Source organism: Mesorhizobium sp. M0772, from assembly GCF_040320135.1.
Taxonomy (GTDB): Bacteria; Pseudomonadota; Alphaproteobacteria; order Rhizobiales; family Rhizobiaceae; genus Mesorhizobium.
Genome location: NZ_JAMYPB010000049.1, coordinates 1 through 46,318, shown reverse-complemented (window position 1 = coordinate 46,318; position 46,318 = coordinate 1). Strand labels below are relative to the sequence as shown.

Genomic DNA, 46,318 nt, shown 5'->3' with positions numbered 1-46,318 from the left:
TGATGGCTGCGGTCGATGCCTATATCCCGACGCCGGTTCGTCCGCTGGACAAGCCGTTCCTGATGCCGATCGAAGACGTGTTCTCGATCTCGGGCCGTGGCACGGTCGTCACCGGCCGCGTCGAGCGCGGCATCGTCAAGGTCGGCGAGGAACTGGAAATCATCGGCATCCGTCCGACGACCAAGACGACCTGCACGGGCGTCGAGATGTTCCGCAAGCTGCTCGATCAGGGCCAGGCCGGCGACAACATCGGCGCGCTGCTGCGCGGCGTTGATCGTGAAGGCGTCGAGCGCGGCCAGGTTCTGGCCAAGCCCGGTACGGTGAAGCCGCACAAGAAGTTCGTGGCCGAAGCCTACATCCTGACCAAGGACGAAGGTGGCCGTCACACGCCGTTCTTCACCAACTACCGTCCGCAGTTCTACTTCCGCACGACCGACGTGACCGGCATCGTGTCGCTGCCGGAAGGCACGGAAATGGTTATGCCCGGCGACAACATCACGGTCGATGTCGAGCTGATCGTGCCGATCGCCATGGAAGAGAAGCTGCGCTTCGCCATCCGTGAAGGCGGCCGCACCGTCGGTGCCGGCATCGTCGTCACCATCAAAGAGTAATTTGGACTTAAACCGATCTGTCGCGGGCGCAGGATTTGCCCGCGCCGCGCCAGAACAAGGAAGTGACGCATGAACGGACAGAATATCCGCATCCGCCTGAAGGCGTTTGATCACCGCGTGCTCGACGCCTCGACGAAAGAAATCGTGTCGACGGCCAAGCGCACCGGAGCAAACGTCCGCGGCCCCATTCCGCTGCCGACGCGGATCGAAAAGTTCACGGTCAACCGGTCGCCTCACGTCGACAAGAAGAGCCGCGAGCAGTTCGAGATGCGCACGCACAAGCGTCTGCTCGACATCGTCGATCCGACCCCGCAGACGGTCGATGCTTTGATGAAGCTCGATCTGGCCGCCGGTGTCGACGTCGAGATCAAGCTCTAAGGGAATGAGAGCGCGGTAAGGGGCGGTGCCCCTGGCCCGGAACTCTAAAGGAATTGAACCGATGCGTTCAGGTGTGATTGCAAAGAAGGTGGGAATGACCCGCATCTATAATGATGCCGGGGAACATGTTCCCGTCACCGTTCTTCAGATGGAGAACTGCCAGGTCGTGGCTCAGCGCACGCAGGAGAAGAACGGCTATACCGCCGTCCAGCTCGGCGTTGGCCTTGCCAAGGTGAAGAACACGTCGAAGGCGATGCGCGGCCATTTCGCGACCGCTTCCGTCGAGCCGAAGGCGAAGGTCGCCGAGTTCCGCGTCTCCGCTGACAACATGATCGATGTCGGCGCCGAGATCACCGTCGAGCACTTCGTCGCCGGCCAGAAGGTCGATGTGACGGGGACGACAATCGGCAAGGGTTTCCAGGGCGTCATCAAGCGCCACCACATGGGTGGTGGCCGCGCGACGCACGGCAACTCGGTTTCGCACCGTACGCACGGTTCGACCGGCCAGCGTCAGGACCCGGGCAAAGTGTTCAAGGGCAAGCATATGGCTGGCCACATGGGCGACACCCGCGTTACCACACAGAATGTCGAGATCGTTTCGACCGACGCCGATCGCGGCCTGATCCTGATCCGCGGTGCGGTTCCCGGATCGAAGGGCGCCTGGATCCTGGTCCGCGATGCGGCCAAGGTGGCACTGCCGGCCAATGCGCCGAAGCCTGCCGCGATCCGCGCCGTTGCCGCCGAGAATGGCGCCAAGAACGAGGCTCCGGCCGCAGAGGGAGCAGAATAATGGATCTCAAGATCACAACGCTTGGCGGCAAGGACGCCGGCAAGGTGAAACTCTCCGAGGAGATTTTCGGCCTTGATCCGCGCGAGGACATCCTGCAGCGCGTCGTGCGCTGGCAGCTGGCCAAGCGCCAGCAGGGCACGCACAAGGCCAAGGGCCGCGCCGAAATCGCGCGCACCGGCGCCAAGATGTACAAGCAGAAGGGTACGGGCCGCGCCCGTCACCATTCGGCACGCGCTCCGCAGTTCCGCGGCGGCGGCAAGGCCCACGGCCCGGTCGTTCGCAGCCACGAGCACGATCTGCCGAAGAAGGTGCGCGCTCTGGGCTTGCGGCATGCTCTCTCGGCCAAGGCCAAGAGCGCGTCGATCATCATCATCGACGAGCTGAAGCTGACCGAGGCCAAGACGAAGGCGCTGATCGCGAATTTCGCGACGCTGGGCCTGACCAACGCCTTGGTGATCGGCGGTGCCGAGCTTGACCAGAACTTCAAGCTGGCGGCGACCAACATCCCGAACATCGACGTGCTGCCCATCCAGGGCATCAACGTCTACGACATTCTGCGCCGCGGCACGCTGGTCCTTTCGAAGGCCGCCGTCGAGGCTCTCGAGGAGCGCTTTAAATGACCGACCTCCGTCATTACGACGTGATCGTCTCGCCGGCGATCACCGAAAAGTCGACCATGGCTTCCGAGAACAACCAGGTTGTTTTCAACGTCGCCAAGAAGGCGTCGAAGCCGGAAATCAAGGCCGCTGTCGAAGCGCTGTTTGGCGTCAAGGTTACGGCCGTGAACACGCTTGTCCGCAAGGGCAAGATCAAGCGCTTCCGCGGCACGATCGGCCGCCAGAGCGACGTCAAGAAGGCGATTGTGACACTGGCCGACGGCCAGTCGATCGACGTCGCGACGGGTCTCTGAGCTAGGCCGCGAGGACAACAAACATGGCACTTAAAAAATTCAACCCGGTAACGCCGAGCACCCGCCAGCTGGTCATCGTCGACCGCTCGGGCCTCTACAAGGGCAAGCCCGTCAAGGGCCTGACCGAAGGCCTGACCAAGTCGGGCGGCCGCAACAATCACGGCCGCATCACGGCCCGCTTCATCGGCGGCGGTCACAAGCGTTCGTACCGCATCATCGACTTCAAGCGCCGCAAGTTCGACGTCGTCGGCACGGTCGAGCGCATTGAATACGATCCGAACCGCACCGCCTTCATCGCGCTGATCAAGTATGACGATGGCGAGCTGTCCTACATCATCGCTCCGCAGCGCCTTGCCGCCGGCGACAAGATCGTGGCCGGTGAATCGGTCGACGTGAAGCCAGGCAATGCGATGCCGCTGGCCTCGATGCCGGTCGGCACGATCGTCCATAACATCGAGCTGAAGCCGGGCAAGGGCGCCCAGGTTGCCCGCTCGGCAGGTGGCTACGGACAGCTGGTCGGTCGCGACCAGGGCATGGCGATCCTGCGCCTCAACTCGGGCGAGCAGCGGGTCGTTCACGGCTCCTGCATGGCCACCGTCGGCGCCGTGTCGAACCCCGACCACGGCAACATCAACGACGGCAAGGCCGGCCGCACGGTCTGGCGCGGCAAGCGCCCGCACAATCGCGGCGTGACCATGAACCCGGTCGACCATCCGCATGGCGGTGGTGAAGGCCGCACCTCCGGTGGCCGTCATCCGGTCAGCCCGTGGGGCAAGCCGACCAAGGGCAAGAAGACGCGGTCCAACAAGGCGACCGACAAGTTCATCCTGCGCTCGCGCCATCAGCGCAAGAGCTAAGAAGAGGTAACGCCAAGTGACTCGTTCTATTTGGAAAGGCCCCTTCATCGACGGCTACCTTCTCAAGAAGGTGGACAAGGTTCGTGAAGGTGGTCGCAATGAGGTGATCAAGATGTGGAGCCGTCGCTCCACCATCCTGCCGCAGTTCGTCGGCTTCACCTTCGGTGTCTACAACGGCCAGAAGCATGTTCCCGTCTCGGTGAACGAGGACATGGTCGGTCACAAGTTCGGTGAATTCGCTCCGACCCGGACCTATTACGGTCACGGCGCGGATAAGAAGGCGAAGAGGAAATAATCATGGGCAAGGCCAAAGCTCCGCGCAGGCTTGCTGACAACGAAGCGCGCGCCGTTCTGCGCACGATCCGTATCAGCCCGCAGAAGCTGAACCTGGTTGCCGCGCTGATCCGCGGCAAGAAGGTCGCGACAGCGCTTTCCGATCTCGAATTCTCGGCCAAGCGGATTTCCGGCACGGTCAAGAAGACGCTGGAATCGGCGATCGCCAACGCGGAAAACAACCACGACCTCGACGTCGATGCGCTGATCGTGGCGGAAGCCTATGTCGGCAAGTCGATCGTCATGAAGCGGTTCCATGCTCGTGGCCGCGGTCGCGCCAGCCGTATCGAAAAGCCGTTCTCGCACCTCACGATCGTCGTTCGTGAAGTCGAAGAAAAAGGGGAGGCCGCATAATGGGCCAGAAAGTCAATCCGATCGGTCTGCGCCTCGGCATCAACCGCACCTGGGATTCGCGCTGGTTCGCGAACACCGGCGAGTACGGCAAGCTGCTGCATGAGGACATCAAGATCCGCAAATATCTTGAAAAGGAACTCAAGCAGGCTGCGATTTCGAAGGTCGTGATCGAGCGCCCGCACAAGAAGTGCCGCGTCACCATCCATGCGGCGCGCCCGGGCCTGATCATCGGCAAGAAGGGCGCCGACATCGAGAAGCTTCGCAAGAAGCTGATGGAGATGACGAAGTCCGAGACGCACTTGAACATCGTTGAAGTGCGCAAGCCGGAAATCGACGCGACCCTGGTCGCCCAGTCGATCGCCCAGCAGCTCGAGCGTCGTATCGCGTTCCGCCGCGCCATGAAGCGCGCCGTTCAGTCGGCCATGCGCCTGGGCGCCGAAGGCATCCGCATCAACTGCGCCGGCCGTCTCGGCGGCGCCGAGATTGCGCGCATGGAATGGTACCGCGAGGGCCGCGTGCCGCTGCATACGCTGCGCGCCGATGTCGACTATGGCACGGCCGAGGCGCACACGGCTTACGGCATCTGCGGCGTCAAGGTCTGGGTGTTCAAGGGCGAAATCCTCGAGCACGATCCGATGGCTTCGGAGCGTCGCGCGACCGAGGGTGATGCTGCGCATGGCGGTGGTGGTGATCGCGAACGCGGTCGTCGTCGCGAAAACGCCTGATTATTTAGGAATTTGGAGTTAGAACGATGCTGCAGCCAAAGCGCACAAAGTTCCGCAAGCAGTTCAAGGGCCGTATCCATGGTACCGCAAAGGGCGGCACCAACCTGGATTTCGGTGGTTTCGGGCTGAAGGCGCTTGAGCCGAACCGCGTCACCGCGCGTGAGATCGAAGCGGCCCGCCGCGCGATCACTCGTGAGATGAAGCGTGCCGGCCGCGTGTGGATCCGTATTTTCCCTGATGTGCCGGTGACGTCGAAGCCGACTGAAGTGCGCATGGGCAAGGGCAAGGGCGCTGTCGATTACTGGGCGGCGCGCGTAAAGCCGGGCCGCATCATGTTCGAGATCGACGGCGTCAACGAAGAAACCGCCCGTGAGGCGCTGCGTCTCGGCGCGGCCAAGCTCTCGGTCAGGACGCGCTTCGTACAGCGCATCGCAGAATAAGGACGGGCTGATCATGAAAGCCGAAGACATCCGGACCAAGACCCAGGACCAGCTGACCGACGATCTGGCCAGCCTGAAGAAGGAGCAGTTCAACCTGCGCTTCCAGAAGGCCACCGGCCAGCTCGAGAAGACCGCGCGCGTGCGGCAGGTTCGCAAGGACATTGCGCGTATCAAGACCATCGCTGCGGAAAAGTCCGCGGCCAAGAAGGCTTAAGGACGAAAATCATGCCAAAGCGCATTCTGCAGGGCACTGTCGTCAGCGACAAGAACGAGAAGACGGTAGTCGTCAAGGTCGAACGGCGCTTCACGCATCCCGTGATGAAGAAGACCGTGCGCATGACCAAGAAGTACAAGGCGCACGACGAGAACAACGCCCACAAGGTCGGCGATCAGGTGTTCATCCAGGAATCGAAGCCGATTTCCAAGGACAAGCGCTGGATCGTCGTGTCTTCGGACCAGGCGTAACAAACCGAATTTTGGACAGACCGGGGAGGGGCTTTGAGCCCGTCCCGTTAGAAGAGAAGAAGGCGGCCAGTCATGATTCAGATGCAAACAAACCTCGACGTCGCGGATAATTCCGGCGCCCGTCGTGTCATGTGCATCAAGGTGCTGGGCGGCTCGAAGCGGAAATACGCTTCCGTAGGCGACATCATCGTGGTGTCGATCAAGGAAGCCATTCCGCGCGGCCGCGTTAAGAAGGGCGATGTGATGAAGGCGGTCGTGGTTCGCACGGCCAAGGACATCCGCCGCCCGGACGGCAGCGTGATCCGTTTCGACAAGAACGCGGCCGTTCTCGTCGACAACAAGAAAGAGCCGATCGGCACGCGTATCTTCGGACCGGTTCCGCGCGAACTCCGCGCCAAGAACCACATGAAGATCATCTCGCTCGCGCCTGAAGTGCTGTAAGGAGCCGGACCAATGCAAAAGATTAGAAAAGGCGACAAGGTCGTCGTGCTGGCCGGCAAGGACAAGGGCCGTTCGGGCGAAGTCCTTTCGGTTCAGCCGAAGGAAGACACCGCGCTGGTGCGCGGCGTCAACATGATCCGTCGTCACCAGAAGCAGTCCCAGTCCCAAGAGGGCGGGATCATCACCAAGGAAGCGCCGATCCAGCTGTCGAACATCGCGCTGGCCGACCCCAAGGATGGCAAGCCGACCCGCGTCGGCTTCATCTTCCAGAAGGACGGCAAGAAGGTGCGCGTCGCCAAGCGCTCGGGAGAAGTCATCAATGGCTAAGGCTCAAACCACGAAGCCCAAGGCTGAAAGCAAACAGTCCAAGGCCCAGAACACGCCGCGCCTCAAGCAGGTCTACAACGAGACCATCCGCAAGGCGCTGCAGGAGCAGTTCGGTTACGAGAACGAGATGCAGGTTCCGCGCATCGACAAGATCGTGCTGAACATGGGCGTCGGCGAAGCGACCGCGGATTCGAAGAAGCCTTCGATCGCGGCCGAAGACCTGGCGATGATCGCCGGCCAGAAGGCCGTCGTCACCCGCGCCCGTAATTCGATCGCCGGCTTCAAGGTCCGCGAGAAGATGCCGATCGGCGCCAAGGTCACGCTGCGCAAGGAACGCATGTACGAGTTCCTCGACCGTCTCGTGAACATCGCACTGCCGCGCGTCCGCGACTTTCGCGGACTGAATCCGAAGAGCTTCGATGGCCGTGGCAACTACGCCATGGGCATCAAGGAACACATCGTGTTCCCGGAGATCAACTACGACAAGGTTGATCAGATCTGGGGCATGGACGTCATCGTTTGTACGACTGCGAAGACGGACGACGAAGCCAGGGCGTTGCTCAAGGCCTTCAACTTCCCCTTCCGCCAGTAACGGCAGCGAGAAAAGGAAAAATCTGAAATGGCAAAGACCAGCTCAGTCGAGAAGAACAACAGGCGCCGCAAGCTTGCCGACCAGTACGGTCCCAAGCGCGCAGCGCTCAAGGCGATCATCATGGACCAGTCCAAGCCGATGGAAGAGCGTTTCCGCGCTCAGCTGAAGCTTGCTGCCCTGCCGCGCAACTCGGCCAAGATCCGCATCCGCAACCGCTGCGAAGTTACCGGCCGTCCGCGCGCCTATTATCGCAAGCTCAAAGTATCGCGCATCGCGCTTCGTGATCTCGGCAATAACGGCCAGATCCCGGGCCTGGTCAAGTCGAGCTGGTAAGGAGGACATAACATGTCATTGAGCGATCCTCTCGGCGATATGCTGACCCGCATCCGCAACGCGTATGGCCGCAAGAAGTCGAGCGTTTCGACGCCGGCCTCGCGCCTGCGTACCCGCGTCCTCGACGTGCTGAAGGCTGAAGGCTATATCCGCGACTACAGCCAGACCGACTTCGACAACGGCAAGTCCGAAATCGAAATCGAGCTGAAGTATTTCGACGGTGCTCCGGTCGTGCGCGAAATCGCCCGCGTCTCGAAGCCTGGCCGCCGCGTTTACGTTTCGGCCAAGTCGATCCCGCACGTCGCCAACGGCCTCGGCATCGCCATCCTTTCGACGCCGAAGGGCGTGATGGCCGATCACGAAGCACGCGAACAGAATGTCGGCGGCGAAATCCTCTGCCAGATTTTCTAATTCGGCAGACCTGAAACAAGAGAAGTGACGAGGACAACCAAATGTCTCGTATTGGAAAGAAACCCGTTTCGCTGCCGCAGGGCGTGACCGCGACCGTCAACGGCCAGACCGTGACGGCGAAGGGCCCCAAGGGCGAGCTGAAGTTCGTGGTGAACGACGAAGTGCTGGTCAAGATGGAAGGCAGCGAAATCGCTGTCCAGCCGCGCGACCAGACCAAGACTGCCCGCTCCAAGTGGGGCATGTCGCGCACGCAGATCGTCAACATCCTGCAGGGCGTCAAGGACGGTTTCGAGAAGAAGCTCGAGATCACCGGCGTCGGCTATCGCGCGGCACTTCAGGGCAAGAACCTGCAGCTCGCGCTTGGCTTCAGCCACGACGTCGTTTACGAGACGCCGGCCGGCATCACGATCACTGTGCCGAAGCCGACGGAAATCACCGTGACCGGCATCGACAAGCAGCAGGTCGGCCAGGTTGCAGCCGAGATCCGCGAGTATCGCGGTCCCGAGCCCTACAAGGGCAAGGGTGTCCGCTATGCCGGCGAGAAGATCGTCCGCAAGGAAGGCAAGAAGAAGTAGTAGGCTTGGCCCCGAAAAGTTGCAGACTTTTCGGAAAAGGCCAAGCCAAAGAAGTTTAACGCCGCGGGGAGCGGTCGCGGGTGGCGCTTTCGCCTACCGCACATGGCGGCCCCCGTTTTTTGAAGGCAAGGAAGACTATCATGGCTACCAAGGAATCCATCCAGCGCCGCGCGCAGCGCGTCCGCCGCCAGATCAAGAAGGTCGCCGGCGAACGTCCGCGTCTCTCGGTTCACCGCACGTCGAAGAACATCTACGTGCAGGTCATCGACGACGCCAAGGGCCATACCATCGCGGCTGCATCGACACTCGAGAAGGACCTCAAGGGTTCGCTCAAGACCGGCGCCGACACCGAGGCAGCAGCCGCTGTTGGCAAGCTGATCGCCGAGCGCGCTTCGAAGGCCGGCGTCAAGGAAGTCGTCTTCGACCGCGGCGCCTACATCTATCACGGCCGCGTCAAGGCGCTGGCCGAGGCTGCCCGTGAAGGCGGTCTGAGCTTCTAATTGCCTGATCCCGAACCGAAGGTCAGCGCAGCAAAAAGTTGCAGACTTTTCGGACAAGATCATGCAAGGAAAAATAGTTCGCCCCCGGTGACCCAAAGAGGCGCACCGGATCTTATCAGCAACCGTGCTTCCGGAAAAAAACAAGGAACAGGATATGGCACAGGAACGTAGGGATGGCGGCCGCGGCCGCGATCGTGAAGAACGCGATGACGGCATGGTGGACAAGCTCGTCCACATCAATCGTGTCGCCAAGGTCGTCAAGGGCGGCCGTCGCTTCGGTTTTGCAGCACTCGTCGTCGTCGGCGACCAGAAGGGCCGCGTCGGCTTCGGTCACGGCAAGGCGCGCGAAGTGCCGGAAGCGATCCGCAAGGCAACCGAGTCGGCCAAGCGCGACATGATTTTCGTGCCGCTGCGCTCTGGCCGCACGCTGCACCACGACGTCGAAGGACGCTGGGGTGCCGGACGCGTGCTGCTGCGCGCTGCCAAGCAGGGTACCGGCATCATCGCCGGCGGCCCGATGCGCGCTGTCTTCGAGACGCTCGGCATGCATGACGTGGTCGCCAAGTCGATGGGTTCGTCGAACCCCTACAACATGGTTCGCGCCACGTTCGACGCGCTGAAGAGCCAGATGCATCCCAAGGATGTGGCTGCTGCGCGCGGCATCAAGTATTCGACCCTTCAGGCCCGCCGCGGCACCGCCGTTGCGGCTGAAGAATAGTCGATCTGACCAGGGATTTTGACCATGGCCAAGAAAGCAACCAAGACCATCACCGTTGAGCAGATCGGTTCGCCGATCCGCCGCCCGAAGGAACAGCGCGCAACGCTGGTCGGCCTCGGCCTCAACAAGATGCACAAGCAGCGCACGCTGGAGGACACTCCCTCGGTGCGCGGCATGATCGCTGCCGTCCAGCATCTCGTCCGCGTCGTGGACGAGGGCTGAGCAAAAGCGCAGGAGAACCCAGATGAAACTCAACGATCTGCGTGACAAGGACGGCGCGACGCACTCCAAGAAGCGTCTCGGCCGTGGCATCGGCTCCGGCTCGGGCAAGACCGGCGGTCGCGGCGTCAAGGGCCAGAAGGCGCGCTCCGGCGTTGCCATCAACGGCTTCGAGGGCGGCCAGATGCCGCTCTATCGGCGCCTGCCGAAGCGTGGCTTCAATAACATCTTCGCCAAGAGCTTTGTCGTCGTGTCGCTGGCTCGTATCCAGACGGCGCTCGATGCCAAGAAGCTCGACGCCAAGGCGACCGTGACGGCCGAGGCACTCGTTGCCGCCGGCGTCATCCGCCGCGTCAAGGACGGCGTGCGCATCCTCTCGGACGGCGAGCTCAAGGCAAAGCTTGCCTTCGACGTCGCCGGCGCCTCCAAGGCCGCGATCGAGAAGATCGAAAAGGCCGGCGGTTCGGTCAAGCTGCCGGAAGCGGCAGCGGAGTAACGGCAATTTGAAGCGCGGCCGGCAGGAACGGTATCCGTTTTTGTTCACGATTGCGCTTTGATCCAATCAATTAGGCGGCCGCGTCAACGCGGCCGCTTGCATGTTTAGAGCCCGGAGCTTATCTCGTGAGCTTCGGTGCCACGCGCCGCCTGAGCTGCGGGCATCGAGCGTGACATACAAATCAAAGAAGTAGCGCATGACGTTGTCCGAAAACCGCTTCACACTTTTCGGCATCATGCTCTAGCGGAGAATCAGGCATGGCTTCGGCTGCTGAACAACTAGCCTCGAATCTGAACTTTGCGGCTTTCGCCAAGGCGGAGGACCTGAAGAAGCGAATCTGGTTCACCGTCGGCGCGCTGCTCGTCTATCGCCTCGGCACCTATATCCCGCTGCCCGGCATCAATCCGGATGCATTCGCGCAGGCCTTCTCTTCGCAGGCCAAGGGCGTGCTCGGCATGTTCAATATGTTCGCCGGCGGCGCCGTGCAGCGCATGGCGATCTTCGCGCTCGGCATCATGCCTTACATCTCAGCCTCCATCATCATGCAGCTGATGACCTCGGTCATTCCGTCGCTGGAAGCGCTGAAAAAGGAAGGCGAGCAGGGCCGCAAGGTCATCAACCAGTACACGCGCTACGGCACGGTGCTCTTGGCGCTGGTGCAGGCCTACGGCATTTCAGTGGGCCTGGAAGGCGGCAACGGCATCGTCAACGATCCCGGCATGTTCTTCCGCATCTCGACCGTCGTCACGCTGGTTGGCGGCACCATGTTCCTGATGTGGCTGGGCGAGCAGATCACCGCCCGCGGCATCGGCAACGGCATTTCGCTGATCATCTTTTCCGGCATCGTCGCCGGCCTGCCGCGCGCCATCTCCGGCACGCTGGAGCTCGGCCGCACCGGCGCCCTATCGACCGGGCTGATACTCGCGATCATCGTGCTGGCCATCATCGTCATCGCGCTGATCGTGTTCTTCGAGCGCGCGCAGCGCCGCCTGCTGATCCAGTATCCGAAGCGCCAGGTCGGCAACCGCATGTTCCAGGGCGATACCTCGCATCTGCCGCTGAAGCTCAACACGTCGGGCGTCATTCCGCCGATCTTCGCGTCGTCGCTGCTTTTGCTGCCGGCAACGGTCGCTGGCTTCTCGCAGACGACAAACCTGCCGGCATGGGCAAGCACCGTGCTCGCCTCGCTCGGCCACGGCCAGCCGCTCTACATGCTGTTCTATGCGGCAATGATCGTGTTCTTCGCCTTCTTCTACACGGCCATCGTGTTCAATCCGAAGGACACCGCCGACCAGCTCAAGAAGCATTCCGGCTTCATTCCGGGCTACCGTCCGGGTGAGCGCACCGCCGATTACATCGACTATGTCCTGACGCGCATCACCGTCGTCGGCGCCATCTATCTGGTGCTGGTGTGCCTGCTGCCCGAGTTCCTGATTTCGGCGACTGGCGTACCATTCTACCTCGGTGGCACATCGCTTCTGATCGTGGTCAGTGTAACCCTCGATACGGTGGCGCAGATCCAGGGTCACCTGATCGCGCACCAGTATGAGGGCCTGATCAAGAAGTCGAAGCTGCGCGGGGGGAAGAAGGCCAGATGAGATTGATATTGCTTGGGCCGCCAGGAGCGGGCAAGGGGACGCAAGCACAAAGACTGGTAGAAAAATACGGCATACCGCAGCTGTCGACGGGCGACATGCTGCGGGCCGCCGTACAGGCCGGCACTGAAGTCGGCAAGCGCGCCAAGGCGGTGATGGATGCCGGCGAGCTGGTTTCCGACGCCATTGTCAACGCGATCGTGGCCGAGCGCATCGACCAGCCCGATTGCACCAACGGTTTCATCCTCGACGGATATCCGCGCACGCTGGTGCAGGCTGATGCGGTTGAATCGATGCTCGCCGAGCGCGGCATTGGCCTCGATGCCGTGATCGAGTTCGTCGTCGACGACAAAGCGTTGGTCGGCCGCATCGTCAAGCGCGCCGACGACGCCAAGGCCGCCGGACAGCCGGTGCGCAAGGACGACAATCCGGTGGTGTTCGAAGAGCGCCTGCGGGAATATTACAAGAAGACGGCGCCGCTGATCGGCTATTATTACGCCAAACGCTCGCTTAGGAGTGTCGACGGCATGGCTCCTGTCGACACCGTGACGGCGGAGATTGAAGCGCTGCTCGCGGCGGTGACGCGGGAGACCGTTACGGTAAAGTAAAGATTGCGCTTGACTGGAACGGTTCGCTGGGTTATGGCGGCCCGTCTTCCTATCAGGCATGAGGCTTGCTTGTCCGCAAGGGCAAGGCAGCCGCATTGAAACTAGGGAACTCCCGCAAGGGCCGGCCTCCACCGGACGCGGGGTAATTTGAACAGCGCCGCGCATGCCTTGTTTTGAAGGCCGGCCGGTCCCACATGGAGAAAGAAGAATATGGCTCGTATAGCCGGCGTCAACATTCCGACCAACAAGCGCGTCGTCATTGCGCTTCAGTACATTCACGGCATTGGCAAGAAGTTCGCCCAGGAGATCGTCGACAAGGTCGGCATCCCGGCCGAGCGCCGCGTCAACCAGTTGACCGACGCGGAAGTGCTGCAGATCCGCGAGACCATCGACCGCGACTACCAGGTCGAAGGCGACCTGCGCCGCGAAGTGTCGATGAACATCAAGCGTCTCATGGACCTCGGCTGCTACCGCGGTCTGCGTCACCGCCGTTCGCTGCCGGTTCGCGGCCAGCGCACGCACACCAATGCACGCACCCGCAAGGGCCCGGCCAAGTCGATCGCCGGCAAGAAGAAGTAAGTGAGCGATAGCGAGTGGCTATTAGCGAGTAGGGGTTCCCTATTCGCTGGTCCCTGCTCACTACTCGCTTTCAAAGGTGGAGCCGCTGGCATTACGGCGGTGTAGAGATCAACTGAAAGGACTATCATGGCCAAGGAAGCCGCTCGTGTTCGCCGTCGCGAACGCAAGAACATCTCGTCGGGCGTTGCCCACGTCAATTCGACCTTCAACAACACGATGATCACCATCACCGACGCGCAGGGCAATTCCATTGCCTGGTCGTCGGCCGGTGCCCAGGGCTTCAAGGGTTCGCGCAAGTCGACCCCGTTTGCCGCCCAGATGGCTGCCGAAGACGTCGCCAAGAAGGCCCAGGAACACGGCATGCGCATGCTCGAAGTCGAGGTCTGCGGACCCGGCTCCGGTCGTGAATCGGCGCTTCGCGCCCTGCAGGCTGCCGGCTTCACCATCACCTCGATCCGTGATGTGACGCCGATCCCGCACAATGGCTGCCGCCCGCGCAAGAAGCGCCGCGTCTAAGACATTACCGAACGCCGCGTGAGCGCCTCAAGGCGCTCCTCCACGGCACTCCAGGTCGCCCGCCACGATTGGATGGTGGCGGGTCAACGGAAGGAAAGCATCATGATCCAGAAAAATTGGCAGGAACTGATCAAGCCGAACAAGATCGAGTTCTCGTCGAAGAAGAAGACGCTGACCACGCTGGTCGCCGAGCCGCTCGAGCGCGGCTTCGGCCTGACGCTCGGCAACGCGCTGCGCCGCGTGCTTTTGTCTTCGCTGCGCGGTGCGGCTGTCACCGCCGTGCAGATCGACGGCGTTCTGCATGAATTCTCGTCGATTGCCGGCGTGCGTGAGGACGTGACCGACATCGTCCTCAACATCAAGGAAATCGCCATCCGCATGGAAGGCGATGGTCCCAAGCGCATGGTCGTTCGCAAGCAGGGCCCGGGTGCGGTTCTGGCTGGCGACATCCAGACGGTTGGCGACGTCGAGATCCTCAACCCGGACCACGTCATCTGCACGCTGGACGAGGGCGCTGAAATCCGCATGGAATTCACCGTCGACACCGGCAAGGGTTACGTGCCGGCCGACCGCAACCGCGCCGAAGACGCGCCGATCGGCCTGATCCCGGTCGACAGCCTGTATTCGCCGGTCAAGAAGGTCTCCTACAAGGTCGAAAATACCCGCGAGGGCCAGGTTCTCGACTATGACAAGCTGACCATGACCATCGAGACCGACGGTTCGATCTCGGGCGAGGACGCGGTGGCATTCGCTGCCCGCATCCTGCAGGACCAGCTTGGCCTGTTCGTCAATTTCGACGAGCCGCAGAAGGAAGTCGCCACCGAAGCCGTCACAGAGCTCGCCTTCAACCCGGCGCTGCTCAAGAAGGTCGACGAACTCGAGCTTTCGGTGCGTTCGGCCAACTGCCTGAAGAACGACAACATCGTCTACATCGGCGATCTCATCCAGAAGACCGAAGCCGAGATGCTGCGCACCCCGAACTTCGGCCGCAAGTCGCTGAACGAGATCAAGGAAGTGCTCGCGGCGATGGGCCTGCACCTCGGCATGGAAGTGCCGGACTGGCCGCCGGAAAACATCGAAGACCTCGCCAAGCGTTACGAAGACCAATATTGAGCATGAATTTCCAAGGATCGGCGGCGTGAGCCGCTCGATCCGACGGTCATGCGGAAAACCATCAGAGGCCACGGCCTCTTGAACAACTGAAGAAGGAAAAGAGCCATGCGCCACGGTTTTAAAGGCCGCCGCTTCGCCCGAAGCATTAGCCATCGCAAGTCGATGTTCGCCAACCTCGCCGTGTCGCTGCTCGAGCACGAACAGATCGTCACCACCCTGCCGAAGGCGAAGGATCTGCGTCCGATCGTCGAGAAGCTGGTGACGCTCGGCAAGCGCGGCGACCTCCATGCGCGCCGCCAGGTGATTGCCCAGATCGGCAATGAAGGCGTCGTCAAGCGTCTGTTCGACACGATCGCGCCGCGCTACGCCACCCGCAATGGCGGCTATCTGCGCATCATGAAGGCGGGCTTCCGCCACGGCGACAATGCCGCCATGGCGGTCATCGAGTTCGTCGACCGTGACACCGACGCCAAGGGCGCCGGCGACCGCGCTCGCCTCGAAGCTGAAGGCACCAATGAGGAAACCGCGGCCGCATAAGGCTGGGGGTTTCTGGATGAATTCAAAGGGGCCTTCGGGCCCCTTTTTGTTACCAGCGTCCTACGTTTAGCGAGCCTTACGTTTAGCGAGCAAGCGTCAGGTAGTCGCGACCGCTAAGCAGATTCCAATTGAAGGCGCCGGGGATCTCTTCGAACGCCGGTTGGGGATAGGAATAGATACTGTCGAGGGTGGCGCGGGAATCGATATCGCTGACCACTTGCGACACGGTGGAATTGGCCAGGTATTTTTGGGCGTCCCCATCTTCGATGAAGTCTGTATCAACTCGGAAATGAATCTGAATGGGACCCGCGCAGATGTTCAGCAAGATATCGTCGCTCAAGGCGGCGTAGAAAACCGCTGCCTCTTCTGGAGCCCAAAGGCCGGCAGCCAGGAATTCCGAAGGCTTCGTCTCTCCACTGAACCCATCCAATGAGAGCACAAGGCGATCGGTGAGAACCTCAAAATCACCTTCGAGATAGCCGCTTCTTCGATCTGAAACCAGTTCATCCAATGAGGTGCTTCTTCATCAAAGGAAATTTCGAGCTTTCCGAAAGTCCAATAGACCGGAATCGTCTCTGCATGTTCCGTGATCCAGCCGTCAGGCGGACCTAGCATACTGGCGATGTCGATCATTTTCAGAGAAGGGAAAACAGGCCCAAAAGTGCCGGTCTTCAAAAAGTCACGGAATGACAGGAGTTGTTTTTTCATGAAGGTCGACGCAGGTTTTCAGTTTCAAGCCGACCTATAGCTGCTTTGCGGGCCAGAATAATCAGATTTCAGGGGCTTAGCCTTTCATTTTGCACAATCGTCGGGACAATGGCGCCCGACCTGGAGGATTCGGAATGCACTTCAAACGGCTGTTTCTTGTTGCCCTTTGCGCGCTGGCCGCCTTTGCCGCGGCACCGGCCGTGAAAGACGCCCTGGCCGAGGACGCCGCCAAGCCAGCCGATCCGGGGCTCTCCGATGTGCTGACCGACCTCTTGCATGGCGTCGAGGGCGAGAACGGCACCTCCGGTCCCGACAAGCGCGTGCCGTTCGGCCGCGAAGAGGTGCAGCTGTCGTTTGCGCCCCTGGTCAAGCAGACGGCGCCGGCCGTGGTCAATGTCTATGCGTCGCAGACGGCCAAGGTCACGTCGCCCTTTGACGGCGATCCGTTCTTCGAGGAATTTTTCGGCCGCGCGCAGCCGCGCGCGCAATCCTCGCTCGGCTCGGGCGTGCTGGTCGACCCGAGCGGCGTCGTCGTCACCAATTTCCACGTGATCAAGGATGCCGACGAGGTCAAGGTCGCGACCGCCGACGGGCGCGAATTCACCTCGAAGGTCATGCTCAAGGACGAGACGCTCGACCTCGCCGTGCTCAAGATCACCTCCGACAAGCCGTTTCCGGTGATCGCCATCGGCGATTCCGACGCGCTCGAGGTCGGCGACCTGGTGCTGGCCATCGGCAATCCGTTCGGCGTCGGCCAGACCACCACCAGCGGCATCGTTTCGGCGCTTGCCCGCAGCCATATCGGCGTTTCGGATTCGGGCTACTTCATCCAGACCGACGCCGCCATCAATCCCGGCAATTCCGGCGGCGCGCTGATCAACATGGGCGGCCAGCTGGTCGGCATCAACACCGCCATCTACAGCCGCAGCGGCGGCTCGATCGGCATCGGCTTTGCCATCCCCGCCAACATGGTGCGTGCCTTCGCCGACGCGGCCAAGGCCGGGCTCGATTTCTTCGAGCGGCCCTATATAGGCGCCGAATTCGAAGCGGTCACACCGCAGATCGCCGAATCGCTCGGCATGGAGAAGCCGACCGGCGCGCTGGTGTCGTCGGTTGAGGAAGCCGGACCGGCGGCCAAGGCAGGGCTGAAGCCCGGCGATGTCGTGCTGCAGCTCAATGGCACGACGGTCGAAGGCATCGAGGCGCTGGATTACCGCATGGCGACCCTGTCGATCGGCACCAAGGCGACCTTCGCCATCCTGAGCAAGGGCCAGCAGGCGACGATGGAGATTGCACTGGAGCGCGCGCCGGAAGGCGCCAAGGCGTCGGAAGTGACCCTGCATGGCCGCAGCCCGTTCTCCGGCGCCAAGGTCGCGGAACTGTCGCCCAGGCTCGCCCAGCGGCTCGGCCTGCGCACCGACCTCAAGGGGGTCACCGTGGTCGACATCAACCGCGATTCGCCGGCCGCCGATTTCGGCTTCCAGCCGGGCGACATCGTGCGCGAGGTGAACGGCACGACGGTCGATACGGCGGCGACACTGGCGCAGCTTGCCCAGCAGGATACACGCTGGTGGCGCTTTACCGTCGAGCGCGGCGGGCAGATACTGCGCCAGGTGTTGCGTTACTGAGGCGATCTTCCCATTTCTGAGGATCGTGCTCCAACCAGAAGACCTAGATGGCCGATCTGTTCAGCGTCGATGAACCGGAAAGAGCGCCGCCCGGCCGGCCTTTGGCCGATCGGCTGCGCCCGAAAAACCTTGGCGAGGTCGTCGGCCAGGAGCATCTGACCGGCCCCGACGGCGCACTGACGCGGCTCATCAACTCCGGTTCGCTCGGCTCGATGATTTTCTGGGGGCCACCCGGCACCGGCAAGACCACCGTGGCGCGGCTGCTGGCCGGCGAGACCAGCCTTGCCTTCGAGCAGATCTCAGCGGTGTTTTCCGGCGTTGCCGATTTGAAGAAAGTGTTCGAGGCGGCAAAGCTGCGTCGCACCAATGGCCGCCAGACGCTGCTGTTCGTCGACGAGATCCATCGCTTCAACCGCGCCCAGCAGGATTCGTTTCTCCCGGTCATGGAGGACGGCACCGTCGTGCTGGTTGGCGCCACGACCGAAAATCCGTCCTTCGAGCTGAACGCCGCGCTTTTGTCGCGCGCGCGGGTACTGGTGTTTCACTCGCTGGGCGAGGACAGCATCGCCAAGCTGATGACGCGCGCGGAGGAGACGGAGGGCAGGGCGCTGCCGCTCGACGAAGAGGCGCGGGCGATGCTCATCCGCATGAGCGATGGTGACGGCCGGGCCTCGCTGACGCTGGCCGAGGAAGTCTGGCGCGCCGCCAAACCCGGCGAGGTTTTCGATCCCGAAGGGCTGCAGCGCATCGTCCAGCGCCGCGCGCCGATCTATGACAAGGGCCAGGACGGTCACTACAATCTGATCTCCGCGCTGCACAAATCGGTGCGTGGGTCCGACCCGGACGCGGCGCTTTATTATCTTGCCCGCATGTTCGACGCCGGCGAGGATCCACTCTATCTCGGCCGCCGGCTGGTGCGCATGGCGATGGAGGATATCGGGCTCGCCGACCCGCAGGCGCTGGTTATCGCCAACGCCGCCAAGGACGCCTACGACTATCTCGGCTCGCCCGAAGGCGAACTGGCCTTCGCCGAGGCCACCGTCTATCTCGCCACCGCGCCCAAATCCAACGCCGTCTATACCGCCTTCAAGGCAGCCACGCGGGCGGCGAAGGAGTTCGGTTCGCTGCTGCCGCCCAAGCACATCCTCAACGCGCCGACCAAGCTGATGAAAGAGGAGGATTACGGCGCCGGCTACCGCTACGATCACGACCAGCCCGATGCTTTTTCCGGCCAGGACTATTTCCCCGAAAAGATGGGCCGGCAGACCTTTTACGATCCGCCCGAACGCGGCTTCGAGCGCGATATCAAGAAACGGCTGGACTATTGGGCAAAGCTGCGCAGCGAGCGGGAAAAATAGGTGCGCGGGACAAACGTGACGAACTCGGCCTGCCCGCGATGAACTGAAATTCTGTCCCCGCCAGTCACAGCAGTGTGATTGTACCGCATGACAAAAAGCCCTATCACGTCGCATGACTCGGCCGGGAGGCTGCCAGGACGGGCGATAATTCGGAACGGGGACAGCGCGCCGCGCGAACAGAAATGACAAAATCCCTTCGCAAGACGCTTCGCCAGGCTGTGATTGCTGTCCCGCTGCTCGCGCTCGGCTTCTATTTCATTCCGATCCTGACCACGATCTGGATCGTCTGCGGCCTGATCGATGTGCTGCGCAACGCCAACAAGGATCTGTCGCTGTTGCGCGGCTATTTCCTCGGCAATGGCATCTTCACCTGGCTGCTGTCGCCCTTCAATCTGCTGGTGGACCTCGTTTGCTACAGGAACCCGGGCGTGTGGAAGCTGGAGCAGTTTCCCGCCGATTATCAGCGCGAGGTCAACGAGGTTCTTGACGTCTTCAAGGCGCGCAAGGACGAGATCATCGCCGATATCGACGCCAATTTCGGCACCGGTCGTCGCGGCATGTATGTCTATCAGTGGTACGGCAAGCACCGGATCGACAATGTCGCGGAATTCAACAAGGATTTCAAATACATCAAGACCATTGCCGTATCTGTCTTCAGAGGCAAGGAATCGACTTCCTGGCATTTCGGACCGCTGCGGCTCAGCCTGCGCATCCTCTACAATCTCTTGCCGGTGAAGGCAGAGGTTTTCGTCGAATGCAACGGCGCGAGGAATTACTGGCACGACAACCCGCTCTATATTTTCGACGACACGCTGCTGCACCGCTCGGTCAACGAGTATGACGGACGCCGCTACTGCGTGTTCATGGACATCATCCGCCCGTCGCCGTTCCCCGGCTTCATCGCCGGACTTCTGGCCATCGTTTCGGTAACCGTCGAGCGCATCAATTCCATGTTCTACAAGAACTGGAAGATGATCGGCTCGAGCAAGGCAAAGAAGGTCGAGACGACCTGAGGCGTTGGCCTGAAGGGATTGACCGCACTGCCTTGGCCGGGCAGTAAACGGGCATGTTCAATCTGCTTCTTGTTGTGGTCGGCGGCGGCATCGGCGCCGGCATCCGCCACCTGACCAACATCGGCGCCTTGCGCCTCGTCGGCCCCAACTACCCCTGGGGGACGATGGCGATCAACATCGTCGGCTCCTTTGCCATGGGGCTGTTCGTCGCCGCGCTGATGCGGCGCGGCGGTTCCAATGAGCTCCGGCTGTTCGTCGCCACCGGCGTCCTTGGCGGCTTCACCACCTTCTCCGCCTTTTCGCTCGATTTCGCGACCCTATGGGAGCGCGGAGCGACGCTGCCGGCGTTGGGATATGCGCTGGCCAGCGTCGTTGGCGCCATTATTGCCCTGTTTCTGGGACTTTGGCTCGCAAGAACCGTTTCATAGTGTTATTGCCCCGACCTGGAGCACGCCGCATCCTTTGGACGCGCTGCAGAAACTTTGATCTTGCGCATGATCCTTTCCGAAGGCCGGAGTAGATTTTCGGGGTCACGCGTTAGAAACGGATAAAGCGAAAATCATGGCAGGCGTAGAACAGATCACGGTGGAGGCCGGCGAGGCGGGCATGCGGCTCGATCGCTGGTTCAAGACCCATTTCCCCGGCCTCGGCTTTGGCCATCTGCAGAAGTTGCTGCGCTCGGGCCAGATCCGCGTCGATGGCAGCCGGGTCAAGGCCGACAGCCGTGTCGAGCCCGGCCAGGTGGTGCGTGTGCCGCCGCTCGAGGTCGACAAGAAGGGCGAGAGTGCGCTTACGGGTTACTCGATCCGCAACCAGGGCGACGCCGATGTGCTGGCCAAGATGCTGATCCACGAAGATCCAAAAGTCTTCGTCTTCAACAAGCCGGCGGGCCTGGCGGTGCAAGGCGGCTCGGGCGTCACCCGCAATGTCGACGACATGCTGGAGGCCTGGCGCAGCCAGAAGGGCGAGAAGCCGCGCCTGGTGCACCGGCTCGACCGCGACACGTCGGGCGTGTTGGTGGTTGCCCGCACCAGGCTTGCGGCGATGAAGCTTTCCGAGTCATTCCGGGCGCGCGAGACCAAGAAGACCTATTGGGCGCTGGTCAAGGGCGTCCCGCCCAAGCGTGAGGACAAGATCTCGACCTGGCTGATCAAGGAGCCGACCGAGGACGGCGACCGCGTGCGCGTGGCAGCCCATGGCGAAAAGGGCGCCGACCACGCCGTGTCCTACTATCGCATCATCGAGCAGGCGGCTCAGACGATGACCTGGCTGGAAATGGAGCCGTACACTGGCCGCACCCACCAGCTGCGCGTTCATGCCGCCTATATCGGCTGCCCGATCCTTGGCGACCCCAAATATTTCGAGGCCGACACCAACTGGGACTTTCCGGGCGGCATTCAAAACCGCCTGCATCTGCATGCGCGCCGCATCGTCATTCCGCACCCGGACAAGGGCATCATCGACGTCACCGCGCCGATGCCGCCGCATATGCGCCAGAGCTGGAACCTCATCGGCTTCGACGACGCCAGCGCGGAGGACTGACATTGGTCGTTGCCTCGGCATTGGATCGCCGCGATGCGGTCGATCTGGCGGCTGCTTCCATCATGGTCGGGTTGACCTTTTCCTGGGGGCTGAACTACGTCGCCGCCAAGATCTCCTCTGCCGGCTTCGATCCGGTTTTCGTCTCGATCGCACGTTCGATCATCGGCGGGCTCTGTGTGCTCGGCTGGTGCTGGCTGCGCGGCATCAGGCTGTTTAAGGCCGACGGGTCGCTTGTCGCCGGCATCATCGTCGGCGTGCTGTTCGGCGTCGAGTTCCTGTGCCTCTATATCGGGCTGGAATACACGACCGTTGCCCGCAACACGCTGCTGGTCAACACCATGCCGTTCTGGGTCCTGATCGGCGGCCATTTCCTGCTCGGTGAGCGTATCAACGCGCGCAAGCTTGGCGGGCTCGTTCTCGCCTTCTGCGGCCTGGTGGCGGTGTTTTCAGACGGGATTGCCGGCGGCACCGACGTGACCTTGATGGGCGATCTGCTCAGCCTCGGCTCCGGTATCCTGTGGGCGGCGACCAGTATCGTCATCAAGCGTTCGAAACTGGTCGAGACCAGTGCCGAGAAATTGCTGCTTTATCAGCTGGCCGGTGCGGCCATTGTCGGTGTCCTGGTGATGCCTTTCGCCGGCCCGCCGATCCGCGCGGTCAGTGCCTTGCCGGCATTGGCGCTGCTGTTCCAGTCGCTCTATATAGTTGCCTTCACCTATGTGCTGTGGTTCTGGCTGCTCAGGCGCTATCCGGCATCGGCCCTGTCGAGCTTCGCTTTCCTGTCGCCGGTGTTCGGCGTCCTCTGCGGCGCTATCATTCTGGGCGAGGCGCCGACGACCAGGATCTTTGTGGCGCTTGGGCTGATCGCTGTCGGCCTGATCATCGTCAACCGGCCGGCGCGCAAGCAGGTACCTGGATAGAAAGTTCGACCATGCGTGACATCCTCAACGACCTCGAAGCGGGAAAGCATCTGTCCGATCCGGATCCGGTGCGCCGCGCGCAGATCCAGATGAAGACGCACCTGCCGAAGCGCTTCTACAAGGACGTGTCGGTCGCAGCTGTGGAAGACGGTTTTGCCGTCCATCTCGACGGCAAGCCGGTGCGCACGCCGGGCAAGGCGCTGCTGGCGCTGCCGACCGAGAAGGCCGCCGCCCTGGTCGCCAATGAGTTCGCTGCACAGGGCGAGACCATCGACCCGGTCACGATGCCGGTGTTGCGTCTGGTCAACACCGCCATCGACGGCGTCGCCAGCGACCCGCAGGCGGTGCTGGAGGACGTCTTGCGCTTTGCCTCGTCCGATCTGACCTGCTACCGCGCCGACGCGCCGCAGGGGCTGGTCGAGCGGCAGAACCAGCATTGGGATCCGGTGATCGACTGGGCGAGGGTGACATTAGGGGCTCGGTTCAACCTCGCCGAGGGCATTATCCATGTCGAACAGCCGCGCGAGAGCATCGCAGTGCTCGGCGCCCATCTTGCCCAGCGTGCCGAGCCGCTGCGGCTGGCCGCAATCCATGTCATGACTTCGCTGACCGGGTCGGCGCTGCTGGCGCTGGCGGTCGATTACGGCGCGCTCGATGGCGACGCGGCTTGGGCCGCCGGCCATGTCGACGAGGACTGGCAGATCGAGCATTGGGGCCAGGATGCCGAGGCTGTCGCACGCCGCTCGGCCCGCAAGCGCGACATGATGGCGGCCGTCGGCCTGCTCGATGCGCTGAAGACCTGATCCTCGGCCTTTTGCCGCACTGCACCTAATACCAAAGTCATAAACCCAAGGTCTGTCTGCCTCCGGCGGTCGCTTTCTGTCATTTTTTACGCTGATGGCTGGTTTGAGTCGCGTTCAAAGGGAACGCCGACGATGACGCCCAGCGTCGAAGGCAGACGATTCACGGGAGGACAGTTCAATGGCATTGGCATCGACCGCCGGCGGAGCCAGCCGCGGCATGACACGAGAGGAGAAGAAGGTCATCTTCGCCTCCTCGCTGGGCGCGGTTTTCGAATGGTATGATTTCTATCTCTACGGAGCGTTGGCCGGCGCGATCGGCTTGACCTTCTTCAACTCGTTTCCCGAAAGCACCCGCTACATCTTCACGCTGCTGGTCTTCGCTGCCGGCTTCATCGTGCGCCCGTTCGGCGCGCTGGTGTTCGGCCGCATCGGCGATCTCGTCGGCCGCAAATACACATTCCTTGTCACCATCATGATCATGGGTCTGTCGACTTTCCTTGTCGGCCTGCTTCCGGGCTCAGAGACACTGGGCATTCTGGCGCCGATCCTGTTGATCGCGCTTCGCATGCTGCAGGGCCTGGCGCTTGGCGGCGAGTACGGCGGCGCCGCGACCTATGTCGCGGAACATGCGCCGGACGACCGTCGCGGCTTCTACACCTCATGGATCCAGACGACGGCGACGCTCGGCCTTTTCCTGTCGCTGATTGTCATCCTGCTGGTGCAGAATTCCGTAAGCAAGGACGCCTTCAACGCCTGGGGATGGCGCATTCCGTTCCTGGTCTCGGCTATCCTGCTCGGCATTTCGGTCTGGATCCGGCTGTCGCTTTCGGAATCGCCGACCTTCCTGCGCATGAAGGAAGAGGGCAAGAGTTCCAAGGCGCCGCTGTCGGAAGCCTTCGGCCAGTGGAAAAACGCCAAGATCGCCATCCTGGCGCTGTTCGGCCTCACCGCCGGTCAGGCCGTGGTATGGTACAATGGCCAGTTCTATGCACTGTTCTTCCTGGCCAATGTGCTCAAGGTCGACGCGCAGTCGGTCAACATCATGATCGCCATTGCGCTGGCACTCGGCACGGGCTTCTTCGTCTTCTTCGGCTGGCTGTCCGACAAGATCGGCCGCAAGCCGATCATCATGGCCGGCCTTGCGCTGGCGGTCGTCACCACTTTCCCGCTGTTCAAGGCGTTGACCTGGGCCGCCAATCCGGCGCTCGCCACCGCGCAGCAGAACACGCGCGCCACGGTGACGGCGGCGCCGGGAGACTGCAACTTCCAGTTCAACCCGACCGGCACGCGCGTGCCGGTCAGTTCGTGCGATATCGCGACCGACTTCCTTGCCAAGAACTCGGTGCCTTACGACATCGTCTCGACGGCGGCGGCGGGGACCCCGGCGAGTGTCATGATTGGCAGCGAAACCGTGGCGTCTTATGATGCCAAGGCCGCGGGCGACAAGAAGGCTGCCAGCGACGCTGCCTTCAAGAAGGGTATCAACCTCGCGCTTCAGGGTGGCGGCTATCCGCTGAAACGTGCTGCCGCCAAGGTTGCCGACCAGAAGCTCGACGCCTTTGTCGCGGCCAATCCTGAACTGAAGCTCGATGCGGCGGCCATCCGCGCCGGCGAGAAGACCGCAGTCCCGACCGAACAGGCGATCAAGGACAAGGTGCTGACCAAGGATGAGGCCGCGGGCGCCACCGAGGTGACCGTTTACAGCGTTCCGGCAGCGGGCGCGTTCGCGATGTTTGCCGACCCCGCACAGGTCAACTGGGCCAAGGTCATCGGCATCCTGTTCATCCTGGTCCTCTACGTGACCATGGTCTACGGGCCGATCGCGGCGATCCTGGTCGAGATGTTCCCGACACGCATCCGCTACAGCGGCATGTCACTGCCCTATCACATCGGCAATGGTTGGTTCGGCGGCCTGCTGCCCGCGATCGTGTTCGCGTTCAGCGCCTACAAGGGCGATATCTACTATGGCCTTTGGTATCCGGTGGTGATCGCGGCGGTGACGCTGATCATCGGCATGATCTTCGTCAGGGATACGCTCGGCACCGACCTGCATACCAAGCAGTAGCCGACGGCCCTGTATCAAACAAAAAACCCGGCGCGAGCGATCGCGCCGGGTTTTTGATTTGTGGGCCTGTTCGATCTATCAGCGCGGAAGACGCCTAGCTCTTGCGAGGCTGTTCGGCCTCCGCAATGGCGGCCTCATGATACCAGGCCTCGCCATGGTGAAGCGGGTGATCGCGCAGCGAAGCAAGCTCTGCCGCAAACTTGGCCTTTACGCCTAAATTTGAGGCACCCGCACGCGCTGCCACCGGGAACATCAGGATTTTGGCCGACGGACGGGCTGAGGTGATTTCCATGGTCGGTCTCCTTTCTTCTGGAGAGGCTCTTCGATTCATCTTTCCATCAAGGTAGGTCCTGCAATCCTTTTAGGCAAGATGCCTAAAGAAAGATCGGCATTTGCCTGTTATTTAAGCAAATTCTGCCTTTGATTGATCCGGGCGCATTGCTTAGGCGGCTTGCCATCACCGGCGGGATGAAAGGCATTTTTGCCGCACCCTGACCAACTGATCTGGCACACGGTTTGCATTTTATCGACCGGCAGCTGGGCTGCTGGATGGCTCGGCGCGCCGGCGTCATCCAGGTTCGGTGATCAAGCAACGAGAGGCTCTAGAATGACGAAATACAAGCTCGAGTATATCTGGCTCGATGGTTACACGCCGGTCCCCAATCTTCGCGGCAAGACCCAGATCAAGGAGTTCGCCGAGTTCCCGACGCTCGAGCAGCTGCCGCTGTGGGGCTTCGACGGTTCTTCGACGCAGCAGGCCGAAGGCCACAGCTCCGACTGCGTGCTGAAGCCGGTCGCCGTATTCCCGGACCCGGCCCGCAGCAATGGCGTGCTGGTGATGTGCGAAGTGATGATGCCAGATGGCGTGACGCCGCATGTGTCCAACAAGCGCGCCACCATCCTCGACGACGAGGGCGCCTGGTTCGGCTTCGAGCAGGAGTATTTCTTCTACAAGGACGGCCGTCCGCTCGGCTTCCCCGAGAGCGGCTATCCGGCGCCGCAGGGCCCGTACTACACCGGCGTCGGCTATTCGAATGTCGGCCCGATCGCGCGCCAGATCGTCGAGGAGCATCTCGACCTTTGCCTCGCAGCAGGCATCAACCATGAAGGCATCAACGCCGAAGTGGCTAAGGGCCAGTGGGAATTCCAGATTTTCGGCAAGGGCTCCAAGAAGGCCGCCGACCAGATGTGGATGGCCCGTTATCTCTTGCAGCGCCTGACCGAAAAATACGAGATCGACATCGAGTATCACTGCAAGCCGCTTGGCGACACCGACTGGAACGGTTCGGGCATGCACGCCAACTTCTCGACCGCCTATATGCGCGAAGTCGGCGGCAAGGCCTATTTCGAAGCGCTGATGGCTCAATTCGACAAGAACCTGATGGACCACATCGCCGTCTACGGCCCGGACAATGACAAGCGCCTGACCGGCAAGCATGAGACCGCGCCGTGGAACCGCTTCAGCTACGGCATCGCCGACCGCGGCGCCTCGATCCGCGTGCCGCATTCCTTCGTCAACAATGACTACAAGGGCTACCTGGAAGACCGCCGCCCGAACTCGCAGGGCGACCCCTACCAGATCGCTTCGCAGATCCTGAAGACCATCGCGGAGGTTTCGACCAGCGCCCAGGTTTCGGCGGCCGCCTAAGCATCTATAGCGGCGCAGGCTTCGTAAGCCTGCGCCGTAGCCTGCTGCTACCACGTCTACGGTCTGCTATTGGTCAAACAAAAACCCCGGCGTCTGAACTGACGCCGGGGTTTTTCCTTGTCGCTGAGGCTTATCGTTCAGACCGAATAGTACATGTCGTATTCGACCGGATGCGGGGTCATTTCGAAGCGCATCACTTCGGCCATCTTGAGCTCGATGTAAGAGTCGATCTGGTCGTCGTCGAAGACGCCGCCGGCTTTCAGGAAGCCGCGGTCCTTGTCCAAGCTTTGCAGCGCTTCGCGCAGCGAACCGCAGACGGTCGGGATCTTCTTCAGTTCCTTCGGCGGCAGGTCGTAGAGATCCTTGTCCATCGGCTGTCCCGGGTGGATCTTGTTCTTGATGCCGTCGAGGCCGGCCATGAGCATGGCGGCGAAAGCGAGGTAGGGGTTCGCGCCTGGATCGGGGAAGCGGACCTCGACGCGCTTGGCTTTCGGGGACGAGCCGAACGGAATGCGGCACGAGGCCGAACGGTTGCGCGCGGAGTAGGCGAGCAGCACCGGGGCTTCATAGCCAGGTACAAGGCGCTTGTAGGAGTTGGTCAGCGGGTTGGTGAAGGCGTTGATCGCCTTGGCGTGCTTGATGATGCCGCCGATGTAGAACAGGCACGACTCCGACAGGCCGGCATATTCATTGCCGGCGAAGGTCGGCTTGCCGTTCTTCCAGATCGACTGGTGGACATGCATGCCCGAGCCGTTGTCGCCGAAGATCGGCTTCGGCATGAAGGTGGCCGTCTTGCCATAGGCGTTGGCGACCTGGTGCACGACATATTTGTAGATCAGCATCTTGTCGGCGTTGCGGACCAGCGTGTCGAACTTGATGCCGAGCTCGTGCTGGGCAGCGGCAACCTCGTGATGGTGCTTTTCGACGCGCACGCCCATTTCGGCGAGCACGGTCAGCATTTCGGAGCGCATGTCCTGCGCGCTGTCGATCGGCGGCACAGGGAAGTAGCCGCCCTTGACGCGCGGGCGGTGGCCGAGATTGCCGGTCTCGTAGTCGGTGTCGTCGTTGGACGGCAGTTCGGTCGAGTCCAGCTTGAACCCGGTGTTGTAGGGATCGGCCTTGTACTTGACGTCGTCGAAGACGAAGAACTCGGCTTCGGGGCCGACATAGATGGTGTCGCCGATGCCTTCGGCCTTCATGTAGGCCTCGGCCTTCTTGGCGGTGCCGCGCGGATCGCGGTTGTAGGATTCGCCGGAGACCGGATCGAGAATGTCGCACAGGATGACCATGGTCGACTGGGCGAAGAACGGATCCATGTGGACGGTGTCCGCATCGGGCATCAGCACCATGTCGGACTCGTTGATCGCCTTCCAGCCGGCGATCGAGGAGCCGTCGAACATGACGCCGTCGGCGAACATGTCTTCCTCGACCTCGATGACATCCATCGTCACGTGCTGCAGCTTGCCCTTCGGATCGGTGAAGCGCAGGTCGACGAATTTCACGTCGTTGTCCTTGATCTGCTTCATGATGTCTTTGGCTGTCGTCATGTCGTTTCTTCCCTGTGTGATGACGTTTCGAGGAGACGTTAATCTGAAATCAGAAAGCTCAGACGGCGTCCATCCCCGTTTCGCCGGTACGGATGCGAACGACCTCCTCGATGTTGGAGACGAAGATCTTGCCGTCGCCGATGCGGCCGGTCTGCGCCGCCTTGCGGATGGCTTCGATGGCGCCTTCAACGGCGTCGTCGCCCAGCACGACTTCGATCTTCACCTTGGGCAGGAAGTCGACGACATATTCGGCGCCGCGATAGAGTTCGGTATGGCCTTTCTGGCGGCCAAAGCCCTTGGCCTCGGTCACGGTAATGCCTTGCAGACCGGCCTCCTGAAGCGCTTCCTTCACTTCGTCTAGCTTGAACGGCTTGATGATCGCTTCGATCTTTTTCATGTAAAAAGTGGCCTCCACTGCCAAAAAAACGGGTTGTGCGCCCCGCTTGCGCCTCCATCAAGCACGAACTGTGCCAATTTCAGCCCACGCGAAGCGGTTTCGCGCAATTCCAATGCCGCGCCGCGCCGGGATGCACATTCGCGTCATCCTCTGCTTCGGCTGCGGCAAAGCTGCCCGAAGCCTACACATTGCCGCTTCGGGCGTCTGCACGATAATTAGGCAGATTGCGCATTTTGCAGGCCCGCGCGGATCCGTGGCACCAGTCTGCGAAAGGATTGGCCGCACGCCAACGCAGCACCTGGCCGTTTGCTTCGAATCCGAAACTGGACAATGCTCGATAGGGACAAAGGGGTCGGCCTTGAACGAAATGCGGATCGGCAATCCATGAGCAATGAAGTCCTGTCGCCGGCCGAGATGGGCGAGGCCGACCGGCTGGCGATCGCGGCCGGTCCGCTCGACGGCTATGGCCTGATGCAGCGCGCCGGCGAAGCGGTCGCTGCTGTGGTCCTGGCACGCTATCCCGCAGCAAGCCGCGTGCACGTGCTGTGCGGCCCCGGCAATAATGGTGGCGACGGCTATGTTGTAGCGCGGTTGCTGGCCGAGGCTGGTGTGAATGTGGCGCTCTGGGCCGAAGGCAAGCAGAAGCCCGGGAGTGATGCGGCGCGAGCTTCCGAGGCCTGCAATCTGCCGGTCGAGCACATCGGACACTGCTACCCGGAACCGGGTGAAGTCGTCGTGGACGCGCTCTATGGTGCGGGATTGTCGAAGAAGATATCCCTGCATGCCTCTGCCGTCTCAGGATTGGCCGCGGCGGAGCGCGTGCCTGTGGTGTCAATCGATCTGCCTTCTGGTGTGTCGGGCGAGACCGGCTTGAGCAACGCTTATTTCAAGGCCGACGTGACGGTGACGTTCGTGCGGAAAAAGCCCGGCCATCTGCTGATGCCGGGGCGCAGCCTCTGCGGCGAGATCATCATCGCCGATATCGGCATTCCGGATGCGATCGTCGATGAGTTCAAGATCAAGACGTTCGAGAACACGCCTGATTTCTGGCTATACAGTTTTCCGAAAACGGCGGTCGATACACATAAGTATAAGCGCGGCCACGTCAGCGTCTTTTCCGGCGGGCCGAGCGCGACAGGTGCGGCGCGGCTGTCGGCGATGGCTGCAGCCAGAGCCGGGGCAGGGGCGGTGACCGTGCTCTCGCCTGAAAATGCCATGCAGGTAAACGCCGCGCATCTGACATCGATCATGCTGCGCGAGGCCGGTTCGATGGAGGAAGTGCAGGAATTTTTGTCGGCGAGGCACCCCGAAGTACTTGTGTTCGGACCAGGGCTCGGGCCGAAACCCAAAGTGGGGGATTTCGCGTTGCAATTGATCGCGACGGTCGCTGACCTAAACCGCACGTCGACGAGTTCATTCGGAATTCAGCGCCCTGCCATTGTCTTGGATGCTGACGCCATCACGTCATTGGCGCATCAGCCTCAGGCCCTGTTCGACGCCGCGCTGCTCCCGTGGGCGCCGGTATTGGTGCTGACGCCGCATGAAGGCGAATTCGCCAGACTTTTTCCCGACATCGCGAAGGACAAGAAGCAGTCGAAACTCGCCAAGGCGCGCGCAGCCGCTGAACGAGCCAACGCCATCATGGTCTACAAGGGCGCCGACACCGTCATCGCGGCGCCGGACGGCCGCGCGGTGATCAACGCCAATGGTGCACCATGGCTCGCCACCGCCGGTTCCGGCGACGTGCTGGCGGGCATTGTCGCCGCGCTGCTGGCGCAGGGCATGCAGGCATTCGAGGCCGCCTGCGCAGCGGTCTGGATCCATGCCGAGGCCGGCAGCCGCTTCGGACCGGGTCTGATCGCCGAGGATCTGCCGCTGGCGCTGGTGCCGGTGCTGCGTGAACTTGTCGAGGCACGGCAGAAGGTGCCGATCGGATGAAGCGTTTCGCGCTCGCCATTGCAGCCATCATCGCGCTGTTCGCCTCGCATGGCGTGCGCGCTGAGCAGCCGGTGACCATCGTCGACGATCCGGCGGTGCTCGCCGCCCTCGATGCCAAGGGGTTTGGCTTCGCCGGCATTTTCGCCGTCGACGGCGCGGACGATCTGAAGACGCTCTACAGTGAGGTGCCGGCCTATCGTGCTGTTGTCGACATGGTGGCGGCCGATATTGCCACGCTGCGGGCCGAGATAAAGGCCGGCGGGCGCACGCTCTACGAGGTGACCGACGGCAATGTCGGCCGCATCATGGATATGCGCTGGCTGAAGACCGAGGCCGCGCGCTTCCGCCTGGTCGGCGTCGTCAACCGGCTGGACCGGCGTGACTTCACCGCGCTGCAAGGCGACAAGAGCTGTGGCGAGGTGCGCTTCATCTATCGCCTGGCCTACAGTTTCCGCAAGAACGGCAAGGTTTTGGCATCGCGGCTGCCATTCAATTTCAACGCCGTCTACAGCGTGGCGCCGGATGCCGATGGCGGCTGCGTCGGCGTTGCCGGGCGCTGGACACCGCAGATCGACGAAAACGTCGATGCCGGCTGGCTGGCCGGCGGGCCGCTGGCACCGGAGGAACTGACGTTCAAACAGCTCGAACTCAACGCGCAGGTGGTGCGCTTTCCCTCGGGCCAGGAGACCGAGTTCGGCGGGCAGGCGGCCTATCTGATGCGGATCTTCGGTATCGATGGCGCTGCCATCAGCGAGAAGCCGCTGGAGAATACGCCAGACGTCGCGCGGCTCTCCGACGATGCTGCACTCAAGAAAAGGCTCGCCGACTATGTCATCGCCAATGTCGCGGCGGTCGATCTCGGCGTCTACGAAATCCCCGACGAATTCCTGGCGAAGAAAATCATTTCGTGGTCGACCTTCGGCAGCGCGAGACAGGCCAACCATCCGTTCACGCCGCTGTTCCAGCCAGTGGATTTCGCCGGCCTGGACTATGCGGCGCTGAAACTGGTGCGGACACCGGAGGCGCTGGTCGAGCGGCTGGACAATGGCGCCTGCCAGGGCTGCCACCAGGCGGGCTCGACGGCCGGCTTTCACTTCATCGGCCTCGACGACAAAACGACGTCGCCTCTCAACCGGATCGAGGTCGGCATCTCGCCGCATCTCCATGCCGAGATTGCGCGACGTGAGGCATGGCTGCGCGCGACCGAAGAAGGCAAGGAGCCGAACCGCTACCGGCCGCTGTCCTTTGCGCCGCCGGCGACATGGACCGATGCCGGCGATGTCGACTACGCCCCGGCCGAGATGGCGATGCCGTGCCTGATGCCGGATGATGCAAAACGCTTCGGCGCGACTTGGCAATGCGGTGGCGGCACCGTCTGCACGCCGCTGGCGACGGCCTCAGGCGTGCGCACCACGCTGGCGCAATGTCTGTTGCCCAAGGACAGTCCAAAGATGTTTTCGGGCCATCCCTGCCTGACCGGGTCGATCGCCAGCAACCCGTCTCAGCCGTTCAACGACCGCTACAAGATCACCGGCCAGTTCGCTGCTTTTGCGCCGACCTTTTCGCGGACCGCCTACACCTGCCGGCCACCGAAAATCGGCGTACCGGCAGGCATCGCTTATCGCGGCTGCGACGACAAGGACCGCAGCTTCGCCGCCTTCAAGACGGGCAAGCCGATGCCATCGGAAATTTGCGGCATGGTCGGCGGCAAGAAATTCGACACCTGCGTCGCCACCAACAATTTCGACCAGTGCCTCGGCGGCGCGGTCAACCGCGGCAACCGTCCCGCATGTTCGGCCGATCATTTCTGCCGCGAGGATTATATGTGCCAGTCGCTGCCGCCGGACACGCCGGGTGCTGTCAAGGTGAAAGGCATTGGTTATTGCTCTCCGACGTATTTCATCTTCCAGATGCGCATCGACAATCACGCAACGCCTTGGGCGAGCGCGACCAGCGCCCCCAGGGATGCGGGGTTCGGGGCGGCGGAAGAGGAGTGAGCCTGGGAGTTGGGCGACCACCAGTTCAGCGCTGCAGATAGTCTTCCATCCGCGCAGTCCATTTGGTGTCGAATTCCGCAATATGCCGCTGTGCTACGCTCGAGTTCAGCAGCGTCGAGAGCGCGGTCACGGCGATCGGGTCCAGGTCGGGCGGCTCCGTGTAGCCAAGCGCCGCCAGCCGTTGAGCCCATGATGGATGGGTGGACTTTGCGTCATCCGGGCTTGCCCACGCCTTGCGGGCGCAAACATCGAGGCAAATGGGTTCTCGCAGCTGGCCGGCAGCTTCCAGCATGCGCTCGAGCGGCGGTCGCGGCGGACGCAAAGCACCTCGCAATTCATGCTACAAAGGGTCATAGACCGTCTCCGTGAAATGCACGTCTGCCGTGGCAAGAAGCAACAGCGCGCGTGCGGCGTGCTCGGCGTCGCCGGAGGATGCCGCGTGTCGATCTGCCTTAATCTCCGCTTCGCGCGAAAGCCGGATTTCTTCCCGCTCGAACGATTGCGACAGCCAGCCGATAGCGGCGTGGAGCAGGCTGCCTGTGATCGTGGTTCCGGGCGCGGCATACTCGAAGACAAATCCGAAACCGTTTTCGAACTCAGCGAGATTGAGGCTGCCATTGGTATCCTTGTTGCGCACATGCGCGTCCTCATGGGCAAGGATCGCGGCAAGCGCTCTTTCATCGGTCACTGCGAGGAGAGGGATGCCAATGGTTAGAAACAGCCGATTGCCGAGAAGGCCGAGAAGCGTGCGCTCTTCGCGCACGCTGGCGTTCAGGTTGCCCTCTAGTATGACAACCGTGCGCGCAGCACGGCGCGGTCCGGCGACGCTCCGCCACAGCGCCCACAGGCCGGGCGCTTCTGCTTCACTGACGCCTTTGATCTTGCTGCGTCGGAAGCCCGCAAACAATGTGCCGAACAGAAATGCCAAGGCCGTGGTGGCGATCGGCATGGCGACAAAGCCGCTGGCGATAAACCAGATCGGATGGTTGTCGAGCAGGGACATCCAGACGCAGAAGATGACGAGAGCGGGAACAACGAAAAACAGGACCGTGAACCTGCCAAACCGCCGACCGGCGCTGATGATCAGTCGCGTCATTGGATGTTACAACGGAATGTTATCGTGCTTCTTCCAGGGATTCTGCATGTCCTTGTTGCGCAGCATGCGCAGTGCCCGGGCAATGCGGCGGCGGGTCGAATGCGGCATGATCACCTCGTCGACATAGCCGCGTTCGGCGGCGACGAAGGGCGACAGGAAGCGGTCTTCGTAAGCCTTTGTGTGAGCTGCGATCTTTTCGGCGTCGCCAATATCCTTGCGGTAGATGATCTCGACCGCGCCTCTCGCCCCCATCACCGCGATCTGCGCCGTCGGCCAGGCATAGTTCATATCGCCGCGCAGATGTTTTGAGGCCATCACGTCATAGGCGCCGCCATAGGCTTTGCGGGTGATGACGGTGATTTTCGGCACGGTTGCCTCGGCGTAGGCAAACAAGAGCTTGGCGCCGTGCTTGATCAGTCCGCCATATTCCTGCGCGGTGCCGGGCAGGAAGCCGGGGACGTCGACGAAGGTGACGATGGGAATGGAAAAACAGTCGCAGAAGCGCACGAAGCGCGCCGCCTTGCGGCTTGCGTCGGAATCGAGCACGCCGGCCAGCACCATCGGCTGGTTGGCGACGAAGCCGACGGTACGGCCCTCGACGCGGCCAAACCCGGTGACGATGTTCTTGGCGAAGTTCTGCTGGACCTCGAAGAAGTCGCCTTCGTCGGCAACTTTGAGGATCAACTCCTTGATATCATAGGGCTTGTTGGCGTTGTCCGGGATCAGCCGGTCGAGCGACAGATCATGGTCGGTGACCGATTGATAGCATTCGACCTCCGGAAGCTCCGACGTGTTGGACGCCGGCAGCAGATCGACCAGCCGGCGCATCTGCAACAGCGCCTCGACGTCATTGTCGTAGGCGCCATCGGCGATCGAGGATTTGGTCGTGTGGACGGACGCGCCGCCAAGGCTCTCGGCCGTCACCGTCTCGTTGGTTACGGTCTTCACCACATCCGGCCCGGTGACGAACATATAAGAGGTGTCGCGCACCATGAAGATGAAGTCGGTCATCGCAGGCGAATAGACGTCGCCGCCGGCGCACGGCCCCATGATCACGGAAATCTGCGGTATGACGCCGGAGGCCAGCACGTTGCGCTGAAAGATCTCGGCATAGCCGCCAAGCGCCGCCACGCCTTCCTGGATGCGGGCGCCTCCGGCATCGTAGAGACCGATGATCGGCGCGCGGTTGCGCAACGCCATCTCTTGCACCTTGATGACCTTTTCGGCATGCGCCTCCGACAGCGAGCCGCCGAAGACGGTAAAGTCCTTGGCGAAGAGATAGACCGGACGGCCATTGACCGTGCCCCAGCCGGTGACGACGCCATCGCCTGCGATCTTGGTCTTCTCCATGCCGAAATCGGTCGAGCGATGCTCGACATACATGTCGAACTCCTCGAACGAGCCTTCGTCGAGAAAGACCTCGATACGTTCGCGCGCCGTCAGCTTGCCCTTCTTGTGCTGGGCGTCGATGCGGGTCTGGCCGCCGCCCATGCGGGCGATCTCGCGGCGGCGCTCGAGTTCCTTCAGCACATCCTTCATCGCTCGGTCTCCAGAAATGGAAGCTGCATTTGTGGTAATGATGCCTGCAGGCGTGTGCAAGCGCCGCTTTCGGCCTCGATTATTGCGCTGCAACATGTGGCCCCTTGTATTCCGGAGCGAACTCAGCCATATGCAGCCCATAGGCGCTTGGGCCGGAGATTCCGGCCTTCTCGACAAATGAGACTGGTTGCGTCTGTTTTCCCTCTTTCCGGTATATCGGCCCCTCTTTCCGATACATCACGAAGTGGCGAAAGAGTCCCGTGGCATGACGCCTGCGGGCACGACAGCGCAGCCGAGTGGACGTTTCCGTCCGCCCGCCTTGTCGTTTCATATCAAATTTTCGACGGCAGGTTGCGCCCTGCCGCCATCGATATTTGCGGCCAAGACCGCGTGAAAGAAGACTATTTTGACCAACGAAAACACCTCAGCCGGTAACGCTATCTCGACCGGCAACACTGCGGAGCTCACCGGTTTCGCAGCCCTTGGAATTACGGGCGCGCTGCTCAAGGCGACGCATGGCGCCGGCTTCACCGAGCCGAAGCCGATCCAGACGCAGGCGATCCCGCCGCAGATGGAAGGCCGTGATATCTTCGGCATCGCCCAGACCGGCTCCGGCAAGACCGCTGCCTTCGCGCTGCCGATCCTGTCGAAGATCATCGCGCTCGGCACCAAGCGCCGAGCCAAGACCACTCGTGCGCTGATCCTGGCGCCGACGCGCGAACTCGCCGTCCAGATCGAGGACACCATCAAGATCCTCGCCAAGGGCGCGCATGTCTCGACCGCTCTCGTGCTTGGCGGCGTCTCGCGCTTCAGCCAGGTGAAGAAGGTCGCTCCCGGCGTCGACATCCTGATCGCCACGCCCGGCCGCCTGACCGACCTGGTGCGCGAGGGCGACTTGATTCTCTCCGACACCAAATGGCTGGTGCTGGACGAGGGCGACCGCATGCTCGATATGGGCTTCATCAACGATGTCAAGCGGATCGCCAAGGCGACCGCGCCCGACCGTCAGACGGTGCTGTTCTCGGCCACCATGCCCAACGAAATCGCCGAGCTGGCGAAGGGCCTGTTGAAGAACCCGATCCGCGTCGAAGTCGCGCCGCAGAGCACCGCTGCTGCCGAAATCGTGCAGGGCGTTGTCTTTGCCCGCACAAAGCAGAAGCGCCAGGTGCTGTCGACGATGCTCGCCGACGAAGCGATGAAGTCCGTCATCATCTTTTCGCGCACCAAACATGGCGCCGACCGGGTGACCAAGGACCTCGAACGCGACGGCTTCAAGGCCGCCGTCATCCACGGCAACAAGTCGCAGAACGCCCGCCAGAAGGCGCTCAACGATTTCCGCGAGGGCTCGGTGCGCATTCTCGTGGCTACCGACATCGCGGCGCGCGGCATCGACGTCCCCGGCATCAGCCATGTGGTGAATTTCGATCTGCCGGATGAGGCCGAAAGCTATGTCCACCGCATCGGCCGTACCGGCCGTAACGGCATGGACGGCATCGCCATCACGCTTTGCGATCCTTCCGAAAACAGCAAGCTGCGTCAGGTCGAGCGCATCATCCGCAGCAAGCTGCCGATCGTTGCCGACCATCTCGGCAGCCCCGATCCGGTGCGCAATCCGGCCGAAAAGAACGAGCGCTTCGAGCCCGCCAATGATCGCAACGACCGCAATGGCCGTCGCGACGGCAGGCGGCCCGGTGGCCAGAACAACGGCTTCGCCAAGAAGCGTTTTGGTGACAAGCCGGCTTTTGCGGGTGCAAGCGAGCGCAAGCCGGAAGGCGCCAAGGCCTTCAAGGGCAACAACAAGCGCCGCTTCGGCGGCAAGCGGCCCGCGGCGCGGGCTGCGTGATCAGACGAACCGGTCAGGCTCGTCGAGCCTGGCTTGATTGCTGACGATTGTATATGAGGACGGCCGGGGCAATGCTTCGGCCGTCCTTTTCGTTTAGGGCTGCGCGGTAATTGCCTTCACCCACACGACGATCCGCTGCGCCAGGAAAGCCGTGGTCGAGGGCGACAGCGCGTCGCCGGCAATGACGTGGTCGTCGGGATCGCCATTGTCGTCGACGGGCACCAGTTCATGCGGTGCGCCCCAGCGGCCGGCGATTTCGCGGGTGCGATCCTGGCGCACCACCTTGTCGGAATCCGAGAAGATGAACAGCGCCGGTATGGTTGCCTTCTCCACAGGCGCTGCGTAGGCAAGGTTGGTCAGCGCCGCCATCGGTAGCACGGCTGCCATTGGATATGTGTGCGTCCAGAGTTTCTCGTGCAGCGCGTTGCGGGTCGGAAAGCTGCGCTCCTTGCCGCCGACGAACTCGGCGATCTGCCTGCCCCAGGGCATGATCAGCAGCTCGGCGCCTGAAGCCCTGATGCCGAAATTCGGCGAGATGAATGCGATTGCAGCGACGCCGTCCGATGCGCCAGGCTCGGTCGCCGCCCATGCCGCCAGCGAGCCACCGGTCGAGGTGCCGACGACGATGACTTTGTCACCGATGGCCCGGCCGATGGCGAGCGCCTCCTCATAGTCGTTGATCCAGGCATTGACGCTGCCTTGCGCCATAGCAGCGCCGTCCTGACCATGACCGGTGAGGCGGGTGTAGAAAAGGTTGGCGTCGAGTTGGTCGGCGACCTCGTCGGCCAGCGGGCGAACCTCGCCCTTCGATGCCGAAAAGCCATGGATATAGACGATCGCCAATGGCGTCCTGGCGTGAACCATCGGATCGGCCCAGATGATTTCTTTCTCGAGGGCGTCGCGGATATTGGGGACGGCAGCCTCTTCGCGCGCGACATACGCTTGCGGGTCGTCGCCGATCACTTTGTCATCGAAATGGATCGTGGTGTCGACGGGAACGCGCGGACCAAGCAGGAAGGCCAGGACAAGGATCATGACGACGCCCAGCACCGCAAGCACGATCCGCCGCCCCATCTCAGACTCCACGACAATTCTAAAGCTATGGCGGCCGGTGCAGTCAGGCAACAGCCGGGCTATGGACAGCTATTGGTTCGGCGGCTTGCGGTCGAAATTCAGCGGCCGCCCTGTCCAGCGGGTCGCCGTGCTGATGAACCACCGGCAGACTGGCCTTGGCAGCAGTGCCAGCAGCTTCAGCCCCCAGCTCAGCCGGTGAGGGAAGGTGACCTCGAAGCCGCCATGCTCGATGCCGCGCAGCATGCGGCGCGAGGCGCGGTTGACCGGCATCAGTCCCGGCATCGGCAGCATGTTCTTTTCGGTCAGCGGCGTGTCGATGAAGCCCGGATTCATCACCTGGATGCGTACATTCATCTTGTCGAAATCGTATTTCAGCGACTCGGCCAAGATGTTGATCGCCGCCTTCGAGCCGCCATAGGCCGCCGTGGTCGGCCAGCCGAAATAGGCGGTGACCGACCCGACAAGCACGATATGGCCGCGCGCACGGATGCGCATGCGCTCCATGAGCGGGACGAGGCCATTGATGATACCGAAATAGTTGACCTCGAAGGTCTGGCGAAAGTCGCGGACCCTGAGGTCTTCGCCGGGCGTGGCGATGTAGTTGCCGGCGTTGAAGACGGCGAGCACGATCGGCCCGAGCTCCTTTTCAATCGCCGCCACCGTGCTTGCCATGCGCGGCTCATCGGTGACGTCGCAAGGGTAGGCGGCGACACGTCCCGGCATCTGCGCCGTCTCGACGATGAGCGCGTCGAGTGGGTCGCCGTCGAGTGCGGTGACCGCGACGACAAAGCCCTTTGCCGCGAGGTCCTTTGCCAGCGCACGGCCGATGCCGCTGCTGCCGCCGGTTATCCAGGCGACGCCGTGCTTCGGGTTGGCCCGGTAAAGTGTCATTCTGCGCCCTGCCGATCTGTCATTAGTGCTCTAGCGGTGAAAAAATCGAATGAAAAGAGCGCTTTTCCGTACTGGTTGAAATGATCGCCATCACGCGTTGTCCGGCCGCGGGAGATTGCAGTGCCCGAAATGCGACTGGACCAGGCGAATTCTTACCTTGAAACGCACGCTTCGGGTTTCTAGGGTCTCGCCGCAGCTACATAAGGAATCCCGGATGCCCCGTTCTGTGATCGAAGCGATCGGCAACACGCCCCTGATCCGCCTCAACAAGGCCTCGGAGCAGACCGGCTGCGAGATCCTGGGCAAGGCCGAGTTCATGAACCCCGGCCAGTCGGTCAAGGATCGCGCAGGCCTGTTCATCATCCGCGACGCCGAACAGCGCGGGCTGTTGAAGCCGGGCGGGGTCATCGTCGAAGGCACGGCAGGCAATACCGGCATTGGCCTGACGCTGGTTGCCAAGGCGCTGGGCTATCGCACAGTGATCGTCATTCCCGACACCCAGAGCCAGGAAAAGAAGGACACGATCAAGCTGCTTGGCGCCGAGCTGATCGAAGTGCCGGCGGTGCCTTACAAGAACCCCAACAACTACGTGAAACTGTCGGGGCGGCTAGCCGAGCAGATGGCGAGGTCGGAGCCGAACGGCGCGATCTGGGCCAACCAGTTCGACAACGTTGCCAATCGCGACGGCCATATCCGCACCACGGCGGAAGAAATCTGGACGCAGACCGGCGGCAAGGTCGACGGTTTCGTCTCGGCGGTGGGTTCGGGCGGAACGCTGGCCGGCGTCGCCTTCGGGCTGAAGGCCAGGAGCAGCAACGTCAAGATCGCGCTCGCCGATCCGCTGGGTGCGGCGCTCTATTCCTTCTACACCAGTGGCGAATTGAAGTCCGACGGCAGCTCGATCACCGAAGGGATAGGGCAGGGGCGCATCACGGCAAATCTCGATGGGTTCACGCCGGACTTCTCGTTCCAGGTGCCGGACGAGGAAGCGCTGCCGATCGTCTTCGAGCTGATCCAGGAAGAAGGCCTGTGCGTCGGCGGTTCGACCGGCATCAACATTGCCGGCGCGATACGGCTGGCGCGCGAGCTTGGCCCCGGCCACACCATCGTGACCATCCTTGCCGACTATGGCACGCGCTACCAGTCGAAGCTGTTCAACCCGGAATTCCTGCGCGAGAAGAACCTGCCGGTGCCGGGCTGGATGGATGAGCGCAGCACAATTTCGGTGCCGTATGAGAAGGTCGCCTGATGGCGCACAGAACAGAAGCGCTGTTTCGCGACGACGCCTATCTCAGAGCGGCTGACGCCACTGTTGTCGCCATCAACGAGCGCGGCGGCATCATTCTCGACCGGACCATCTTCTATGCCACATCGGGCGGCCAGCCTGGCGATACCGGCACATTAGAGCGCGCCGACGGCAGCCGCATCGCCATTGCCGCCACCATCACGGGCGAGACCAAGGACGAGATCATCCATGTGCCGGCGCCGGAGCAACCGGCACCCGAGGTCGGCGAGCAGGTGAAACTCGCCATCAACTGGGAGCGGCGGCATCTCCTGATGCGCATGCACGCAGCTTGCCATTTGCTCACCGTCGTCTGTCCGTTTCCGATTACCGGTGCTGCGGTTTCCGAAGATGACAGCCGCGTCGACTTCGACGCTCCCGATGCCGGCTTCACCAGGGAAGACGTCACCGCCGGGCTGATGGAACTGGTGCGAGCCGATCATCCGATCTTCGTCAGGCTGATCACCGACGAGGAACTGGCAGCCAATCCTGGCCTGGTGAAATCCAAGAATGTCCGGCCGCCCGCCGGCACCGGCAAGATCCGCCTGGTCTGCATCGGCGACAACGCTTCGATCGACAGCCAGCCCTGCGGCGGCTCCCATGTCAAAAGCACCGGCGAAGTCGGTGAAATCCATATCGGCAAGATCGAGAAGAAGGGCCGCGAAAACCGGCGTTTTCGCATTCGCTTCGGACCAATGCCGGTAGCTTGAACGAACCATGATCCCGAAAAGTGGAAGCCGGTTTTCGGGGAAGATCATGGTCAACAGGAAGCAATGCTTCGCCAAGGCGGAGCAGGAGAAGAACAATGGCCGACGACAGCCCTTTCACCGTCGATGCGGACTGGTTGCAGAGCCGTCTTGGCGAGCCCGGCCTGACGATCGTCGATGCATCCTGGTATCTGCCGGCGCAGAAGCGCGATGCGCGCGCCGAGTATGAGGCTGCGCATATTCCGGGTGCGCGATTCTTCGATCATGATGCGGCCTCCGATCCTGATGCCAAGCTGCCGCACACGCTGCCCTCGCCACAGCATTTCGCGCAATATGTAGGCGCCATGGGAATTTCGGCCGATGACACCATTGTCGTCTATGACGGTCCGGGTTTCTTCTCGGCGCCGCGCGCCTGGTGGATGTTCCGCGTCATGGGCGTGTTCCAGGTCTATGTGCTCGACGGCGGCTTCGACCGCTGGAAGGCGGCGGGCCGGCCGGTGACGGCGGAGCCGACCAAGATCGCGCCGAATGTGTTTCATGCCGATTTCGATGCCGCTCGCGTCGCCAGCCTTGCCGACATGCGCCGCATCGTCGAGACTGGCGAGAGCCAGATTGCGGACGCCCGAGGCGCGGGCCGCTTCACCGGCGCCGAGCCAGAGCCCCGCGCGGGTGTTCGCTCCGGCCACATGCCCGGCGCGCACAATTTGCCTTATTCGGCGCTGTCACAGGATGGCGCGCTGTTGTCGAAGGACCAGTTGCGCCAGGCCGTTGAGGATGCCGGTATCGATCTGTCGAAACCGGTCGTCACCTCTTGCGGTTCCGGCATAACTGCGGCTGTGGTCACTCTGGCGCTGGAGACGCTCAGTCACACCGACAACCGACTCTATGACGGCTCATGGACGGAATGGGGCGGGCTGGCAGACACGCCCGTGGTGACGGGCAAGGGATGATGGAGATGGAAAATGGCGCGCTGGACGACATCGAGGTTACGGTCACGTTTCTGGAAATGCATGTGCCGCCGGCCTATTCGCCGCCGTTGCCCTACAACAGGCAGATCGCGCTGCTCAGGACCAAGGACATTCCGCTGCATTTCTACCGCTATCTGATGGATCGGGTCGGACGCAAATGGCACTGGGTCAATGTGCTGAGGCTGGACGATGACGAGCTTGCCGCCGGCATCCACCGCGAGGACCGCGACATCAGGGTGCTTTATCTCGACGGCGCGCCGGCCGGGTTCTTCGACCTCAAGCCGCATTTGCCAGAGGAAGTCGAACTCGCTTATTTCGGCATGATGGAACATGCGACCGGGCAAGGCATCGGCCGTTGGTTCCTCGGTGCGGCGATCGCCGCAGCATGGTCGTATGGGCCGAAACGGGTAACGGTGCAGACCTGCACGCTCGACCATCCGGCTGCCTTGCCGCTCTACCAGAAGCTCGGTTTTGCGCCGGTGGCGCAAAAGAAGGAGACCGTGCATCCGCTGTCGTTCGCCGAGCGCTCGGCCAGCGTCATGCGGCCGTGACTTTCTCCGACTGAAGGCCGAACCGACCGTTCATGGCGAGGAATTCCTGCTCGTGCGGACCCAGGACGAGAACTGGCGCAGGCGCCGGGTGACGCTGCGCCGCTTCGACGATTTCATCCGCTGAGCCGGCGCGGGACCTGCCCAATGCCGAAGCAGTCCGGCCTGAGACTGGCCGGGCTGCTGACAGTTGACAGGAATCGGGTGGGAAGCACCTCGGCGGGGGCCATAATTTCCGGTCAACCACACCGGAGATTTAGCCATGACCGTCCAGTTCAAAGCCTTGCCGACAGAAGAAGTGAGAGCGCTGCAGCGCGGCGGGCCGGACGCCTACGGGCAAACGCCGGAGCGGAAGGTTTCAGATGGCGACGGGGTGCCGTGCCGGCATTGCCTGAGAAACGTCGCCGAAGGCGATTACTATCTGATCATGGCCTATCGGCCGTTTCCGGCGTTGCAGCCTTACGCCGAGACAGGACCGATCTTCCTGCATGCGCAGGAATGCGAACGCGCAGCCGAGACGGAAGCGCTTCCAGAGATGCTTGACAGCAGCGACTATATCGTGCGCGGCTATGGTGCGGATGACCGCATCGTCTATGGCAGCGGCGGCGTCATTCCAACTGGCGGCATTGCGGCGCGGGCAGAGACGCTGTTTGAGCGCGCTGACATCGTCTATGTCCACGTCCGCTCGGCGCGCAACAATTGTTATCAGTGCCGCATCGAGCGTTTCTGACAAAAAGATGCCCGCCGGTGGTCTGGCGGGCAGTTGGGAACCGTGTGACGGCTCGATCCGTCAAGTTGGCAGCTCTGTCTGCGCATGCTTTTCGAATGGCGGATGTGAAGCACTTCACACAGCATCGCGATTGTCGCCGGCATGGCGACTCACGCCGATGCCGGTTGGGACTTGTCGTACTCCCGTCGCATTCTCGCGCTAAAAACCAGCGTCGATGGATTGCCGACCGCGGATGAACCGGCGGGGATCTCGACGACCGAGGAAGCGGGGCTTTGGCTCCGCTTTTTTGTTGTCCGCCAGCCTGTTCAATTCCGACGTCAGGAATTTTGCGCAAAGAAAAAGCCCGCCGGAATTGACCGACGGGCCTTCGCCGTGTGTGTGTGCGGCGTTTAGTTGAATTTATACTTGGCGCCGACGCGAACGGTCTGGAAGGAAGGCTCGTCGGTGAGGAAGCCGTCTGAACCGAAATCCTCTTTCTCATACTGCGAATAGCGGTATTCGAGACCAAGCGTCATGTTGCTGGAAACGGCCGTTTCCAGGCCGCCGCCGACCGAGAAGCCGCTCGAGCCCCAGTCGATGATGTCGCCAACGGGCGAGGAGGCATGCAGGTCGAAATGCTGCCAGCTGTAACCGCCGAGGACATAGGCCAGCGTCGATTCGTTGACCTTGGCGCCGATGCGGGCCAGGGCATCGAAGCCATAGTCCGCATCGCCTTTGATCGACCCACCCGGAATGTCCAGCTTCGAGCGTATGCCGGAATAGCGGGCGTCGACCAGAACGCCGGCGACCCAGCCGCCGAAATCATGGTCGTAACCGATGCTCGCCTCGCCGAACACGCCTTCGCCGCCGATGCCATCCAATTCGAGGGCGCTGGCGAGCGTCAGGTCATGCACCACGGTGCCGGCGCCAAGCGCGCCGCCGACATAGAAGCCGGTCCAGTTGTAGGTCGGAGCAGCAAACGAGGCACCGCCGCCATTCTGGGCGCCGAAGCGGTAGTTGGCCGCGATGTGGAAGGTGTGGCTGGACGGCTCGACATCCAGAGAGGTTCCCGGGCCGCCGATAATGCCGAGGTCAGCCACCGAGTCGTCGCCATAGTTGGCGTAGCGGTACTCGGTCTTAATCGTCCAGTTGCCGCGCAGCACGGTTTCCAAGCCAACGCCGACGACATAGCCGCCACGGTTCTCCGTGAAATCAAGACCGTCGGCAAAGCCCGAACCCTCGAGCTTGAAATGGTTCCAAGTGTAGCCGCCGAGCACATAGCCGAGCGTATCGGGGTTCAAGAGATAGCCGGCGCGCAAGCCGACGTCGAAGCCATAAGCGTTCGTCAGGTCGATATCAGCGCCCGGAAGGCTGATCGACGGACCGATATTCCCGATGTTGGCGTCGATGAAGCCGCCAAGCAGGAAGCGCTCGGAGACCATATAGTCGTAGCCGGCGGTGATTTCGCCAAACACGCCGTTGCCGCCGATCCCGTTGAAGTCGATCACCGGGTCGACGCTGATGCGATGCACGGTGGCGCCGAAGCCGCCGCCGATGCCGACATAGGCGCCGCTCCAGTTGAAACCGGCAGGTTCTTCCACCGGCTGCACAACATCGGCGGCATGCGCTACCGATATCAAAGCCATTGCCGAAACGGCCCCGAGAAGAACGGATTTAGCAGAGATGAACATTTTAGCCCCTTAGCATAAGAACAAACCCGTCCGTGTTCTAACAGGACGCTCGCCAATATTGGAATGACAAAAATGCCACATCGGCAGGCAAAAGCACCGCCAAGCCGGGCCGTTTCGCCGTGATGTTGCCTTAGAGGCCGCAATTTGTGAGCACGCGGCCAATAAAAAACCCTCCGGCGCAACCGGCGGGTGAGGGAGGCAGAACTGCTTGAGTCGATTAAGGCGTCTGGTCAGGCAGCCAGAACCACTTTCGGTTCGACCAGCTCATAGCCGAGTGCTTCGGCGACGGCGCGATTGGTGATCTTGCCCCTGTGGACATTGAGGCCGTTGCGCAAATGGTGGTCGTCGACCAGCGCCTTCAGGCCCTTGTCGGCCAGCTGCAGGCCATAATGCAGCGTCGCGTTGTTGAGCGCGTGCGCCGAGGTCACCGGCACGGCGCCCGGCATGTTGGCGACGCAGTAATGGATCACGCCGTCGACCTCATAGGTCGGCTCGGCATGGGTGGTGGCGTGCGAAGTCTCGAAGCAGCCGCCCTGGTCGATAGCGACGTCGACCAGCACCGAGCCCTTCTTCATGCCCGACAGCATTTCGCGAGTGACCAGCTTGGGTGCAGCAGCACCCGGGATGAGCACGGCGCCGACGACGATGTCGGCCGAGAAGCATTCTTCCTCAAGCGCCTCGACTGTGGAGTAGCGGGTGTGGACGCGGCCGGTAAAGAGGTCGTCCAGCTGGCGCAGGCGCGGGATCGAGCGGTCGATGATGGTGACGTCGGCGCCGAGGCCGACCGCCATGCGGGCGGCATGCAGGCCGACGACGCCGCCGCCGAGCACCGTGACCTTGCCGGGCAGTACGCCGGGCACGCCGCCGAGCAGCACGCCGCGGCCACCATTGGACTTCTGCAGCGCGGTCGCGGCGGCGGCGGTCGACCCACGGGCCCGCCCAGTCAGGAAAACCGGCAACCCCGGGCCGCCGCCGCGGGGGGG

The 46,318-nt window shown here is 62.2% G+C and carries 56 protein-coding genes and 1 pseudogene; 46 read left to right on the top strand and 11 right to left on the bottom strand.

The features are described 5' to 3' along the window. The 28 genes from NKI06_RS25355 to rplQ all read left to right on the top strand — a co-directional run. On the top strand, window positions 1-611 hold a 611-nt coding region (locus tag NKI06_RS25355), incomplete at its 5' end, for an EF-Tu C-terminal domain-related protein (RefSeq protein WP_023743048.1). Window positions 612-680: 69 nt separating this feature from the next. Continuing rightward, the gene (gene rpsJ / locus NKI06_RS25350) at window positions 681-989 is read left to right on the top strand and encodes a 30S ribosomal protein S10 (protein WP_010909272.1); all 309 of its coding nucleotides are present in this window, start codon (window positions 681-683) and stop codon (window positions 987-989) included. 61 nt (window positions 990-1,050) lie between these two features. Beyond that, a complete protein-coding gene (gene rplC, locus NKI06_RS25345) occupies window positions 1,051-1,779 on the top strand; it encodes a 50S ribosomal protein L3 (protein ID WP_352511939.1) in 729 nt (242 codons plus the stop codon). Next, on the top strand, window positions 1,779-2,399 hold the full coding sequence (rplD, locus tag NKI06_RS25340) for a 50S ribosomal protein L4 (RefSeq protein ID WP_023672750.1): 621 nt from the start codon (window positions 1,779-1,781) through the stop codon (window positions 2,397-2,399). Before rplC ends, rplD begins: the two co-directional genes overlap by 1 nt. Beyond that, on the top strand, window positions 2,396-2,689 hold the full coding sequence (locus tag NKI06_RS25335) for a 50S ribosomal protein L23 (RefSeq protein ID WP_023672751.1): 294 nt from the start codon (window positions 2,396-2,398) through the stop codon (window positions 2,687-2,689). The genes rplD and NKI06_RS25335 overlap by 4 nt, the downstream gene beginning before the upstream one ends. 23 nt (window positions 2,690-2,712) lie before the next feature. After that, window positions 2,713-3,546 (top strand): 50S ribosomal protein L2, encoded by an 834-nt coding sequence (gene rplB, locus NKI06_RS25330; protein WP_023706515.1) that lies wholly within the window; start codon window positions 2,713-2,715, stop codon window positions 3,544-3,546. A 16-nt stretch (window positions 3,547-3,562) separates the two neighbouring features. After that, window positions 3,563-3,841, top strand: a complete 279-nt coding sequence (gene rpsS / locus NKI06_RS25325) for a 30S ribosomal protein S19 (protein WP_006205463.1) — start codon at window positions 3,563-3,565, stop codon at window positions 3,839-3,841. A gap of 2 nt (window positions 3,842-3,843) precedes the next feature. Then, window positions 3,844-4,233, top strand: coding sequence for a 50S ribosomal protein L22 (rplV, locus tag NKI06_RS25320; protein ID WP_006205462.1), 390 nt, complete (start codon window positions 3,844-3,846; stop codon window positions 4,231-4,233). Further along, on the top strand, window positions 4,233-4,958 hold the full coding sequence (rpsC, locus tag NKI06_RS25315; protein ID WP_023672753.1) for a 30S ribosomal protein S3: 726 nt from the start codon (window positions 4,233-4,235) through the stop codon (window positions 4,956-4,958). Before rplV ends, rpsC begins: the two co-directional genes overlap by 1 nt. 26 nt (window positions 4,959-4,984) lie before the next feature. Then, complete coding sequence (gene rplP / locus NKI06_RS25310) at window positions 4,985-5,398, top strand: 50S ribosomal protein L16 (RefSeq protein ID WP_006205460.1); 414 nt, start codon at window positions 4,985-4,987, stop codon at window positions 5,396-5,398. A 13-nt stretch (window positions 5,399-5,411) separates the two neighbouring features. Then, complete coding sequence (rpmC, locus tag NKI06_RS25305; protein ID WP_006205459.1) at window positions 5,412-5,612, top strand: 50S ribosomal protein L29; 201 nt, start codon at window positions 5,412-5,414, stop codon at window positions 5,610-5,612. A gap of 11 nt (window positions 5,613-5,623) precedes the next feature. Continuing rightward, window positions 5,624-5,863, top strand: a complete 240-nt coding sequence (rpsQ, locus tag NKI06_RS25300) for a 30S ribosomal protein S17 (RefSeq protein WP_010909280.1) — start codon at window positions 5,624-5,626, stop codon at window positions 5,861-5,863. Between the two features lie 72 nt (window positions 5,864-5,935). After that, on the top strand, window positions 5,936-6,304 hold the full coding sequence (gene rplN / locus NKI06_RS25295) for a 50S ribosomal protein L14 (RefSeq protein WP_006205457.1): 369 nt from the start codon (window positions 5,936-5,938) through the stop codon (window positions 6,302-6,304). 12 nt (window positions 6,305-6,316) lie between these two features. Then, window positions 6,317-6,631 carry a 50S ribosomal protein L24 gene (gene rplX / locus NKI06_RS25290; RefSeq protein ID WP_013531428.1) on the top strand — a complete coding sequence of 105 codons (315 nt, stop codon included), beginning with the start codon at window positions 6,317-6,319 and terminating at the stop codon, window positions 6,629-6,631. Then, window positions 6,624-7,223, top strand: coding sequence for a 50S ribosomal protein L5 (rplE, locus tag NKI06_RS25285; RefSeq protein WP_023672755.1), 600 nt, complete (start codon window positions 6,624-6,626; stop codon window positions 7,221-7,223). Before rplX ends, rplE begins: the two co-directional genes overlap by 8 nt. 27 nt (window positions 7,224-7,250) lie before the next feature. Then, window positions 7,251-7,556 (top strand): 30S ribosomal protein S14, encoded by a 306-nt coding sequence (gene rpsN, locus NKI06_RS25280; protein ID WP_010909282.1) that lies wholly within the window; start codon window positions 7,251-7,253, stop codon window positions 7,554-7,556. 12 nt (window positions 7,557-7,568) lie between these two features. Then, the gene (rpsH, locus tag NKI06_RS25275; protein WP_006205453.1) at window positions 7,569-7,967 is read left to right on the top strand and encodes a 30S ribosomal protein S8; all 399 of its coding nucleotides are present in this window, start codon (window positions 7,569-7,571) and stop codon (window positions 7,965-7,967) included. Between the two features lie 41 nt (window positions 7,968-8,008). Continuing rightward, window positions 8,009-8,542 carry a 50S ribosomal protein L6 gene (rplF, locus tag NKI06_RS25270; RefSeq protein ID WP_023682603.1) on the top strand — a complete coding sequence of 178 codons (534 nt, stop codon included), beginning with the start codon at window positions 8,009-8,011 and terminating at the stop codon, window positions 8,540-8,542. Window positions 8,543-8,682: 140 nt separating this feature from the next. Next, window positions 8,683-9,042 carry a 50S ribosomal protein L18 gene (gene rplR / locus NKI06_RS25265; RefSeq protein WP_023682602.1) on the top strand — a complete coding sequence of 120 codons (360 nt, stop codon included), beginning with the start codon at window positions 8,683-8,685 and terminating at the stop codon, window positions 9,040-9,042. A gap of 154 nt (window positions 9,043-9,196) precedes the next feature. Continuing rightward, window positions 9,197-9,760, top strand: a complete 564-nt coding sequence (gene rpsE / locus NKI06_RS25260) for a 30S ribosomal protein S5 (RefSeq protein WP_006333394.1) — start codon at window positions 9,197-9,199, stop codon at window positions 9,758-9,760. Between the two features lie 24 nt (window positions 9,761-9,784). Beyond that, a complete protein-coding gene (gene rpmD / locus NKI06_RS25255; RefSeq protein ID WP_006205449.1) occupies window positions 9,785-9,982 on the top strand; it encodes a 50S ribosomal protein L30 in 198 nt (65 codons plus the stop codon). 22 nt (window positions 9,983-10,004) lie between these two features. Further along, the gene (rplO, locus tag NKI06_RS25250) at window positions 10,005-10,475 is read left to right on the top strand and encodes a 50S ribosomal protein L15 (protein ID WP_023672760.1); all 471 of its coding nucleotides are present in this window, start codon (window positions 10,005-10,007) and stop codon (window positions 10,473-10,475) included. 257 nt (window positions 10,476-10,732) lie between these two features. Then, window positions 10,733-12,073: a preprotein translocase subunit SecY gene (gene secY / locus NKI06_RS25245; RefSeq protein WP_023672761.1), complete on the top strand. Its 1,341-nt coding sequence runs from the start codon at window positions 10,733-10,735 to the stop codon at window positions 12,071-12,073. Next, window positions 12,070-12,678 carry an adenylate kinase gene (locus tag NKI06_RS25240; protein WP_023701778.1) on the top strand — a complete coding sequence of 203 codons (609 nt, stop codon included), beginning with the start codon at window positions 12,070-12,072 and terminating at the stop codon, window positions 12,676-12,678. The genes secY and NKI06_RS25240 overlap by 4 nt, the downstream gene beginning before the upstream one ends. A 210-nt stretch (window positions 12,679-12,888) precedes the next feature. Next, complete coding sequence (gene rpsM / locus NKI06_RS25235; RefSeq protein WP_006205445.1) at window positions 12,889-13,257, top strand: 30S ribosomal protein S13; 369 nt, start codon at window positions 12,889-12,891, stop codon at window positions 13,255-13,257. A gap of 126 nt (window positions 13,258-13,383) precedes the next feature. Beyond that, the gene (rpsK, locus tag NKI06_RS25230) at window positions 13,384-13,773 is read left to right on the top strand and encodes a 30S ribosomal protein S11 (RefSeq protein ID WP_006205444.1); all 390 of its coding nucleotides are present in this window, start codon (window positions 13,384-13,386) and stop codon (window positions 13,771-13,773) included. Window positions 13,774-13,875: 102 nt separating this feature from the next. Continuing rightward, on the top strand, window positions 13,876-14,886 hold the full coding sequence (locus tag NKI06_RS25225) for a DNA-directed RNA polymerase subunit alpha (RefSeq protein WP_023682599.1): 1,011 nt from the start codon (window positions 13,876-13,878) through the stop codon (window positions 14,884-14,886). Window positions 14,887-14,991: 105 nt separating this feature from the next. Continuing rightward, a complete protein-coding gene (rplQ, locus tag NKI06_RS25220) occupies window positions 14,992-15,423 on the top strand; it encodes a 50S ribosomal protein L17 (protein ID WP_023736689.1) in 432 nt (143 codons plus the stop codon). 82 nt (window positions 15,424-15,505) lie between these two features. Here rplQ and NKI06_RS25215 read toward each other — a convergent pair whose 3' ends face one another. Beyond that, a complete protein-coding gene (locus NKI06_RS25215) occupies window positions 15,506-15,934 on the bottom strand; it encodes a hypothetical protein (protein WP_352987534.1) in 429 nt (142 codons plus the stop codon). A gap of 331 nt (window positions 15,935-16,265) precedes the next feature. On the opposite strand from NKI06_RS25215, the gene NKI06_RS25210 reads away from it, so the two are divergent. The 8 genes from NKI06_RS25210 (at window position 16,266) to NKI06_RS25175 (ending at window position 25,460) form a co-directional block, all read left to right on the top strand. After that, window positions 16,266-17,759, top strand: coding sequence for a DegQ family serine endoprotease (locus NKI06_RS25210; RefSeq protein ID WP_023736687.1), 1,494 nt, complete (start codon window positions 16,266-16,268; stop codon window positions 17,757-17,759). A gap of 47 nt (window positions 17,760-17,806) precedes the next feature. Continuing rightward, window positions 17,807-19,117: a replication-associated recombination protein A gene (locus tag NKI06_RS25205; protein ID WP_352987533.1), complete on the top strand. Its 1,311-nt coding sequence runs from the start codon at window positions 17,807-17,809 to the stop codon at window positions 19,115-19,117. Window positions 19,118-19,299: 182 nt separating this feature from the next. Next, on the top strand, window positions 19,300-20,130 hold the full coding sequence (locus NKI06_RS25200) for an aspartyl/asparaginyl beta-hydroxylase domain-containing protein (RefSeq protein WP_023698807.1): 831 nt from the start codon (window positions 19,300-19,302) through the stop codon (window positions 20,128-20,130). Between the two features lie 53 nt (window positions 20,131-20,183). Then, on the top strand, window positions 20,184-20,558 hold the full coding sequence (crcB, locus tag NKI06_RS25195) for a fluoride efflux transporter CrcB (protein WP_023698806.1): 375 nt from the start codon (window positions 20,184-20,186) through the stop codon (window positions 20,556-20,558). A 133-nt stretch (window positions 20,559-20,691) separates the two neighbouring features. Beyond that, window positions 20,692-21,672, top strand: a complete 981-nt coding sequence (locus tag NKI06_RS25190; RefSeq protein WP_023698805.1) for an RluA family pseudouridine synthase — start codon at window positions 20,692-20,694, stop codon at window positions 21,670-21,672. Window positions 21,673-21,734: 62 nt separating this feature from the next. Next, window positions 21,735-22,592 (top strand): DMT family transporter, encoded by an 858-nt coding sequence (locus NKI06_RS25185; RefSeq protein WP_502900617.1) that lies wholly within the window; start codon window positions 21,735-21,737, stop codon window positions 22,590-22,592. Window positions 22,593-22,603: 11 nt separating this feature from the next. Further along, window positions 22,604-23,395: an ATP12 family chaperone protein gene (locus NKI06_RS25180; RefSeq protein ID WP_023691254.1), complete on the top strand. Its 792-nt coding sequence runs from the start codon at window positions 22,604-22,606 to the stop codon at window positions 23,393-23,395. A 178-nt stretch (window positions 23,396-23,573) separates the two neighbouring features. Then, window positions 23,574-25,460 (top strand): MFS transporter, encoded by a 1,887-nt coding sequence (locus NKI06_RS25175; protein ID WP_023682590.1) that lies wholly within the window; start codon window positions 23,574-23,576, stop codon window positions 25,458-25,460. A 94-nt stretch (window positions 25,461-25,554) separates the two neighbouring features. Here the strand turns inward: NKI06_RS25175 and NKI06_RS25170 are convergent, their stop codons facing one another. After that, on the bottom strand, window positions 25,555-25,752 hold the full coding sequence (locus NKI06_RS25170; RefSeq protein ID WP_023698802.1) for a DUF2735 domain-containing protein: 198 nt from the start codon (window positions 25,750-25,752) through the stop codon (window positions 25,555-25,557). 315 nt (window positions 25,753-26,067) lie between these two features. On the opposite strand from NKI06_RS25170, the gene NKI06_RS25165 reads away from it, so the two are divergent. Further along, window positions 26,068-27,108, top strand: coding sequence for a glutamine synthetase beta-grasp domain-containing protein (locus NKI06_RS25165; protein WP_023691256.1), 1,041 nt, complete (start codon window positions 26,068-26,070; stop codon window positions 27,106-27,108). A gap of 137 nt (window positions 27,109-27,245) precedes the next feature. On the opposite strand, the gene glnA is transcribed toward NKI06_RS25165, so the two are convergent. Together glnA and NKI06_RS25155 are read right to left on the bottom strand one after the other, a co-directional pair. Next, window positions 27,246-28,655 carry a type I glutamate--ammonia ligase gene (gene glnA / locus NKI06_RS25160; RefSeq protein ID WP_023672775.1) on the bottom strand — a complete coding sequence of 470 codons (1,410 nt, stop codon included), beginning with the start codon at window positions 28,653-28,655 and terminating at the stop codon, window positions 27,246-27,248. A 58-nt stretch (window positions 28,656-28,713) separates the two neighbouring features. Next, window positions 28,714-29,052, bottom strand: coding sequence for a P-II family nitrogen regulator (locus NKI06_RS25155; protein ID WP_006205430.1), 339 nt, complete (start codon window positions 29,050-29,052; stop codon window positions 28,714-28,716). A gap of 384 nt (window positions 29,053-29,436) precedes the next feature. Between NKI06_RS25155 and NKI06_RS25150 the strand changes: the two genes are divergently transcribed. Then, window positions 29,437-30,990 carry a bifunctional ADP-dependent NAD(P)H-hydrate dehydratase/NAD(P)H-hydrate epimerase gene (locus tag NKI06_RS25150; protein ID WP_023691258.1) on the top strand — a complete coding sequence of 518 codons (1,554 nt, stop codon included), beginning with the start codon at window positions 29,437-29,439 and terminating at the stop codon, window positions 30,988-30,990. After that, window positions 30,987-32,987, top strand: a complete 2,001-nt coding sequence (locus NKI06_RS25145; RefSeq protein WP_352987531.1) for a hypothetical protein — start codon at window positions 30,987-30,989, stop codon at window positions 32,985-32,987. The genes NKI06_RS25150 and NKI06_RS25145 overlap by 4 nt, the downstream gene beginning before the upstream one ends. A 25-nt stretch (window positions 32,988-33,012) precedes the next feature. Here the strand turns inward: NKI06_RS25145 and NKI06_RS25140 are convergent, their stop codons facing one another. From NKI06_RS25140 to NKI06_RS25130, 3 genes are all read right to left on the bottom strand, one after another. Continuing rightward, a complete protein-coding gene (locus tag NKI06_RS25140; RefSeq protein ID WP_352987530.1) occupies window positions 33,013-33,279 on the bottom strand; it encodes a hypothetical protein in 267 nt (88 codons plus the stop codon). A gap of 48 nt (window positions 33,280-33,327) precedes the next feature. Further along, complete coding sequence (locus tag NKI06_RS25135) at window positions 33,328-33,936, bottom strand: M48 family metallopeptidase (protein WP_352987529.1); 609 nt, start codon at window positions 33,934-33,936, stop codon at window positions 33,328-33,330. Window positions 33,937-34,089: 153 nt separating this feature from the next. After that, the gene (locus NKI06_RS25130; protein ID WP_352987528.1) at window positions 34,090-35,622 is read right to left on the bottom strand and encodes an acyl-CoA carboxylase subunit beta; all 1,533 of its coding nucleotides are present in this window, start codon (window positions 35,620-35,622) and stop codon (window positions 34,090-34,092) included. A 406-nt stretch (window positions 35,623-36,028) separates the two neighbouring features. Between NKI06_RS25130 and NKI06_RS25125 the strand changes: the two genes are divergently transcribed. After that, window positions 36,029-37,465, top strand: coding sequence for a DEAD/DEAH box helicase (locus NKI06_RS25125; RefSeq protein WP_031246530.1), 1,437 nt, complete (start codon window positions 36,029-36,031; stop codon window positions 37,463-37,465). Window positions 37,466-37,558: 93 nt separating this feature from the next. Here the strand turns inward: NKI06_RS25125 and NKI06_RS25120 are convergent, their stop codons facing one another. Together NKI06_RS25120 and NKI06_RS25115 are read right to left on the bottom strand one after the other, a co-directional pair. Beyond that, the gene (locus NKI06_RS25120) at window positions 37,559-38,539 is read right to left on the bottom strand and encodes an alpha/beta hydrolase (protein WP_352987527.1); all 981 of its coding nucleotides are present in this window, start codon (window positions 38,537-38,539) and stop codon (window positions 37,559-37,561) included. A gap of 69 nt (window positions 38,540-38,608) precedes the next feature. Beyond that, window positions 38,609-39,430 (bottom strand): SDR family oxidoreductase, encoded by an 822-nt coding sequence (locus NKI06_RS25115; RefSeq protein WP_352987526.1) that lies wholly within the window; start codon window positions 39,428-39,430, stop codon window positions 38,609-38,611. A 214-nt stretch (window positions 39,431-39,644) separates the two neighbouring features. Between NKI06_RS25115 and NKI06_RS25110 the strand changes: the two genes are divergently transcribed. The 6 genes and pseudogenes from NKI06_RS25110 to NKI06_RS25085 all read left to right on the top strand — a co-directional run bounded on the left by NKI06_RS25110 (window position 39,645) and on the right by NKI06_RS25085 (window position 43,665). Beyond that, window positions 39,645-40,679 (top strand): cysteine synthase A, encoded by a 1,035-nt coding sequence (locus tag NKI06_RS25110; protein WP_352546036.1) that lies wholly within the window; start codon window positions 39,645-39,647, stop codon window positions 40,677-40,679. Then, a complete protein-coding gene (locus tag NKI06_RS25105; protein ID WP_352987525.1) occupies window positions 40,679-41,422 on the top strand; it encodes an alanyl-tRNA editing protein in 744 nt (247 codons plus the stop codon). The genes NKI06_RS25110 and NKI06_RS25105 overlap by 1 nt, the downstream gene beginning before the upstream one ends. Before the next feature lie 95 nt (window positions 41,423-41,517). Then, window positions 41,518-42,369, top strand: coding sequence for a 3-mercaptopyruvate sulfurtransferase (gene sseA, locus NKI06_RS25100; RefSeq protein ID WP_352987524.1), 852 nt, complete (start codon window positions 41,518-41,520; stop codon window positions 42,367-42,369). 5 nt (window positions 42,370-42,374) lie between these two features. After that, entirely contained in the window at window positions 42,375-42,938 is a 564-nt protein-coding gene (locus tag NKI06_RS25095; RefSeq protein ID WP_023682574.1) for a GNAT family N-acetyltransferase, read from the top strand. A gap of 19 nt (window positions 42,939-42,957) precedes the next feature. Continuing rightward, a pseudogene (locus NKI06_RS25090) lies at window positions 42,958-43,062 on the top strand (OmpA family protein); the annotation flags it as partial. 135 nt (window positions 43,063-43,197) lie between these two features. Beyond that, window positions 43,198-43,665, top strand: coding sequence for a DUF1203 domain-containing protein (locus NKI06_RS25085; protein WP_352987523.1), 468 nt, complete (start codon window positions 43,198-43,200; stop codon window positions 43,663-43,665). A gap of 389 nt (window positions 43,666-44,054) precedes the next feature. Here NKI06_RS25085 and NKI06_RS25080 read toward each other — a convergent pair whose 3' ends face one another. Together NKI06_RS25080 and NKI06_RS25075 are read right to left on the bottom strand one after the other, a co-directional pair. Beyond that, a complete protein-coding gene (locus tag NKI06_RS25080; RefSeq protein WP_352987522.1) occupies window positions 44,055-45,290 on the bottom strand; it encodes an outer membrane protein in 1,236 nt (411 codons plus the stop codon). Between the two features lie 275 nt (window positions 45,291-45,565). Continuing rightward, window positions 45,566-46,318: alanine dehydrogenase (locus tag NKI06_RS25075; RefSeq protein ID WP_352987521.1), on the bottom strand; the 753-nt coding region annotated here is incomplete at its 5' end.

Bases quoted from the DNA above. Each gene is read 5' to 3' on its own strand.
- rpsJ (WP_010909272.1), top strand. From the start codon at position 681: ATGAACGGACAGAATATCCGCATCCGCCTGAAGGCGTTTGATCACCGC.
- rplC (WP_352511939.1), top strand. From the start codon at position 1,051: ATGCGTTCAGGTGTGATTGCAAAGAAGGTGGGAATGACCCGCATCTAT.
- rplD (WP_023672750.1), top strand. From the start codon at position 1,779: ATGGATCTCAAGATCACAACGCTTGGCGGCAAGGACGCCGGCAAGGTG.
- NKI06_RS25335 (WP_023672751.1), top strand. From the start codon at position 2,396: ATGACCGACCTCCGTCATTACGACGTGATCGTCTCGCCGGCGATCACC.
- rplB (WP_023706515.1), top strand. From the start codon at position 2,713: ATGGCACTTAAAAAATTCAACCCGGTAACGCCGAGCACCCGCCAGCTG.
- rplV (WP_006205462.1), top strand. From the start codon at position 3,844: ATGGGCAAGGCCAAAGCTCCGCGCAGGCTTGCTGACAACGAAGCGCGC.
- rpsC (WP_023672753.1), top strand. From the start codon at position 4,233: ATGGGCCAGAAAGTCAATCCGATCGGTCTGCGCCTCGGCATCAACCGC.
- rplP (WP_006205460.1), top strand. From the start codon at position 4,985: ATGCTGCAGCCAAAGCGCACAAAGTTCCGCAAGCAGTTCAAGGGCCGT.
- rpmC (WP_006205459.1), top strand. From the start codon at position 5,412: ATGAAAGCCGAAGACATCCGGACCAAGACCCAGGACCAGCTGACCGAC.
- rpsQ (WP_010909280.1), top strand. From the start codon at position 5,624: ATGCCAAAGCGCATTCTGCAGGGCACTGTCGTCAGCGACAAGAACGAG.
- rplN (WP_006205457.1), top strand. From the start codon at position 5,936: ATGATTCAGATGCAAACAAACCTCGACGTCGCGGATAATTCCGGCGCC.
- rplX (WP_013531428.1), top strand. From the start codon at position 6,317: ATGCAAAAGATTAGAAAAGGCGACAAGGTCGTCGTGCTGGCCGGCAAG.
- rplE (WP_023672755.1), top strand. From the start codon at position 6,624: ATGGCTAAGGCTCAAACCACGAAGCCCAAGGCTGAAAGCAAACAGTCC.
- rpsN (WP_010909282.1), top strand. From the start codon at position 7,251: ATGGCAAAGACCAGCTCAGTCGAGAAGAACAACAGGCGCCGCAAGCTT.
- rpsH (WP_006205453.1), top strand. From the start codon at position 7,569: ATGTCATTGAGCGATCCTCTCGGCGATATGCTGACCCGCATCCGCAAC.
- rplF (WP_023682603.1), top strand. From the start codon at position 8,009: ATGTCTCGTATTGGAAAGAAACCCGTTTCGCTGCCGCAGGGCGTGACC.
- rplR (WP_023682602.1), top strand. From the start codon at position 8,683: ATGGCTACCAAGGAATCCATCCAGCGCCGCGCGCAGCGCGTCCGCCGC.
- rpsE (WP_006333394.1), top strand. From the start codon at position 9,197: ATGGCACAGGAACGTAGGGATGGCGGCCGCGGCCGCGATCGTGAAGAA.
- rpmD (WP_006205449.1), top strand. From the start codon at position 9,785: ATGGCCAAGAAAGCAACCAAGACCATCACCGTTGAGCAGATCGGTTCG.
- rplO (WP_023672760.1), top strand. From the start codon at position 10,005: ATGAAACTCAACGATCTGCGTGACAAGGACGGCGCGACGCACTCCAAG.
- secY (WP_023672761.1), top strand. From the start codon at position 10,733: ATGGCTTCGGCTGCTGAACAACTAGCCTCGAATCTGAACTTTGCGGCT.
- NKI06_RS25240 (WP_023701778.1), top strand. From the start codon at position 12,070: ATGAGATTGATATTGCTTGGGCCGCCAGGAGCGGGCAAGGGGACGCAA.
- rpsM (WP_006205445.1), top strand. From the start codon at position 12,889: ATGGCTCGTATAGCCGGCGTCAACATTCCGACCAACAAGCGCGTCGTC.
- rpsK (WP_006205444.1), top strand. From the start codon at position 13,384: ATGGCCAAGGAAGCCGCTCGTGTTCGCCGTCGCGAACGCAAGAACATC.
- NKI06_RS25225 (WP_023682599.1), top strand. From the start codon at position 13,876: ATGATCCAGAAAAATTGGCAGGAACTGATCAAGCCGAACAAGATCGAG.
- rplQ (WP_023736689.1), top strand. From the start codon at position 14,992: ATGCGCCACGGTTTTAAAGGCCGCCGCTTCGCCCGAAGCATTAGCCAT.
- NKI06_RS25210 (WP_023736687.1), top strand. From the start codon at position 16,266: ATGCACTTCAAACGGCTGTTTCTTGTTGCCCTTTGCGCGCTGGCCGCC.
- NKI06_RS25205 (WP_352987533.1), top strand. From the start codon at position 17,807: ATGGCCGATCTGTTCAGCGTCGATGAACCGGAAAGAGCGCCGCCCGGC.
- NKI06_RS25200 (WP_023698807.1), top strand. From the start codon at position 19,300: ATGACAAAATCCCTTCGCAAGACGCTTCGCCAGGCTGTGATTGCTGTC.
- crcB (WP_023698806.1), top strand. From the start codon at position 20,184: ATGTTCAATCTGCTTCTTGTTGTGGTCGGCGGCGGCATCGGCGCCGGC.
- NKI06_RS25190 (WP_023698805.1), top strand. From the start codon at position 20,692: ATGGCAGGCGTAGAACAGATCACGGTGGAGGCCGGCGAGGCGGGCATG.
- NKI06_RS25185 (WP_502900617.1), top strand. From the start codon at position 21,735: ATGGTCGGGTTGACCTTTTCCTGGGGGCTGAACTACGTCGCCGCCAAG.
- NKI06_RS25180 (WP_023691254.1), top strand. From the start codon at position 22,604: ATGCGTGACATCCTCAACGACCTCGAAGCGGGAAAGCATCTGTCCGAT.
- NKI06_RS25175 (WP_023682590.1), top strand. From the start codon at position 23,574: ATGGCATTGGCATCGACCGCCGGCGGAGCCAGCCGCGGCATGACACGA.
- NKI06_RS25170 (WP_023698802.1), bottom strand. From the start codon at position 25,752: ATGGAAATCACCTCAGCCCGTCCGTCGGCCAAAATCCTGATGTTCCCG.
- NKI06_RS25165 (WP_023691256.1), top strand. From the start codon at position 26,068: ATGACGAAATACAAGCTCGAGTATATCTGGCTCGATGGTTACACGCCG.
- glnA (WP_023672775.1), bottom strand. From the start codon at position 28,655: ATGACGACAGCCAAAGACATCATGAAGCAGATCAAGGACAACGACGTG.
- NKI06_RS25155 (WP_006205430.1), bottom strand. From the start codon at position 29,052: ATGAAAAAGATCGAAGCGATCATCAAGCCGTTCAAGCTAGACGAAGTG.
- NKI06_RS25150 (WP_023691258.1), top strand. From the start codon at position 29,437: ATGAGCAATGAAGTCCTGTCGCCGGCCGAGATGGGCGAGGCCGACCGG.
- NKI06_RS25145 (WP_352987531.1), top strand. From the start codon at position 30,987: ATGAAGCGTTTCGCGCTCGCCATTGCAGCCATCATCGCGCTGTTCGCC.
- NKI06_RS25140 (WP_352987530.1), bottom strand. From the start codon at position 33,279: ATGCTGGAAGCTGCCGGCCAGCTGCGAGAACCCATTTGCCTCGATGTT.
- NKI06_RS25135 (WP_352987529.1), bottom strand. From the start codon at position 33,936: ATGCCGATCGCCACCACGGCCTTGGCATTTCTGTTCGGCACATTGTTT.
- NKI06_RS25130 (WP_352987528.1), bottom strand. From the start codon at position 35,622: ATGAAGGATGTGCTGAAGGAACTCGAGCGCCGCCGCGAGATCGCCCGC.
- NKI06_RS25120 (WP_352987527.1), bottom strand. From the start codon at position 38,539: ATGGGGCGGCGGATCGTGCTTGCGGTGCTGGGCGTCGTCATGATCCTT.
- NKI06_RS25115 (WP_352987526.1), bottom strand. From the start codon at position 39,430: ATGACACTTTACCGGGCCAACCCGAAGCACGGCGTCGCCTGGATAACC.
- NKI06_RS25110 (WP_352546036.1), top strand. From the start codon at position 39,645: ATGCCCCGTTCTGTGATCGAAGCGATCGGCAACACGCCCCTGATCCGC.
- NKI06_RS25105 (WP_352987525.1), top strand. From the start codon at position 40,679: ATGGCGCACAGAACAGAAGCGCTGTTTCGCGACGACGCCTATCTCAGA.
- sseA (WP_352987524.1), top strand. From the start codon at position 41,518: ATGGCCGACGACAGCCCTTTCACCGTCGATGCGGACTGGTTGCAGAGC.
- NKI06_RS25095 (WP_023682574.1), top strand. From the start codon at position 42,375: ATGGAAAATGGCGCGCTGGACGACATCGAGGTTACGGTCACGTTTCTG.
- NKI06_RS25085 (WP_352987523.1), top strand. From the start codon at position 43,198: ATGACCGTCCAGTTCAAAGCCTTGCCGACAGAAGAAGTGAGAGCGCTG.
- NKI06_RS25080 (WP_352987522.1), bottom strand. From the start codon at position 45,290: ATGGCTTTGATATCGGTAGCGCATGCCGCCGATGTTGTGCAGCCGGTG.